Source organism: Micromonospora sp. NPDC047467 (genome assembly GCF_040643095.1).
Taxonomy (GTDB): Bacteria; Actinomycetota; Actinomycetes; order Mycobacteriales; family Micromonosporaceae; genus Micromonospora.
Genome location: NZ_JBEYTO010000018.1, coordinates 4,142 through 60,480, shown reverse-complemented (window position 1 = coordinate 60,480; position 56,339 = coordinate 4,142). Strand labels below are relative to the sequence as shown.

Sequence of the window (56,339 nt, the reverse complement as noted above, 5' to 3'; positions counted from 1 at the left end):
GCCGCCGCTGTCGCGGGCGATCCGGCAACTCGAACGGCGACTCGGCGTGACCCTGCTGGAACGGGACAGCCGCAGCGTCACGCTGACCGCGGCCGGTGCGGTGCTGCTACGGGAGGGCCGAGCCGCCCTCGACGCCGTGGAGGCCGCCGACCGCCGTACCCGCCGCGCCGGTCAGGCCACGAACGGCGACCCCGGGCTGGTGCTGGTGACAAAGGCGGGCGCGTCGAGCGAGCTGCTACCGAAACTACTCGACGCGTACGCGGCCGAGCCGGACGCGGTCCCCGTCGAGGTGCTGCTGTGCGGCATCGGCGAACAGGAACGGCTGCTGCGCGACGGGCGGGCCGACGTGGCGCTGCTGCACCTGCCGTTCGACTCGACGACCGGCCTGGACACCGAGGAACTGGTCACCGAGCAGCAGGTGGCGGTCCTGCCGGCCGGGCATCCGCTGGCCCGACGGCCACACCTGCGGATGGCCGAGGTGGAGACGCTGCCCGGCCTGCCGATGCCGCGCTGGCCCCGGGCCGACGGGTCGTATCCGGACGGTCCGGGCCCCGAGGTCCGGGACCACGCCCAGTTGTTCCAGCACATCGCGCTCGGCCGCGCCGCAGTGGTGCTGCCGGAGTCCTGCCGGTCGCTGCTGCTCGCCGACTTGGCAGCCGTGCCGGTGCCGGACGCGCCCGCGGTGACCACCGTGATCGCCTGGCCGCCGCACAGCCGGTCCCGGGCGCTCGCCGGCCTCGTGCGGACCGCCACCCGCCTGTGACGGCGGCCGCTCGGCGGGCAGGTCCTCGCGCATCTGCTGGGTGACCACCCCGGCAGCTGACGTCTCGTACCGAGCCGTCCCGGCCCGCGCGGAGGGCAGGCCACGCCGGGCAGGCCAGGCCGGCCGGGCGGCTACGGGGTGAGTTCGCCGGCCCGGGCCAGCAGGGCGCGACGCTCGGCGGTGGAGCCCACCGCCTCTGCCGCCCGGCGGAACAGGGTGGCAGCGCGCGGCCGGTCACCCTGCCGGGCCACCAGGTCGGCCTCCACGGCCACCGCGAGGGGCTGACCGTCCAGGGCGCCACCGGCGCGGGCCGCGTCGAGCAACGCCAACCCCACGGCCGGCCCGTACGCGTAGCCGTGCGCGACCGCCCGGTTGAGCGCGACCACCGGGGAGCGCCGGATGCCGATCAACGCGTCGTAGGCTCGCGCGATCCCCGGCCAGTCGGTGGCCTCGACGGATTCGGCGGTGGCGTGGCAGGCGGCGATGCGGGCCTGCCACGCATACGGCCCATCGTGCCGGACCCGGGCCAGCGCGGAGAGCCCTTCGGCGATGGACGCGTCGTCCCATCGGCGGCGATCCTGCCGGTCGAGCGGGACGAGGTCACCGGCGGCGTCCCGACGGGCGTCGCGCCGGGAGTGCTGAAACAGCATCAGCGCCCGCAGCGCGGCCACCTCGGAGTGCCCCGGCATCAGGGCGTCCAGCAGCCGGGCCAGCCGGACCGCCTCGTCGGCGAAGGCCGGCTCGCCGTCGGGGAGGTAGCCCCGGGTGAACAGCAGGTACAGCACGGCGAGCACACCGGGCAGCCGCTCGGCCAGCGCCGGCCCGGCCGGCACCCGGTACGGGATGCCGGCCTGCGCGATGCGGGTCCGTGCACGGGTCAGCCGTCGGGTCATCGTCGACTCGCTGACCAGCAGGAGGCGGGCGATGTCGGCGGTCGGCACCCCGCAGACGGTGCGCAGCGTCAACGCCACCCGGGCCTCGATGGCCAGCGCCGGGTGGCAGCAGGTGAAGATCAGCCGCAGTCGGTCGTCCACCACGTCCTGCCCCGCCTCGGGGTCGGGCTGCCCGTCGGCCGCCGTGAGCACCGCCAGATCGTGCAGCTTGCGGCGCTCCACGGCGGCCCGGCGCAGTACGTCGATCGCCCGGTTGCGCGCGACCGTCATCAGCCAGCCGCCCGGGTTGGCCGGCACGCCGTCGGCCGGCCAGCGCTCCAGGGCGGCGGTGAGCGCCTCCTGGGTGCAGTCCTCGGCCAGCGCCCAGTCGCCGGTCACCCGGATCAGGGTCGCGACGATCCGTGGGTACGCGTGGGTGCCGGCAGCCGCGACGGCCTGCGCCGTCGCGGCCACACCCCCGTTGTGGCGCCCACCAGCCCTGTCGTGCGTACCGGCGTTGTCGCGGGCGCTGGCGCTGGCGCTGGCACGGACGCCACCGTTGTCATGCGCGCCGTGCCTGTCGCGGACGCCGGCCCGGTCGTGCGCGCCGGCCGGGTCGTGCGCGCCGGCCGGGTCGTGCGCGCCGGCCGGGTCTTCGGTCCCGGCCATCCGGTCAGTCGGGCAGGGTCATGAGCGGCCGCAGCTCCAGCCGCCCCTCCCGTGCCATCGGGTGGGCGCGGGCCACCTCGATGGCCTCGTCCAGGTCGGCGCAGTCGAGCAGGTCGAAGCCCACGATCACCTCCGCGGTCTCGGCGAACGGCCCCTCGGAGACGAGCAGTTCGCCGTCGCGTACCCGGACCGTGGTGGCCGCGCTGGTCGGCGCCAGCTGGTCGCCGGTGAGGCGGCGGCCCCGGGCGTCGTTGTCGGCCACCCACTTCTCGACGTCGGGCAGGTCGGTCGGGTCGGTGTCCGGCTCGCTGTCGGTGCAGACGAACATCATGTACTTCATCTGGCGCTCCCTCGTGTGTCCAGGTGTCGCCAGCATGACGTTCGGCCAGGGCCGTACCGGACAGCGGGCGCCGAAAAATTTCCCCGGGCCGTCGGTCAGCCCCCGGCGGCGGCGCGGCGGCGGGCCTCGCGGGTCTTCATGGCGTGCTCCATGAGGGTGACGAGCACCTCCTTGCTGGACTCGCGCTGGCGGGCGTCACAGAGCAACACCGGCACCCCCGGGTCGAGGTTGAGAGCGGTCTGCACCTCGTCGAGCCGGTACTGCCGGGCGCCCTCGAAGCAGTTCACCGCCACCACGAACGGCGTGCCCCGGCCCTCGAAGTAGTCGATCGAGGGGAAGCAGTCGGCCAGCCGGCGGGTGTCGGCCAGCACCACCGCCCCGATCGCGCCCAGTGCCAGCTCGTCCCAGACGAACCAGAAGCGGTCCTGACCGGGCGTGCCGAACAGGTAGAGCACCAGGTCGTCGCTGATGGTGATCCGGCCGAAGTCCATCGCCACGGTGGTGGTGGTCTTGCCCTCCACCCCGGACAGGTCGTCGATGCCGACCCCGGTCTCGGTCAGCACCTCCTCGGTGCGCAACGGCCGGGTCTCGCTCACCGCGCCGACCATGGTGGTCTTGCCCACACCGAAGCCACCGGCGACCAGGATCTTGATCGCGGTGGGCAGTGGGGTCGCTCCCGCCGGCCGGTCAGAGTGCCCGTAGTCCATTGATTACCGCCTCGAAGATGCTGTTGTCGGGAAGACCGGCCGTGGTCTGTGGTTCGCGTACCTGCACCAGGCTGCGGGCCGCGAGGTCGCCGAGGAGCACCCGGATGGTGCCCACCGGCAGGTCGAGGTGGGCGGCGATCTCGGCGACGGACTGTATTCGCTGGCACAGGCCGACGATCGCCAGGTGTTCGGGTCCGAGACCGGCCTCCGGTGTGACGTCGGCTCGGGTCGCGGTGACCAGGGAGATCAGGTCGAATGTGCCGGTGACCGGGCGGGCCCGCCCGCGTGTCACCGCGTATGGACGGACCACCGGGCCCGCATGGTCGTCCACCCACTGATGGTCCGCGGACTCTCCCTGCACCGTCATGGCCGTTACCGCTCGCCGGCCGGCTGAACGTTGTCTCGGGACGGGGAGGCCACGTACTTGCCGACCCGGGTGACAAGCATCGCCATCTCGTACGCGATCAGGCCGACGTCGGCGTCCTCGGTGGCCAGAACCGCCAGGCAGGCGTTGCGGCCGGCGGCGGTAACGAACAGGAAGGACGACTGCATCTCGATGATGGTCTGCTGCACCTGGCCGCCACCGAAGCGCTTGCCGGCGCCCCGGGCCAGGCTCTGGATTCCGGCCGCCATCGCCGCGAGGTGCTCGCCGTCGTCCCGGTTCAACCCCTGCGAGGAAGCCATCAACAGCCCGTCGGAGGAGAGCGCGACCGCGTGCTCGGCCTGCTTCACCCGCCCCACCAGATCGTCCAGCAACCACGTCAGGTCGGCACTCGAAGCCGTCTTCTGGGCCACTTCGTCGTCCTCTTCTCGCCCGGCAGTTGCGCCGTACTCGTCTTGGGTCTGACCGTCACACCGCGCGGGAACCGCAGCGCCGGCGCTCGGTCAGGTGGCTTGCGGTTCCTCGTCGGTGGGTTCGGGCGTCGCCGCAGGCGAGCCGGACGCTCCGCCGAGCAGTCGTGCCGCGTCGGTGCGACCGCGTCGGGTGCCGCTCTGGTAGGAGCTCATCATCCGGCGCACCTGGTCCGGTGGGCGTACCACGTCCTCCTCGTCGGACTCGGTCGCCGCCGGGTCGTCGCGCAGCTCGGGCACGATGTTCGCCTGCCGGATCCGGACCGGCAGGCCGGAGCCGGTCCGGTCCGTCTCTGACCGGGCCGGAACCGGCCCGCCGTCAGCGCCCGGTTCGCCGGCGTCGGACGCCGGGCCCGCCCGGTCGATCGCGGGCAGGCCGGTGGCGACCGTTGGCCCCTCAAGGGCCGACTGGCCCGGGGTGCGCCGGGCCCGGGTGGGCAGCCCCGGCGTCCCGGTGGCCGGGGTCGTCCGCTGCCGGGTGGGGAGTACGACGTCCGCGTCGCCCCCGTCGACCTGCCCGGTCTCGATGGCGCTGCCGGCCACTGCCGGAGCCGCAGGGGTCACCGGCTGCGGCGCGCTCGTGCCCGGTGCCGAGTTGTCGGCCGCCGGGGCGGCCAGCGCGACCGGCGAGCGGAGGGCGGGGCGGCCGGCGTCGCCACCGGGGGTCGACGCCGCCGGCAGCGCGATGGCCGGCCCGGTCGGGAGCGCGCCGGAGTCCTCCGGGCTGGCCCCGTTCTCGCTGACCAGCTCCAGCGGGATCAGCACGACGGCGGTGGTGCCGCCGTACGCCGACTCCTTGAGCCGGACCCGCACGCCGTGCCGCTCGGTCAGCCGGCTCACCACGTAGAGGCCGAGGCGGGCGGCGTTGGCGAGGTTCAGCTCGGACTGGTCGACGATGCGGTGGTTCGCCGCGGCCAGGTCCTCCTCGCTCATGCCGAGGCCCCGGTCCTCGATCTCGATGGCGAACCCGTTGGCCACCAGTTGGCCGCGGACCTCGACGGTGGTGTGCGGCGGGGAGAACGACAGGCCGTTCTCGATGAGTTCGGCGAGCAGGTGGATGATGTCGCCGACCGCCCGGCCGGCGAGGGAGACCGGCCCGAGTGGCAGCACGTTGACCCGGGTGTAGTCCTCGACCTCGGCCACCGCGCCACGCACCACGTCGACCATCGGGACGTTGCGCCGCCAGGCCCGGCCCGGGGTGGAGCCGGAGAGCACGATCAGGTTCTCGGCGTTACGCCGCATCCGGGTGGCCAGGTGGTCGACCCGGAACAGGTCCTCCAACTCCTCGGCGTCGTGCTCCCGCCGCTCCATGGCGTCGAGCAGGGTGAGCTGGCGGTGCACCAGCGCCTGGGTGCGCCGGGCCAGGCTGAGGAAGACCTCGCGGACGTTGCGGCGCAGATCGGCCTGCTCGACGGCGGTGCGCAGGGCGGTCTCCTGGACCGCGTTGAACGCCTTGCCGACCTGGCCGATCTCGTCGGTGCCGAACTCCAGCGGAGGCGCCTCGGTGGCCACGTCGACCTCCTCGCCCCGGCCGAGTCGCTCCACCACCCGGGGAAGCCGCTCGTCAGCGAGCTGCCAGGCGGCCTCCCGCAGCCGCTCCAACTGGCGGAGCAGGGTGCGGGCCGTGGTGATCGAGACGACGACGGACGCGATGACGGCGAGCAGGCCCAGGCCGGTGGCGAGCACCAACCGGACGACGACCATCACGGCGACGCCTGTCGCCCGGTCCACGATGCCCTCACCGCCGGCGACCACCACGTCGTTCACGTCGGCCAGCGCCGGCTCGACCGTGCCACGCCACTGCTCGGCGCTGATCGGCAACTGGGTGGCGGGGCGGCCCTCGCGGATGATGCTGTCCTGCACGGCGCGCAGCCGGGTGAACGCCTCGCCCTCGACGAGCTGCTGGTAGCGGCGCTGGTCGGCGTCACTGAGCCGGGACCGGGTCTCCTCGCCGAGGAACCGCTCGGAGCCGACCAGGGCGACGTAGCGCGCGTACTCCGGCCCGCTCATCCGTCCGTTGCCGAACAGGCCGCTGAGCAGCGCGTCCTCCTGGGAGACCAGCTCCTTCATCCGGTTGAGCTGGATCAGGGCGGCCGCGTCGGCGGCGATCGCCTTGTCGTCCAGGCTGCCGGTGACGTCGTAGACCTGGAAGATCGACTCGATCGCGCCGGTGTAGGCGTCGGCGGCGGAAACCCGGTCCACGGAGCGGCCGAGCACCTGCGCGCGGGTCTGCTCCAGCGAGTTGATCCGCGTGATCGTCGCGTTCAGCTGGGCGTCGAGCGCGGAGCTGCCGGCCACGTCGACCTGCCAGTTGCGGACCGAGTCGGCGAAGTCGCCCGCCAGCTTCGCGGTCTCGCGCTGCTTTGCCTCCAACGCCGCCCGCTGCTCGGCGTCGGGGTTGCTCAGGTACGCCTGGGTCAGCCGCCGTTCCAGCTGGAGCTCCCGCAGCAGCGGCTCACTGGGCGCGTAGACCCTGCTGTTGATCACCTGGACACCGAGCAGGTTGAAGCCGTCCCGCAGGGTCACCCATGCCGCGAACATCCAGAGCGCGACCAGGGAGAGCAGGAGGGCGACAACCTTGGTGCGGATACTCGTACCGCGAGAACGCATTGAACCGTCCCAGGCCGGGCGTTGACTCAGCTCATCAACGGGTGATCATGGAAGACGACGTCCCCGCCACGGCGGGGCATACGGGGCTGAGGCTCTGCGTACGCTAGCAGTGTCCACACAACCCCTCAAGTCGCTGTTTTTCTTGCCTGGTAACCACAATCCACCACCGAACGGTCGGCGCCCGCGAGGTGAACGGCTGCCAGCCGGCAGGCGGCGAGCACCGCCGAGGCGACGATGGCGGTAGGACAGTACAGCTCCTTGCCGTACCACAGTGGAGGGTGCTCGGGACCGGATGGTTGGTGCAGGTAGGCGTGCCCCCGGGCCACCGCGTCAGCGACTCGCGGCGCACCCGTCGGCGCCTCCAGCAACACCTGCAGGGCGTACGCGGTCTCCTCGGCGGTGCCGGCCCACCGTCCCCACGAGCCGTCGGCGCGTTGGTTGGCCAGCACCCAGCCGGCCGCCCGGTCCACGGCCTCGGCCGCCGCGCCACCCCGACCGAACTCGGCCAGCGCCAGCACGCAGCAGGCCGTGGCGTAGTACGGGGAGGCGTGCCAGCGGTCCTGCCAGCGGCCGTCCGGGAGTTGGTGCTCGGGTAGCACGAGGCTGAGCCGCCCGACCGTCCGGTGGTATCGCGCGTCGGCGTCGGGATACGCCGCCACGTGCTGGCCGAACGCGTCCAGCACGTGCGCGTTGGTGGTGACCGAGAAGCCGTCCTCGCTCCCCGGCCAGGTGCAGAAGCCGTCCGCCGTCTCGTACGCCCACAGCCCGGCCGGGTCGGCGGGTCGGCCGAGTCGGGCCAGCGCGTCCAGGGCCACCGAGGTGGTGTCGGCGTCGGTGGGCAGCCCTTCGCCGGTGGCCACGCCCGTCGCGGCGGTGGCGGCGGTCAGGGTGTCCAACACGGCGGCCGGCGGGTTGACCGCGACGCCGGCCCGTCTCAGCCCGCTGAGCACCCAGGCCCGTTCGAACACGGTGATCGGAGTCGGGCAGGGCACCGGGCCACGGCCGTCCCGGATCAACTCCCGCAGGAAGGCGTGGGCGCTGGGGCCGGCGTCCGGGCCGGCCGCGCTCAACCAGGCGGCGGTCGCCGCCGGTGACGCGCCGACGGCGGTGAGGGTGGGGCCGGCGTCGGTGGGCATCGCGCCCAGCACCTCGTAGAAGTGGGCCAGCTTCGTGGGCAGTGCCGCCCCGGCGGCCACCGCCGCCCGCACCGCCCGCAGCCGGTCTACCCCGAGGCCCGGGGGCAGCGTCAGCGGCGGGGTGGGCAACTGCTCCCAGGTCACCCGGTCCAGCCGGTCGTTGATCGACTCGACCAGCGCCGGGACGATGAGGTCCAGTGCCGGGGTGTCCGGCAGCGTCCGCGCGTCGGCGGCGAGCAGCCGGCCGCTGAGCACCGCCAACCCTCTGGCCGCCGGGGCGAGCAGGTGCGTACTGGTCCCTCCACCGTCGGCCAGCGCGGCGAGCAGCGCGTCGGTGGCACTCAGCGTGGGCACGAGGGCGTACCCCTCGGGTGGACCCCACGCGCCGTCCGGGCGCTGCGCGCGCAGGAGGAACCCGATCCGCTCGTCGTGCCCGGGCAGCCAGGGCGCGTCGGCGACCAGGCGGGCGCTCTCGTATACCGAGGCGGCCACCTGCCCCCACGGCCGAAGCGCCAGGCCGGCGATCAGCTCACGGGCGGCGTCGGTCGCCGGGTCGCGGCCGGTGGCGGGGTCGGCCAGGACGCGGAAGGCACCGTCACTCATCGCGTTCCCCCCAGAAGTCCGACACCTGGTAGAAGCCGCCGGTGAAGGAGATCTGCCGGTGCAGGTAGTCGGCCTGGCGGGGGCAGCGCTCGGCGAGCGCGGCCAGGTCGCGACGGGCGCGGGTGGTCAGCTCGGCCAACCGGGCGTGCACCTGCGCCGGGTCGTCGACCAGCAGCAGGGCGTTCAGGTCACCCCACTCGGCGTCCCGGCCGTGCGTGGCCAGGTCGTTGACCAGCCGCAGCACGCGCTGTACGCCACGTCCGGCGTCCAGCAGGTCGGTCAGCTGGGCAAGCGTCTTGTCGTCCCCGGTGGCGATCCAGTGGGTGACGTTGACGAAGGAGCTGCCAGAGTTGTCGGCGTTCTCCAGGTAGCGGTCCAGGTCCGGCAGGCGTCGCCCGGTGGTCGGGTCGGTCGGCAGGTTCTTCCAGTCCCACTCCCGAGCCGCAGCGGCGAGCATCCGGGCCAACTCGTCGCGCCAGATCGGGCGCAGCCGGGCGAACGCCGGCACGGTGGCCAGCTCGTCGCGCAGGTCCGCCAGCAGCCGGGCCAGGTGTCGCCCCGGCGGGGGCGCCGCGCCGTCGGCCACCGCCAGGCAGTCGGTCACCACCTGCCGGACGTCGTCCACGGACCGGGCGAGGTAGTCGATCTGCCAGTCGGCCGCGAAGACCCAGAGCACGGTACGGGTGGTGATCCGCAGTTCGGCGGCGGTGTGCCACGGCGCGATGAAGGCGACCACGGTGGCCACCGAGCTGAGCAGCGCCGGGTCGAACGGTGCCGCGTCGAACAGCTCCGGGTGGGCGGCGGTGACGCCCTGCAGATCGCGGACACCGCGCACGGCGAGCGCGCACACCCGGCCCTGCTCGGCGACCGGATCGGGACCGGTCTGCACCGGCCACGGCGCGCCCGTCACGGCACGACCGGCCGGGCGACCGGGGTGAGGATCAGCTCGGCCCGCTGCTTGGGTTGCAGCGAGGCGCCCATCCGGGGCGTCAGGTCGGCCGGTTGGCGCAGCTGGAAGCGGTAGCGGCTCAGCACGGTGCTGACGATGAGCTGCGCCTCAAGCAGGAACAGGTACTGCCCGAGGCACTGGTGCGGCCCACCGCCGAACGGGAAGTAGGAGTAGCGGTAGGGCCGCCGGGGCCGCTCCGGGGCGAAGCGCTCCGGATCGAAGCTGTTCGGGTCGTCCCAGAACGTCGACATCCGCTGGGTGACGTACGGGCTGACCAGCACGGTGCCACCGGCCTTGATCCGCACACCGCCGAGCACGTCGTCGCCGACCGCGGTCCGGGGGATCATCCAGCCCGCCGGGTAGAGCCGCAGCATCTCGTCGAGGACCATCCGGCCGTACCGCAGCTCGGGCAGGTGCTCGCGGCGGACCCGTTCGGTGCCGACCACCTGCTCGATCTCGTCGGTCATCCGCTCGGCCACGTCGGGCCGGGACGCCAGCACCGGCCAGAGCCAGGAGAGCAGGGCGATGGTGGTCTCGGTGGCGGTGGAGAACATGGCCACCACGTCGCCGCGGATCGCGTACTCGTCGGGTTCGCTGCCGTCGGCGCGCGGCCGGCAGAGGGTGGAGATGATGTCGTCGCCGTCGGTGGGTCGGGCCCGGGCCTCCCGGATGATCGGCAGCACCACCTCGTCGATGGTCCGTACCGCCTCGTTGAAGGCGCGGTCGCGGGGCATCGGCACCGCGTACGGCACGAAGGGCACCAGCAGGCGCGGGAGCATCGCGGTGGTGAGGGTGTCCAGCGCGGCGCTGATCCGCAGCGCGTCGGGCACCGAGATCCGGTCGGCGAAGAGCACCCGCATGGTGGTGCGCAGCACGATCCGGGTCAGTTCGGCGCCGCCGTCGATCGGCCGGCCCTCGCGGGCGGGTTCCAGCCACTCGTCGACGGCCTCGTTGATCGCCTCGGCCATCTTGTCGACCAGCGTCTCGGCCCGCTTCGCGGTGAACAGCGGTTGCAGCGCGCCCCGGCTGGATTCCCAGACCTCGCCCTCGGCGACCAGGATGGCGTCGCCGACGATCCGGCGGACCGGCCGCCAGAGCAGACCGTCCCCGTCGCGGGTGTAGTTGGCAACGTTGTCCCGCAGGACGCGTTGCAGATGCTCCGGATGGCTGACCAGGTAGGGGCGGAACGAGCCGAGGTTGAGCCGGACGACCTCCCCGGCGGCGTCGTCCGCGAAGCCGACCAGCGCGCCGAGCGGGTCGCGGACCAGCGCGGGCAGGACGCGACGCAGCGGGATCATCCGGGGTTCGGTGCTGACGGGGGCGGGGCCGGCATCGGACACCTGGGGCATGGCGTCTCCTCGTCGGTCCGCCGGCCTGAGTTGTCCACTTCGGCCGGTCGGAGCTGTGGAACTTTCACCTTCTGGGCGACGGACAGCATCTCACCAAATCCGGGGCACCTCTAGACCTCTGACCGGTGAGATTTCCATGCCCACGCCAGGTTCGCCACGTCGCAGACGAGGTCGTGATGTCCCTAGTGGACGGTCGTAACGCGGCTCCGGTGCAGGTCGCGCTGGTAGACCCAGGCAACCGAATCTGCCCCGAGGCCGTCCCGCCCGGCCGCCGTCCTGACCTGCGCCGCCGGTCGCCCGCGGTCCCGAGTGCCGGGACGCTGGACGCCCGGCTTCGGTGGGTGTCGCGGGCCGCCCGGCGCGACGGCCCCACCGGCCGCCCCGGCCAGCAGACCCCGGCGGGTGCGTCGGGGCGCACCGGTCCCTGCGAATCCGGGCGACGCCGGGCACCCTGTGCCAGGCTCTGTGGCATGGACGACAAGACCATCTTGAACCGGATCTCCGAACTGGTCGACGAGGAACACCGGCTGCGCGCCGAGGCCCAGGCCCACGAGTCGGGCACCGAGGGCGAGACCAGCGAGCGGCTACGCAACCTGGAGGAGTCCCTCGACCAGTGCTGGGACCTGCTGCGCCGCCGCCGGGCCGCCCGGGACACCCACGGCGACCCCGACGCACAGGGCGAACGACCCAAGCCCGAGGTGGAGCGCTACCTCCAGTGAGTGGCGCGGGCGGGTCGGGCGGCCAGGCTCGCCCGATCCGTCCCGGTCAGCGCAGGCCCGCCTCACGCAGCAGCTCCCCGGTCAGCTCGCCCGGGTCGACCTGCTCGGCGGTCAACCCCCGCGCCACGAACCAGGCGCCGACCACCCGTACGTCGCGGGCCAGGAACTCGGGGCCCTGTGGGTTCGCCACCACGTCGACCACCTGCGGCAGGTCGATCACGACCAGCCGCCCCCGATGCACGAGCAGGTTGTACGGCGACAGGTCGCCGTGCGCGTAGCCGGCCCGGGCCAGCACCCGCAGCGCCTCCACCAGCTGATCCCACAGGTCGCGTAGCTCCGACGGACCGGGTCGTAGCTGGGCCAGCCGGGGCGCGGCCTCGCCCGACTCGGCGTCACCGACGAACTCCAGCATCAGCTCGGTGCCGCGCACCTGCACCGGGTACGGCACGGCGATCCGGTCGTTCCCGCCGTTGATCTCCCAGAGCCGGGCCAGCGCGGCGAACTCGGCCGCCGCCCACTGCCCGGCGATCATCTGCCGGCCGAAGGCCGTCCGGCCGGCCATCGCCCGGTTCTCCCGGGAGCGGCGCACCCGGCGGCCCTCCAGGTAGCCGGCGTCGCGGTGGAACATCCGGTGCTCGGCGTCCCGGTACCGCTTCACGGCCAGCAGGCACGAGCGGTCCGTGTCGGGCACCGCCCGGCGGACGAGGTGGACGTCCGCCTCCTTGCCGGTCTTCAGCACACCCAGCTCGGTGTCCTTGGCGGCCAGCTCGGTGACCAGCCACTGCGGGTGCGGTTCGGGCCCGTGTACGGCGTCGTCCCAGGACGACCACCGCTCGCCCGTGTCGGGGTCGGGTTCGTCGTCGGGGTCGGCGGGCAGCTCGGTGGGCCGCCCGCGCTTCAGATACTGCGGTTCGTCGTCGTCGAAGCGGCTCTTGCCGCGAGTCCGGCGCTGAAGCGCCGGAAGGTCATGATCGCGCACTGTGGTGAGGTTCCCTTGGTCGAGGCTGAGAAAGGCAGCTGGAAGCGACCTGCGAAGACGGCCATGACCGACCCCCTCTCCTCGACCGGGCGAACGCCCGGGTGCACGATGCGCCGCCCATCCTCGCGGCGACCCCGACAACCGGTCAACCGAATTACCCCGGCGCCGCACCGACCCGCCGTGGGTCAGCTCGCGAGCACCGTGGCGACCGCGGCGATCAGACCGTCCACGGTGCGGCTCGGCGCGAACCGGACGTCCGACCAGGTCCGTCCCCGGTGCAGCCAGACGCTGGGCAGCCCGACGGCCGCAGCGCCCCCGATGTCCGCCTCCGGGCTGTCGCCGACCACCCAGGCGCCCCGCAGCGGCATCCGGACCCGCTGCGCGGCGAGCGCGAAGATCCGCGGGTTGGGCTTGCTGACCCCGGCCTCCTCGGAGATCACCCAGTCGGCGACGTAGCGGTCCAGGCCGGTCCGGCGGATCTTGGCGTCCTCGACGCGAACCGTGCCGTTGCAGACCACCACCGGCACCCAGCCGGCGTCGTCGGCTATCCGCAGCGCGCAGGCGGTCAGCGAGTCGAGCCGGGTCTGCTCCACCACCCCGTCGTGCAGCTCCTCGACCAGGTCGATCGAGGGGATGCGCAGCTCGTACCGGTCCCGGATGGCATCGGCCAGATCCCAGCGGTCGGTCAGCCCGTCGGCGTCGAGGGAGATCAGCCAGTCGATGTCGGCGGGGGGCGCGCCGATGCCGTCCAGGAAGCGCTCACCCCAGCGGCGGAACGGCCCGGCCCGGTCCAGCAGGGTGTTGTCCAGGTCCAGCAGGAGCAGTGGCACTCGGGCACCCTACGGGACCGACGTGTCCGCCAACAGATGCCGTGTGTTTCGACCTGGCTCGGACTCAGCCGGTCAGCGCCACCCGTGGGCCGCCCTGGCTCGGCAGTCGATCGGCGAGCATCGAATGGGCTGCCCGGGTGGCCGCGAGCACGGCCGGGTCCAACGTCGCCAGCAGCACCGCCGTGCCCTCGTCGGCACCCCGGGCCAGGGTCCGTCCCTGCGGGTCGTAGATCGCCGCGCCGCCGTTGAACCGCCAGGGGTCGTCGCCCCCGACCGCGTTGGCGAAGACCACGAACATCGTGTTGTCCAGGGCCCGCGCCGCGTAGTACAGGTCCCGGCGGTGCTCGGAGCCGGTCAGGTAGCCGCTGGGGCACAGGTAGGCGTGCGCGCCGTCGAGCGCGGCGGCGCGGCCGTGCTCGGGGAAGCATCCGTCGTAGCAGATGCCCAACCCGAGCCGCCAGTCGTCGACGAGGAGCGTGGCGCCCCGCCCGCCGGGCGTGAACAGCTCGCGCTCGTCGCCCCACACCTGCTGCTTGTCGTACCCGACCCGCACGACGCCGGCCCGGTCGGCCACCAGCGCGCCGATGGTCCGCCGGCCGTCCGGGTGCCGGACCGCGGCCCCGACCACCACGGTGACCCCGGCCGTACGCGCCGCGTCGCGCAGCGGGTCGAGCCGGGGGTCGGCGACCGCTCCGGTCGGGTCTGCCACGACGTCGGTGCCGCTCGGGTCGGCGGCGAGGGTCGGCGGGTGGTACGCGCACAGGTACAGCTCGGGCAGGACGACCACCCGGGCGCCCTGCCCGGCCGCCTGTCGGACCAGCTCGGCGGCGCAGCTCGCGTTGCCGGCGACGTCACCGGGAGTCGACGTGGCCTGGACGGTGGCGACGGTCAGCGGCGCGGCGGGCACGGTGGGGGCAGCGGTCACCCGGCGATGGTAACGGTGCCGACCCCGGGCGAAATACAAGCCGTACGTACGGTTTGCAAGGCGGGGCGCGACCTGCGACGATCGACGTGTGCCCAGAGTAAGCCAGGACCAGCTCGACGCGCGCCGGCAGGAGATCCTCGCCGCCGCGCGGGCGTGTTTCGCCCGGCACGGCTACGAGGGGGCCACCGTCCGCCGCCTCGAAGAGGCCACCGGGCTCTCCCGGGGCGCCATCTTCCACCACTTCCGGGACAAGGACTCGCTCTTCCTCGCTGTCGCCGAGGACGACGCCGCCGTCATGGTCGAGACGGTGGCCCGCAACGGTCTGGTGCAGGTGATGCGCGATCTGCTGGCCCGTGCGGTCTCCCCGGACACCACCGGCTGGCTCGGCAGTCAGCTGGAGGTGTCCCGCCGGTTGCGCACCGACCCGGCGTTCGCCCGGCGCTGGACGGAGCGGTCCGCCGCGATCGCCGAGGCGACCCGGGACCGGCTGGCCCGCCAGCGCGACGCCGGGGTGCTGCGCGAGGACGTACCGATCGACGTGCTGGCGCGGTTCCTGGAGCTGGCCTACGACGGCCTGGTGCTGCACCTGGCGATGGGCCGACCGGCCGGCGACCTGGGCCCGGTGCTCGACCTCGTCGAGGAGGCCGTCCGCCGCCGCTGAGCCCGTTTCGCCGCGTGGCGGTGGTACTCCACAATGAGGCCGCCGATCCCCTGCGGCGACAGGAGCAGCCGATGATCGTCCAAGCCGCGTCGGGCGACACCTGGGGTGTCCCCGGCCCGACGTTCCTCCGGTACTACCTGGTGGCGATCGCCGTGGTCGTCGCTCTCGCGGTGTGGCACCGGGTCCGCCTCGGCGCCGGCCCGGGGGACGCCTTCGCCGGCCCACTCAGCGCGCAACAGGCCGCGTACCTCAACGGTGGTCCCGCACTCGCCGTGCACGCCGCGCTCGGCGGGCTGCGCGGCAGCGGCGCGATCGGTGTCGGACCGGACCGCCGGCTGCTCACCACCGGCCCGGCGCCGACCGGCCTCACCCCGCTGGACCAGGCCATCCACTGGGCGGCCCACCAGCGCTCCCGGGCCCGGGACCTGGGCCAGGAGCAGCGGGTACGCACCGCGCTCGACCAGCTCCGCAACGGCCTCGAAGAGCGTGGTCTGCTGCCGACACCGGCGCGGCGGGCCACCGCACGGCTGTGGGTGCGGTTCCTCGCCGCCCTGCTGGTGCTCGGCGTGGTGCGGCTGGCCGCCGGCCTGTTCAACGATCGGCCGGTGGGCTACCTGGCAGCGACACTGGTCGGCGTGCTGGTGGCGGTGCTGCTGCTCTGGCGGGTGCCGCAGATCACCCGGGCCGGTCGGGCGGCGCTGCGCGACCTGCGCCGCCAGCACACCCACCTGGCTCCCGGCTCGGCCCCCGCCTACGCCACCTACGGCGCGGCCGGCGCGGCGATGGGTGTGGCCCTGTACGGCGCCGCGTCGCTCTGGGCGATCGACCCGGGCTTCGCCGAGCAGGCCGAGATCCAGCGTCAGGCCATGGCCAACGGCGGCTGGTCGTCGGGCTCCAGCACCGGCTCGTCGGGCAGTGCCGGCAGCTCCTGCGGCAGTGGCGACTCCGGCGGTGGCGGTGGTGGTGGCTGCGGCGGTGGTGGGTGCGGCGGATGACCGGCCCGTACGGGGTCGGCATCGGCTGGCGCCCGGAGATCGCCGGTTTCGTGGCCGAGCTGCCCGGGCTGCGCTTCACCGAGGTGGTGGCCGAGTCGGTGCCCGCCACCGGGCCACTCCCGCCGGGCCTCGCGCAGCTCCGCGAGCGCGCCGTGACCGTCGTACCGCACGGGGTGCGGCTCTCCCTCGGCGGTGCCGAACCGGTCGACCCGGCCCGCGTCGCCCACCTGGCTCAGGTGGCGCAACGGCTGGACGCCCCGCTGGTCAGCGAGCACATCGCCTTCGTCCGGGCCGGCGGGTTGGAGGCCGGGCATCTGCTGCCGCTGCCACGCAGCCGGGAGGCGGTCGACGCGGTCTGCGCCAACGTGGCCCGCGCGCAGGCCGAGCTGCCGGTGCCGATCGCGCTGGAACCGATCGCCGCGCTGGTCGACTGGCCCGACGACGAGCTGGACGAGGCCGACTTCCTCACCGAGATCCTGGACCGCACCGGCGCGCTGCTGCTGTTGGACGTCGCCAACGTGCACGCCAACGCCCGCAACCGTGGCACCGACCCGGTCGCGCTGCTCGACCGGCTGCCGCTGGACCGGATCGGCTACGTGCACGTGGCCGGCGGGGCGGAGCACGGCGGTTTCTACCACGACACGCACACCGATGCGGTGCCGCCGGCGGTGCTGGAGCTGGTCGGCGCGCTCTGCGACCGGCAGCGACCACCGGCGCTGCTGCTGGAACGCGACGGCGGCTATCCGCCGGCCGCCGAGCTGCGCGCCGAACTCGACGCCCTGGCGTTGGCCGCGGGCTTCCCGGCCGTGACATGACCGGCGCGTCCCCGCCCACCGGCCCGCGCCCACCCGTGGGCCGTCTCGCCGAGCGACAGGCGGAGTTGGTGGCGGCGCTGGTCGCCGGGGGTCCGCCGCCGGCCGGGTTCACCCCCGGGCCGCTCGCCGCCACCCGGGCGGCGCTGCTGCGCAAGCGTGCCGGCGACGTGGCGCGGCACTGGCCGCTGCTCGCCGCCGGTCTCGGCAGCGCCTGGTGGCCGACCTTCGCCGAATGGGCCGCCGACCGCCCCACCGCCGGTTCCCTGCGCGACGGCTGGGACCTGGCCCGGACCCTGCGCGAGCGGGACGCGCTGCCCCCGGCGGGCGCCGAGGAGCTGGCCGTGCGGGAGGCGGGCCAGCGCTACGACGGGCGTGCGACGCCGCGTCCGCGCCGACTGCCGGCCGTGGGCCGCGCCGGCGGCGCCGTCGCGGTGCAGATCGCCGGCCGGGTACGCCTGCTGCGCCCCGCCCCGCGCCCACCGGCCCCCGTTGAGGGCGGCGCGGCGGATGCGGCAGGATCGGCCGCATGGATCTCGGACTGACCGACCGGGTGTACGTGCTCACCGGCGCGTCCCGCGGCCTGGGCTACGCGACGGCGCAGTGCCTGGTCGCCGACGGGGCGCGGGTGGTGCTCTCCGCCCGGGACGCCGACGCGGTGGCCGCTGCCGCGCAGCAGCTGGGCGGGCCGGAGCGGGCGGTCGGGCTGGCCGCCGACCTGGCCGATCCGCAGACCCCGGCGCAGCTCGTCGAGGCGGCACGGGAGCACTTCGGCCGGCTCGACGGCGCGCTGATCTCGGTCGGCGGCCCACCGGCCGGCAACGCCGCGGCGATCAGCGACGACCAGTGGCGACACTCCTTCGAGACGGTCTTCCTCGGCACCGTCCGCGCGGCGCGCACGGTCGCCGCCGCGCTGCCCGAGGGTGGCGCGATCGGGCTGGTGCTCTCCACCTCGGCCCGTAGCCCGGTGCCTGGCCTCGGCATCTCCAACGGCCTGCGGCCCGGCCTGGTCGGCGTCGCCAAGGACATCGCGGACGACTACGGCCCGCGCGGCGTACGGGTGGTCGGTCTGCTGCCGGGCCGGATCATGACCGACCGCAACCGGGAGCTCCTGGCCGCCACCGGCGACCCCGAGCAGGCCCGCGCCGAGGCCGAGGCCACCATCCCGCTGCGGCGCATCGGTGACCCGGCCGAGTTCGGCCGGGTGGCAGCCTTCGTGCTCTCCCCCGCCGCGAGCTACCTGACCGGCCTCACCCTGCCGGTCGACGGTGGCGCGCTGCGCGGGCTGTGACAGCCGCCGGCTCGGGCGCGCATCCCCGGCCGACCCGCGCGGACCTCGCCGCCGCCGCGGACCGGACCATCCCCGACGTGCTCGCGCCGGGGTTGGCGGTGCTCTTCGTCGGCATCAACCCCGGCCTCTGGTCGGCCGCTACCGGCTGGCACTTCGCCAGACCCGGCAACCGTTTCTGGCCCGCGCTGCACCGGGGCGGGTTCACCCCCCGGCTGCTGCACCCCAGCGAACAGGACGAGCTGCCCGCACTCGGGCTCGGCATCACCAACATGGCCGCCCGGGCCAGCGCCCGCGCGGACGAACTGAGCAACGAGGAACTCCTCGACGGTGCCGCGATCCTGACCGACAAGGTGGGCCGCTACCAGCCGCGCTGGGTGGCGGTGGTGGGGGTGACCGCGTACCGGATCGGTTTTCAGCGGCCGAAAGCCACCTTCGGACCGCAGCCGGAGTCATTGGCCGGTGCCCGACTGTGGGTGCTGCCCAACCCGAGCGGCCTGAACGCGCACTTCACCCCGGTCACGCTGGGTCTGGCGTTCGCCGAGCTGCGGGTGGCGACCGGCCTGCCGGAACGGCGCTGATCGACTCGGTTTCAAGGAAGTCGGGCTGTCGACGCGACCAAGACACCCCGACTTCCAGGAACCCGAGTCGATCAACGCGCGCCACACCGGACGCGACCGGTGTCGTGGCGGGACGTCAGTTGGCTGCGGCCGGCGGCATCGCTTCGTCGGCGACGTACGTGCCCAGTGGCATGACCACCGGCTCGGTGCCGGTCGCGTCCACGAAGGGCCGGGGCGAGTCGGCGACCGCGAACTGGGTCCGGTACAGCTCGGCGTAGAGCCCGCCGACCGCGACCAACTCGTCGTGCCGCCCCCGCTCGACAATCCGCCCACCGTCGAGGACCAGGATCTGGTCGGCGTCGCGGACGGTGGAGAGCCGGTGTGCGATCACCAGCGCCGTCCGCCCGGCCAGTGCCACCGCCAGCGCCCGCTGCACCGCGGCCTCGCTCTCCGAATCCAGGTGTGCGGTCGCCTCGTCGAGGATCACGATGGACGGCGCCTTGAGCAGCAGCCGGGCGATGGCGATGCGCTGCTTCTCGCCGCCGGAGAACCGGTAGCCGCGCTCCCCCACCGTCGTGTCCAGCCCGTCGGGCAGCGACCGGACCAGGTCGGCGACCTGGGCTCCGGCGAGCGCGGCCCAGATCTCGTCGTCGGTAGCGTCCGGCTTGGCGTAGCGCAGGTTCTCGGCGATCGTCTCGTGGAACAGGTGCGAATCCTGGGTGACGACGCCGATCTCGTCGCGCAGGGAGGCGAGCGTCGCGTCGCGGACGTCCACCCCGCCGACCAGGACCTGCCCGTCGGTCACGTCGTAGATCCGCGAGATCAGCATCGACAACGTCGACTTGCCGGCGCCGGACGGGCCGACCAGGGCGACCATCTGCCCCGGCTCGACACTGAACGAGACGCCCTTGAGCACGGGCTCGTTGACCGTCCGGTCGAGCGTGGCCACCTCTTCCAGGGAGGCCAGGGAGATCTCGGCGGCGCTCGGGTAGCGGAACCGCACGTCGCGGAAGTCGACCCGGCCGGTGCCGCGCGGCACGGGCACCGCGTCGGGCTTCTCCACGATGCCCGGCTTCAGGTCGAGCACCTCGAAGACCCGGTCGAAGGAGACGAGCGCGCTCATCACGTCCACCCGGACGTTGGAGAGCGCGGTGAGCGGCCCGTACAGGCGGGTGAGCAGCAGCGCGAGCGTCACCACGGTGCCGGCGCTGACGCCTCCGGTCACCGCGAGCCAGCCACCGAGACCGTAGGTGAGCGCCTGCGCCAGTGAGGCGACAAGCAGCATCGCCACGAAGAACGTCCGCGAGTACATGGCGGACTGGATGCCGATGTCGCGGACCCGCTCGGCGCGGTCGCCGAACCGGCGGGCCTCGATCTCGGGCTGGCCGAAGAGCTTCACCAGCAACGCGCCGGCCACCCCGAACCGCTCGGTCATTGTCGCGTTCATCTTGGCGTCGAGGTTGTACGCCTCGCGGGTGATGTCGGCCAGACGCCGGCCGACCCGGCGGGCCGGAATGATGAAGATCGGCAGCAGCACCAGCGACAGGGCGGTGATCTGCCACGAGAGGGTGAACATCACCGCAGCGGTGAGCACCAACTGGATGACGTTGCTGACCACGCCGGAGAGGGTGGAGGTGAACGCTCGCTGGGCGCCGAGCACGTCGTTGTTGAGCCGGCTGACCAGGGCGCCGGTCTGGGTGCGGGTGAAGAACTGCAACGGCATCCGCTGCACGTGGTCGTAGACCCGGGTGCGCAGGTTGAGGATGATGCCCTCGCCGATGCGGGCGGAATACCAGCGCTGGGCCAGCGAGAGCAGCGCGTCGGCGACAGCGAGCGCGGCGATGAACAGCGCCAGCCGGACCACCAGCCGGCCGGCCTCGGTGCCACCCCGGTTGATCGCGTTGATGACGTCACCGGCGAGCACCGGGGTCGCCACGCCGATGATGGCGGCCAGCACCACGGTGGCCAGGAAGACGATGATGTCGCGCCGGTAGGGCTGGGCGAACGCCACGATGCGGCGGGCCACCCCGCTCTTGAGCCGGTGGGTGGAGACCTCGTCGCGGTTACGCATCGACCGAAGCATGCTCCACCCGGCCATGCCACCGCCGGACATGTGGTTGGACACCGCTCACCTCCGGGTCGTCGGGCGGACCGCACCGTCAGGTCAATTCTCCCGACGACTCTGACAACCTCGGTCGTAACCCGGATCTTCCCGGACGGTCCTTACTATTCTCCCCTGCCGGCGAGGTCCCGCAGTCGGCGGGTCTGTGCCTCCCGCTCGGCGCGCTGCTGGTCGGCGTGCGAGCGTCCGGCCGCGCCGGCCACCAACGCCTTGATCTCCACCACCGCGTCGCGGGCACCGGCGAGCAGGCCCGCCGCCAGGTCACTGACCGCGCCGTCCAGTTCGGCGGGCGGTACGACGAGAGTGGCCAGCCCGATCCGGTCCGCCTCGGCGGCGTCCAGCCGGCGGCCGGTCGCGCAGATCTCCAGCGCCCGGGAGTAGCCGACCAACTCGACGAGGCGCTTCGTGCCGGCCAGGTCGGGCACCAGACCGAGGGTCACCTCGGCCATCGACAGCTTCGCGTCGGTGGTCAGGACCCGCAGGTCACAGGCCAGCGCGAGCTGGAACCCGGCACCGATCGCGTGGCCCTGCACGGCCGCGACGGAGATGACATCCGGCCGGTGCAGCCAGGTGAAACCCGCTTGGAACTCGGCGATCTGGGCCGCGCACTCCTGCTCGGGCAGCGTGGCCAGCTCGGCGAACGACCCGGGGCCGGACGCGCCGGCGACCGCGAGGTCGAGGCCGGCGGAGAACGCACGCCCCTCGCCACGGACCACCACCACCCGCACGTCGCCGGGCAGGTCGCGGGAGAAGTCGCTCATCGCACGCCACATCGCGGGCGTCTGAGCGTTGAGCACGTCGGGCCGGCACAACGTCACCGTGGCGACCGGCCCGTCGCAGGCCAGCCGAACCCCGGTCGCCTCGGCGGTCACCGGGCGGCCCGGGGCGCGGCGCTGGTGGACGACGCTGGGGGGCGGGTCACGCCTTCTTGCGGCGCCGGGCGCCGCCACGCTGGCGCAGCTGCACCCCGGACTCGGTGAGCACTCGGTGGATGAATCCGTAGGATCGGCCGGTCGAGGCCGCCAATGCCCGGATGCTCTCCCCCGAGGTGTACCGCTTTACCAGGTCCTTGGCGAGCGTCTGACGCTCGGCTCCGACGATCCGGCGACCCTTCTCAGTGCTGGTGGCTGTGCCAGTGGCTGCCATACTGTGTCCTCACGTCCCAGACTGTGCGGTTCGGATACGGTCACACCTATTAGACCGCCTCGAACGATCATGCGCCAGATATCAACTCTTCGCCAACCGACACGCTATGCAATGTCAGGTTCCCGATAGAGTGATCCTCGCAATCGGCCCGCACGTACCGCTCGGGTAGGGCACCGCCGAGCGGCGACCCGGGCCGGCGGCCCGTAGCCTTCGGTCGTGATCGACCTGTTGGGCACAGCGGCCGGCGCGGCCGTGGTCTTCGCCGCCACCAACATCGACGACATCGTCATCCTGACGCTCTTCTTCGTCGCGGCCCGCACCACCGGTCGACCCCACACCTGGCAGATCGTCGCCGGGCAGTATCTGGGCATCAGCGCGCTCGCGCTGGCCAGCGTCGTGGTCGCCGCCGGGCTGCTGGTGGTGCCGGACCCGTGGACCGGGCTCCTCGGCCTGCTGCCGATCGCGCTGGGCGTCCGCGCGCTGCGGCCCTCCGACGACGAGGCCCCGGCGGTCGTCACCGGGATACTCGGTGTGGCCGGGGTGACCATCGCCAACGGCGCCGACAACGTGGCCGTCTACGTACCCGTGTTCCGGACCCTCGGCGTGGCCGACAGCGCGGTGTTCCTGCTGGTCTTCGCCCTGCTCATCGCGCTGTGGTGCGCGGCCGGGGCCTGGCTGGGCGGGCGACCCCAGGTGGTCCGGCTGGTCGAGCGCGCCGGCCACTGGCTGGTGCCGGCGATCTTCGTCGGCATCGGGGTGGTGATCCTGGTCAGCTCCGGCGTGCTCGGCCGGATCGTCGACCTGCTTGGCTGAGGATCAGCCGAGCAGGCCGCCGAACGTGCTCAGGCCAGCTCGACCAACTCGAGAAGGTCGTCGCTCCAGGCGTCCTCGTCGCCGTCGGGCAGCAGGATGGCGCGATCCGGCTTGAGCGCCAGCACCGCGCCCGGGTCGTGCGTGACCAGCACGATCGCGCCCGGGTAGTTGGCGATCGCGTCGAGCACCTGCTCCCGGCTGACCGGGTCGAGGTTGTTCGTCGGCTCGTCGAGCAGCAGCACGTTGGCGCCGGAACAGACCAGGGTGGACAGGGCCAGCCGGGTCTTCTCGCCACCGGAGAGCACCCCGGCCGGCTTGTTCACGTCGTCTCCGGAGAACAGGAACGCGCCGAGGATCTTGCGCAGGTCGGTGTCGGACTGCTCGACGGCGGCGGCGCGCATGTTCTCCAGCACCGTCCGCTCCACGTCCAGCGTCTCGTGCTCCTGGGCGTAGTAGCCCAACCGCAGCCCGTGCCCGGCGTGCACCTCGCCGGTGTCCGGGGTGAGCAGGCCGCCGAGCATCCGCAGCAGGGTCGTCTTGCCTGCGCCGTTGAGCCCCAGGATGGCCACCCGGGAACCCCGGTCGACCGCCACGTTGACGTCGGTGAAGATCTCCAGCGACCCGTACGACTTGGACAGGCCGGTGGCGGTGAGTGGCGTCTTGCCACACGGCGCCGGGCTGGGGAAGCGCACCTTGGCCACCCGGTCGGCGACCCGCACCTCCTCCAGGCCGGAGATCAGCTTCTCGGCACGGCGGGCCATGTTCTGCGCCGCGACGGTCTTGGTGGCCTTGGCCCGCATCTTGTCGGCCTGCGCCATCAACGCGCCAGCCTTCTTCTCCGCGTTGGCCCGCTCCCGGCGGCGGCGCCGCTCGTCGGTCTCGCGTGCCTCCAGGTACGCCTTCCAGCCCAGGTTGTACACGTCGATCACGGAACGGGTGGCGTCGAGGAACCAGACCTTGTTGACCACCGACTCCAGCAGCGCGCCGTCGTGGGAGATCACGATCAGGCCGCCCTTGTGGTTGGCGAGGAAGCCCCGCAACCAGGTGATCGAGTCGGCGTCGAGGTGGTTCGTCGGCTCGTCGAGGAGCAGGATGCCGCCGCCGTTCTCGCCCGCGTCGCGGAACAAGATCCGGGCCAGCTCGATGCGCCGCCGCTGACCGCCGGACAGCGTGCCGATGGTCTGCGCGAGCGCGCGGTCCGGCAGGCCGAGGTTGGCGCAGATCCGGGCGGCCTCGGCTTCGGCCGCGTACCCGCCGAGGGCGGCGAACTGGTCCTCCAGCGCGCCGTAGCGACGGACCAGCTTCTCGTCCGTGTCCTCGGCGAGGCGGGCCTCGATCTCCTGCATCTGTGTCATCAGCACGTCGAGGCCGCGAGCGGAGAGCACTCGGTCGCGGCCGGTCACCTCGAGGTCGCCGGTACGCGGGTCCTGCGGCAGGTAGCCGATGGCGCTGCGCTGGTCGATCTGCCCGCCGTACGGCTGGCCCTCGCCGGCGAGCACCTTGAGGGTGGTGGTCTTGCCGGCGCCGTTGCGGCCGACCAGGCCGATCCGATCACCGGGCTGCACGCGCAGGGTGGTGTCGGACAGCAGGATCCGGGAACCGGCACGCAGTTCCAGGCCGGTGGCAGTGATCATCTGTTCGGGGCTCGCTCTCGGGGTCCGGAAGGCTGACTCGGGGCACGCGAAACGGCCGGCGGGGTCAAGAGGCCCGACGGCGCGGGGGCGGTTCAGCCTTCGCAGCGCAGCACCCGACAAGTGTACCGGGCGCCGCTGGACGCCCCTCTCGGATTACCAACCAAGATCATCGGGTATCGAAATTGCCGTCCGGACCCCATCCGGCAGTGCAATGACAGAACGACATCAAAACGACAATCACCGGCATACGGCGATCGGGGTCAGCATGGAACTCAACGAGCGGGCCGAACTCGACACGTCCCAGGTCAACGACCGGGGCCGGGGCGGTGGAGGCGGCGGTGGCCTCGGCATTCCGCTGCCCGGAGGCGGTGGGCGCGGCGGCCTGATCGGCATCGTGGTGGCCGTCCTGTTCGCGCTCCTCGGTGGCGGGTTCGGCCTGAACGCGATGACCAACGGCGACGAGGGCGGCGGGCAGGCCGGCGGCACCGACCTGGAGCAGCTGTGCTCGCGCGAGAACGCCGGGCGCTTCGACGACGTACGCTGCCGCAACGTGCTCTTCGTCAACAGCATCCAGGGCTACTGGGAGAAGGCGTACCCGGAGCTGGGCAGCGGGAAGTACGAGCCGACCGACACCAACTTCTTCCAGGCGGCGGTCAACACCGGCTGTGGGCAGGCCGACTCGGGCGTCGGCCCGTTCTACTGCCCGGCCGACCGGCAGGTGTACATCGACCTGAGCTTCTACGACGAGCTGGCCTCCCGGTTCGGCGCCAAGGGCGAGTTCGCCCAGCCCTACGTGCTCGCCCACGAGTACGGCCACCACGTCCAGAACCTGCTCGGCACCAACGAGAAGGCCGGTCGGGGCGACCAGAGCGGCCCCCGCTCCGCCTCCGTACGCCTGGAGTTGCAGGCCGACTGCTACGCCGGCGCCTGGGCCAAGTACGCCACCGAGAGCAAGGACAAGACCGGCCAGGAGCCGCTGTTCAAGTCGATCACCCAGACCGACATCAGCGAAGCCGTGCGGGCCGCCGAGGCCATCGGCGACGACAGCATCCAGCAGCGCTCCGGTGGGCAGGTCAACCCCGACCAGTTCACCCACGGCACCTCGGAGCAGCGGCAGCGCTGGTTCCAGCAGGGCTACGACCGCGGCGACCCGAAGACCTGCGACACCTTCGGCACCGACCAGCTCTGACGGGTCGATCGTGCCGACGCGGGCGCCTCGACGGCCGGGACCGGCCGTTGGGGCGCCCTTTCACATGACCGGGCGCGGGTTCGCCGCATGCGCCGGCGCCCCAGCAGGTCAGGCGGGCGGGGCGGGATCTCGGACCAACACGCGGACCGCCCGGGCAGCCGCCACCGAGGCGACCAGCACGGCGTGTCGGGGTTCGGGAACGTCGAGCAGCCTCTCGGCCCGCAGCGCGGCGAGCGGGGCCAGGCGTCGGTCGGCGAGGATGCCGTCCACCGTACGCCGATCACCTCCGGCCACCACGGCGTCGAGCGTGGCAGCCTCCGGCAGCAGCAGCCGCACCGCGAGCTCGACCGCCTCACCGAGGGCGGCCTTCGCCTGGTTGTCGCGCCGGCGGGCGAAGCGGTGCTGGGACCACCCACCCGCGGCGGTACGCCCCTGCACGTAGCGACTGTCCACCTTGGAGACCACCAGGCCCTCCCCCGCCGCCACGCCCATCGCGACAGCGCTCTTACGCGCCAGCAACAGCCCGATCCGGCGTGGCGCGGCGGCAGCGGCGAGAAAGTCGGGCAGGTCGCCGCCAAGCTCCGCGCCGGGCGGGGCGTGCAACTCCGCGGTGGCACCGTCGGGGGCGGCGAGCAGCAGCCCGTACCCCTGGATGGTCGTGGTGGGCGGGCCGTGCCGTTCCGCGAAGCCGTCGACCCAGCGACCGAGCCGGACCGGATCGACCTCCACCCAGCGACCACCACCGGCAGCGGGTCGACTCGACATAACCCGAACCTACGGCACCACCCCCACCCCACCCCACACCGCCCGCCCTGCCGCGCCCGCGCCCGCGCCCGCGCCCGCGCCCGCGCCCGCGCCGGTGATCATGAAGTTAGCGTCGCGACACGCCGTCATCGGGGACGCTAACTTCATGATCACCGGGCCGAGAGGCGCGCGGTGAGTGCGCGGGCCGAGGGGTAGGGGCAGGGGCTTAGGTTTGGAGGAGGACGGTGAGCGCCAGGGCGGCGATGATGGCGCTGGAGGTGAGGGCGGTGGCGCGTCTGCCTCGGGAGCCGGTGAGGAGCCGGCCGACCAGGGTGCCGCCGCCGGCGATGAGCAGCTGCCAACTCGCCGAGGCCACGAAGGCGCCGAGCACGAACAGCACCGCCGCCGACCCACCGGAATCGACGGAATCGCCCCTGCCGAGGACCAGCGCGGCGAAGTAGACCACCGTCGCCGGGTTGAGCAGGGTCAACGCCAGGATGCCGGCGAAGGCGCGCAACGGAGTGTCCATTCCGCGACGGCTCCGCCCCTCGGTCGCTGGCGCGGGCCGAAGTGCGCGCCACCCGGTGTGCGCGGCGAGCGCGAGCAGCACCGCGGCGGCCGCTATCCGCAGCGGGCCGGCCACCGGGGCGACGACACCGGCGACAGCCGCGCCGGCGACGGCGGCGACAGCCGCGTACAGGCCGTCGGCGGTCGCTACGCCGAGCGCCCCGGCCGCGCCGACCCGAAACGAGGTACGCGCACTGAGCCCCAGGATCAGCACCGCGATCGCCCCGACCGGGATGGCGACGCCGTAGCCGGCCACGAGGCCGGCGAGGAACGCCCCGGTCACGGTCGTCGGTGCCGAGTCGAGGCGCGGCCCGCAAGCGTGCGCTGTCGACACGCGGCGATGGCCGCGCCGACAGGAAGCTGCATCCGGTACGCCTCGATCACCCGCTCATCCTGCGCGGCTCGGGCCGACTGACGCCACCGCATTTCCGCCGTCCCCTGTCCGACCGAATCAGGTTGCGCGATCATGGCTCGCTTGGGCCCGCCCGAGCGCGCCACCGGCCGGCCATCAGCCGGGCAGCGCGGCGCGGGACGGCGCTCGAACGTGGCTGGAAACGCGTCGAGCGCGGCACCCAGGCTGGGTGCCGCGCTCGATGGTGCCGACCGGGGTCGGCTCAGACGTTGAAGCCGAGGGAACGGAGCTGGTCCCGGCCCTCGTCAGTGATCTTGTCAGGGCCCCACGGCGGGAGCCACACCCAGTTGATCCGGATGTCGTTGACCAGGCCGCCGCCGGGGCCGGTGGTCAGCGCCTGCCGGGTCTGGTCCTCGATCACGTCGGTCAGCGGGCAGGCCGCCGAGGTGAGCGTCATGTCCAGGGTCGCGACGTTCTCGTCGTCGACGTGCACGCCGTACACCAGGCCCAGGTCGACCACGTTGATGCCGAGCTCCGGGTCGACGACGTCCTTCATCGCCTCCTCGATGTCGGCGATCATGGCCTTGCTGACGCCGCCCGCCGGGGCGGCGGCGTCGCCGGCACCGGTCGTCACGGCACCGTCGGTCGTCAGAGCACCGTCGATCGCCGTGGCACCGTCGGTCGTCACGGCGTCGGTCTGCGGTGCCGCGGTGGCGTCACCGGCCTCCGGCGTCGCCGCGGTAGCGGTGTTCTCGCTCATGCCGTCCCTCCGCATCGCTTCGTGATGCCACAAGGCACCACAGTGTCATTCGCTCGCTGACGCACGGTCACGCCTTCACCTCCGGGCTCGCGCCCACACCGGCGCGTGCCGCGGCGTCCTTGAACGCCATCCACGGCAGCAGCGCGCACTTGACCCGGGCGGGATAGCGGGCCACGCCCGCGAATGCCACCCCGTCACCGAGTACGTCCTCGTCCGGCGTGACCTGACCACGACCGGACATCAACTCGACGAACGCCTCGTGCACCCCGAAAGCTTCCCGGGCCTCCCGGCCGCGCAGCAGTTCGTGCAGCACGCTCGCCGAGGCCTGGCTGATCGAGCAGCCCATCCCGTCGTACGAGATGTCGTGCAGCACGGTGCCGTCGGTGGCGACCCGGACGGTGACCTCGTCGCCACAGGTCGGGTTGACGTGGTGCGCCTCCGCGACCTGGTCGCCCGGGTCGTCGGCGTCGCGCAGGCCACGACCGTGCGGATGCTTGTAGTGGTCCAGGATGATCTCCTGGTAGAGCTGGTCGAGCTGCACCATCAGTCGAACACCTTCCGCACCTGCTCCAGACCGCCCACCAGAGCGTCGATCTCCTCGGTGGTGGTGTAGAGGTAGAACGAGGCCCGGGTCATCGCCGGGACACCGAACCGGCTGCACACCGGCTTCGCGCAGTGGTGGCCCACCCGCACCTGCACGCCGAGCGAGTCGAGCACCTGGCCCACGTCGTGCGGGTGCACGTCACCCAGCGCGAACGAGATGGTGCCGCCCCGGCCGACCGGCACGGTCGGGCCGAAGATCCGCAGGTCGCGCACCGAGCCGAGGGCGTCCAGCGCGTACGCCGTCAGCTCCTTCTCGTGCCACTGGATGGCCTGCATGCCGATCCCGGTCAGGTAGTCCACGGCCGCGCCGAGCATGACCGCCTCGGCGATCGGCGGGGTGCCCGCCTCGAACCGGGCCGGCGGCGCGGCGAACGTCGACCGGGCCATGGTGACCGTCTCGATCATCGAGCCGCCGCCGAACACCGGCGGCATCGCCGCGAGCAGCTCACCCCGGCCCCAGAGCACACCGATGCCGGTGGGGCCGCACATCTTGTGCCCGGTGAAGACGATGTAGTCGGCGTCCAGGTCGACCACGTCGATGGGCAGGTGCGGCACCGACTGCGAGCAGTCCAGCAGCAGCAGCGCGCCCACCTCACGGACCCGCGCGGTGATCCGGGAGGTCGCGTTGACCGTGCCGAGGATGTTCGACATGTGCACCAGCGAGACGATCTTCGTCCGTTCGGTGACCAGGTCGTCCAGGCCGGACTCGTCGAGCCGGCCCTGGTCGGTGACCGGGAACCAGCGCAGGGTCGCGCCGGTCCGCTCGCAGAGCAGCTGCCACGGGACGATGTTCGAGTGGTGCTCCATCTCGGAGATCACCACCTCGTCGCCCGGGCCGAGCCGGAACCGCGGGTCACCGTCCGGGCGCAGCGAGGCGTTCGAGAAGGCGTACGCCACGATGTTGATCGCCTCGGTGGAGTTCTTGGTGAACACCACCTCGTCCGTGCTCGGCGCGTTGATGAACGCGGCGACCTTGGCCCGCGCGCCCTCGTACGCCTCGGTGGCCTCAGTGCCCAGCGTGTGCACCGAGCGCGACACGTTGGCGTTGTGCCGCGCGTAGTGCTCGGTGAGCACGTCGAGCACCTGCCGGGGCTTGTGCGAGGTGTTGGCGCTGTCGAGGTAGACCAGTGGGTGGCCGTTGATCTCCCGGTCCAGGATCGGAAAGTCGGCGCGCACCCGAGCCACGTCGAAACGCGGCACGTCGTCGTACTGCGGCATCCCCTGCGGGATCGCGATGCTGGTCATCTCGGCAGCGCCTCTCCCGCTCAGGCCTTGGCCGTACCGGCTCCGGCGGCGTACCGCTCGTAGCCCTCGGCCTCGAGCTTGTCGGCCAGTTCCGGGCCGCCCTGCTCGACGATCCGACCGGCCACGAAGACGTGCACGAAGTCCGGCTTGATGTAGCGCAGGATCCGCGTGTAGTGGGTGATCAGCAGCACGCCGGTGTCTCCGGTGTCGCGGACCCGGTTGACGCCCTCGCTGACCACGCGCAGCGCGTCCACGTCGAGGCCGGAGTCGGTCTCGTCGAGGATCGCGATCTTCGGCTTGAGCAGCTCCAGTTGGACGATCTCGTGCCGCTTCTTCTCACCACCGGAGAAGCCCTCGTTGACGTTGCGCTGGGCGAACGCCGGGTCCATCTGGAGGCGCTCCATCGCGCCGCGCAGCTCGCCACCCCAGGTGCGCAGCTTCGGCGCCTCGCCGTCGATGGCGGTCTTGGCGGTACGCAGGAAGTTGGCGACCGAGACGCCGGGCACCTCGACCGGGTACTGCATGGCCAGGAAGAGGCCGGCGCGGGCGCGCTCGTCGACCGTCATGGCCAGCACGTCCTCGCCGTCGAGGGTCACCGAGCCGCCGGTGATCTCGTACTTGGGGTGGCCGGCGATCGAGTACGCCAGGGTGGACTTGCCGGAGCCGTTCGGGCCCATGATCGCGTGGGTTTGACCCGAATTGATCGTCAGGTTTACCCCATCCAGGATCGGCTTGAGCTCACCCTCGGGCAGCTTGACCGACACCTTCAGGTCGCGGATCTCCAGGGTGCTCATTATCGGGTCACTCCATTACTCGGCGTCAGGCTGAGGTAGATGTCGCCGTCGCGGACTTCGACGGGGTAGACGGGTACGGGTTCGGTGGCGGGCAGCCCGGTCGGCTCGCCGGTGCGCAGGTCGAAGCGCGAGCCGTGCAGCCAACACTCCAGCGTGCAGCCGTCGACCTCACCCTCGGAGAGGGCGACCGCGGCGTGCGAGCACTCGTCGTACGCGGCGTAGAACTCGCCGTCCTCGCCGTGCACCAGCGCGATCGGCGTGCCGTCGACATCCGCGCTGATCGCGGTGCCCTTCGGCACGTCCTCGGTGGAGCAGATCCGGATCATCAGGCGCCGGCCTTGGTGAGCCGGGCCTCGATCGCGTCGCCGAGGCGCTCGCGCAGCGACTCCACCGGAATCTTGTTGATCAGCTCGGCGAAGAAGCCGCGGACCACCAGGCGGCGGGCCTCGGCCTCCGGGATGCCCCGGGCCATCAGGTAGAACAGCTGCTCGTCGTCGAAGCGGCCGGTCGCGCTGGCGTGGCCGGCGCCGGCGATCTCGCCGGTCTCGATCTCCAGATTGGGTACGGAGTCCGCCCGCGCGCCGTCGGTGAGCAGCAGGTTCCGGTTGATCTCGTACGTGTCGGTGCCGGTCGCCTCGGCCTGGATGAGCACGTCACCCACCCAGACGGTGTGCGCGTCCGCGCCCTGCAGGGCGCCCCGGTAACCGACGTAGCTGCGGCAGTCCGGCACGTTGTGGTCGACCAGTTGCCGGTGCTCCAGGTGCTGACCGGAGTCGGCGAAGTAGACGCCGTACAGCTCGGCCTCGCCACCGCGGCCGGTGTATTCCACGCTGGTGAACTGCCGGACCAGGTCGCCGCCGAGGGTGACCTGGATGTGCACCACCCGGGCGTCCCGACCCAGCTTGATCTTGAGGTGTTGCGCGTGCACCGCGTCCTCGGCCCAGTCGGCCACGGTGACCAGGGTCAGCTTGGCCCCGTCGGCGACCGTCACCTCGACGTTGTCGGCCAGCGTGACCGAGCCCTCCTGGGAGAACACGACCGTGGCCTCCGCGAACCGCCCCACCTGCACCTGGGTGCGGGCCAGGGAGAGCTCCTCGGGGAACGCGCCCAGCAGCCGCACGACCACCGGCTCGGACACGACGGCCTCGGCCGCCACCTCGACCAGCGCCACCCGCGCCGCCCCACCGTGGGCCAGCGCGCTGACCCGGTCGACGGGCACCAGCACCGACGCGACGCTGGCGTCGGTCGGCTCGACGAGCCGCACCGACACCCCGGCCGGCAGGTTCGGGTGCTCCACGGTGACGCCCCGACCGGTGGCCGCGGACGTGTCCGCCGTGGCCAGGCCGCGGAGGCGCTTGAGCGGGGTGAAACGCCACTCCTCCTCCAGGCCGGTGAGGGCCGGGAAGTCGGCGACGTCGTACGAGCGCAGCGCCTGCGACTTGGTGCTGGGCGGCGGCGCGGAAGCCTGGGTAGTCATTTCTTCCTTGGTCTGTTCTGTTCTGCCACAACGATGTCAGGTCGGCCGGAAGGGATCAGCCGGCGTCAGCCGACCGCGCCCTCCATCTGGAGTTCGATCAGGCGGTTGAGCTCCAGGGCGTACTCCATCGGGAGTTCCTTGGCGATCGGCTCGATGAAGCCACGGACGATCATGGCCATCGCCTCGTCCTCGCTCAGGCCCCGGCTCATCAGGTAGAAGAGCTGGTCGTCGCTGATCTTGGAGACGGTCGCCTCGTGCCCCATCGACACGTCGTCCTCGCGGATGTCGACGTACGGGTAGGTGTCCGAGCGGGAGATCGTGTCGACCAGCAGCGCGTCGCACTTGACCGTGCTCCGGCTGTGGTGCGAGCCCTCCAGCACCTGCACCAGACCCCGGTACGAGGTGCGGCCGCCGCCCCGGGCGATCGACTTGGAGATGATCGTCGAGGAGGTGTGCGGCGCGGCGTGCACCATCTTGGCGCCGGCGTCCTGGTGCTGGCCCTCGCCGGCCATCGCCACCGAGAGCACCTCGCCCTTGGCGTGCTCGCCGGTCATGTAGACCGCCGGGTACTTCATGGTCACCTTGGAGCCGATGTTGCCGTCGACCCACTCCATGGTCGCGCCCTCGTGGCAGACGGCGCGCTTGGTGACCAGGTTGTAGACGTTGTTCGACCAGTTCTGGATGGTCGTGTAGCGGCAGCGCGCGTTCTTCTTGACGATGATCTCCACGACCGCGCTGTGCAGCGAGTCGGAAGAGTAGAGCGGCGCGGTGCAGCCCTCGACGTAGTGCACGTACGCACCCTCGTCGACGATGATCAGCGTCCGCTCGAACTGGCCCATGTTCTCCGTGTTGATCCGGAAGTAGGCCTGCAGCGGGATCTCCACCTGCACGCCCTTCGGCACGTAGATGAACGAGCCACCGGACCACACGGAAGTGTTCAGCGCGGCGAACTTGTTGTCGCCGACCGGGATCACCGTGCCGAAGTATTCCTTGAAGACGTCCTCGTGCTCGCGCAGCGCCGTGTCGGTGTCCAGGAAGAGGACGCCCTGCTCCTCAAGGTCCTCACGGATCTTGTGGTAGACGACCTCGGACTCGTACTGCGCCGCGACGCCGGCGACCAGCCGCTGCTTCTCCGCCTCCGGGATGCCCAGCCGGTCGTAGGTGTTCTTGATGTCCTCGGGCAGGTCCTCCCAGCTGGTGGCCTGCTTCTCGGTGGACCGCACGAAGTACTTGATGTTGTCGAAGTCGATGCCGGTGAGGTCCGCGCCCCAGGCTGGCATCGGCTTGCGGCCGAACAGCCGAAGACCCTTCAGGCGCAGGTCGAGCATCCAGGCCGGCTCGTTCTTCTTGGCCGAGATGTCCCGCACCACGGCCTCGTTGATGCCGCGCTGGGCGACCGCCCCGGCGGCGTCCGAGTCGGACCAGCCGTACTCGTAGCGGCCCAGGGCGGCGAGCTGCTCTTCCTGGGTCAGGGGCTGGACGATCTGCTCGGTCATCTATCTGTCCTCACAGTGGTGACGGGATTACCGGACTGGGCGCGGCTCGGCTGGGTCGGGATGTGCGTGGTGCACACCCCGTCGCCGTGCGCGATGGTGGCCAGGCGCTGCACGTGGGTGCCGACCAGGCGGGAGATCACCGCGGTTTCGGCCTCGCACAGCTGGGGAAACTCGGCGGCCACGTGAGCCACCGGGCAGTGGTGTTGGCAGAGCTGACCGCCGGAGGCGATCGTGGTCGCGTTGGCAGCGTAACCCTCGGAGGTGAGCGCTCCGGCGAGTGCCTCCGCCCGCGCGAGGGGGTCGTCGCCCGCGTCCTCCATGGCGGCCCGGCAGCGCGACTCCAGGGCGGACACCTGCTCGGTGGCGAACGCCTCGACCGCGTCCGAGCCACCGCTGCGGGCGATCCAGCGCAGCGCGGCGGTGGCCATGTTGTCGTAGTGGTGGGTGCCACAGCGGCCCCGGGCCGCCTCGGTCAGCATGAACACCTTGGCCGGGCGACCCCGGCCACGGCTGCCCTGCACCGTCTGCTCGCGGGACACGACGTCGCCGTCGGCGAGCATCGCGTCCAGGTGCCGGCGGATCGCCGCCGGGCTCAGGCCCAACGCCAGGCCGAGCTGCGCGGCGGTGGTAGCACCCCGCTCCAGCAGCAGCTGGGTGACCCGGTCGCGGGTGGAGACCTCGGTCGCCGCGGTGCCGCCGAACGGGCCAGGCGTGGTCACGACGGGAGCGGACAGGGCCGCACCGACGGCCACAGCGGCCGTCGGCTGTCGCCCGGAGAGCGCCGCCGCGTTTTTCACAACGCCAACGTTACGTAATTACCTGGAGGGTCGCAAACCCGGGTCCCGGTGATCCGAACCACCGAGCCGGCAGAGTCGGACGAACCTCGATCACTACGGTGCGTAGGATTTGCGCCGTGAACCGATTCGTCCGTCCGGTCTCCGGCATCCTGCTGCGCCGCCTCGCGCTCGCCTCCATCATCGCGAACGTGGGCATCGTCGTCACCGGCGGGGCCGTCCGACTGACCGCCTCGGGCCTCGGCTGCCCCACCTGGCCCCGGTGCACCGACACCTCGTACGTCAACACGGCCGAGATGGGCGTGCACGGGGTGATCGAGTTCGGCAACCGGATGCTGACCTTCGCGGTGGGCCTGATCGCGCTCGCCACCCTGCTGGCCGTGCTGGCACACCGCCCGCGCCGGCCCGGGCTGCTGGCGTTGGCCGTCGCGGTCTTCCTGGGCATTCCCGCCCAGGCGGTGCTCGGTGGCATCACCGTGCTCACCAACCTCAACCCGTGGGTGGTCGGGCTGCACTTCCTCGCCTCGATGGCGGTGATCGCCGCCGCGTACGCCCTCTGGCGACGCATCGGCGACCCGGACGGCCCGACCGTGGCCGTGGTTCCCGCGCCTCTGCGCACCCTGGCCCGGATCACCACCGGCGTCAGCGTCGCCGTGCTGGTCATCGGCACCTGGGTGACCGGCAGCGGCCCACACGCCGGCGACCACGGCGCGGCCCGCAACGGGCTCGACCCGGAGTCGATCTCCCAGGTGCATGCCGACAGCGTCTTCCTGCTGCTCGGCCTCACGGTGGCGCTGATCTTCGCGTTCCGCGCGGTCGGCGCGCAGCGGGCCACCCGGGCCGCGATGGTCCTGCTCGCGGTGGAGTTGGGCCAGGGCGTCATCGGCTTCGTGCAGTACTTCACCCACGTGCCGGCGATCCTGGTCGGCGCGCACATGCTCGGTTCGTGTCTGGTGCTGCTGGCCACCCTCTCGGTGCAGTGGTCGACGCGTGAGCGCCGTCCGGTCGCGCCGGCACCAGAGACGACCCCGACCGAATCCGCTGCCCCGGTCCCGGTCAACGCCTGACCCACGCGGGTCCGCGCCAACGTGGGCGATCCTGGACTACCGACACTCTCGGCAGGCGGCCGGCGCGGCTCAGTGGCGGCGGGACAGGTGGGTGACGATGGCCTCGGCGAGGCGATCGGGGGCACCGTCGGCGTACCCGATGAAGAGTGACGGCTCGGTCAGCTCCAGCTCGACCAGGACCGGCTCACCATCCGGGCCGGGGATCAGGTCGACCCGGGCGTAGAGCAGCCGCCGCGTGCCGCCGGGCACCGCGGCGAGGGTCTTCTCGGCCACCGCCAACTGTTCGGGTCGAGCGGTGCGGGCGCTGATCTCCTCGGCCTTGTAGAGCCCCTCCGGGCCGAGATCCGGCCCGGTCAGCATCGGGCCCTTGCGGATCGCGTGGCTGAACGTGAGCCCGTCCGAGCCGGCCAGGAAGAGCAGTGCCGTCTCGCCCTCGGTGTCGACGGCGCGCAGGTACGGCTGGACCATGGTCACCCGGCCGGCGTCGGACAGCCGGCGGACGTGCGCCGTGGCCAGGGCCCGGTGCTCCGGGTCCGCCAGGTCGTAGCGGCCGGTGTCCTGGCTGCCGACGCTGACGGCGGGCTTGAGCACGTACTCGCCGCTCTCGGCGGGCGGCTGCCAGGCCTCCCCCGGCGCCACCCAGGACGTCGGCGCGGTCGGCACCCCGGAGGCGCTCAGCTCGGCCAGGTAGCGCTTGTCGGTGTTCCAGCGGACCACGTCGGCCGGGTTGAGCAGCGCTGGGACGGAGGCCGCCCAGTCGACGAACTCGTCGCGGCGCAGCGCGTAGTCCCAGGGTGAGCGGAGCACCGCCAGGTCGTAGGCGGGCCAGTCGACGTCGGGGTCGTCCCAGACCGCGGGCTCGACGGCAACGCCACGGGCTGCGAGCGGGGCGAGGACCAGCCGGTCGTCCGGGTCCAGGTCTGCCAGCTCGGCACAGGTAACGAGAGCGGCCCGGGGTTTCCCCCGGGCCGACTGGTGGTGGTTGGTCAATTCAGGTGTCTATTCAGCGGGCCATCGTGCGCCGGGCCATCGACCGCCAGAGGTCGTTGCTCGGACGCATCTGGTCCATCAGTTCACGCTCCCAGGCGTTCTCGACGGTGACTCCCGCCTTGGCGCACGCCTCCCGGGCGGTGACGGTGTCGTCGGCGAACTGGTCGCCCCACTCACCGTCGGAGCCCACGAGAACGATTCGCGCGCCACGCTTGCCGACGTACTCGATGACCGCCTTCGCGCCGCCGTGCCCGGCGGCGAACGACTTGAGGCCCGCGACCAAGCCCTGCGGTGCCTGGTCGCTGGTGGTCTGCTCGGCCGTCAGCGTCGTATCGGAACCATCTGCCATGACGCGAAGCCTAAGCAGAGTTCCACTCGTGCGGGCGAGAACCATGAAGCTTTTGTGATGCCAATTACCTACAGGTTTAAGGAAGAGCACAGGTTGTCTGCCCGGATATATCCGGACTTTTACCCGTGAACCTCCCGGTCAAATCGACCTCGACAGGCCGCAGGTTGAGTCGATCCGACTCATGGCGAAAGTTACTCTGATGTGACGTTAAACCAGGACAACTCATCCATCACCATGACTAGTAACGGGATTCCCGGCGCCGTCGAAGGCCGAGCGCGCGGGGACCGCGCGGCGCGCGTCAGATCAGCGCGTCGAGCGCGACGGCCACGAAGACGATCGTCAGGTACGTCGTCGACCAGTGGAACAGTCGCATCGGCTTGACCGCCTCGCCGCGCGTCGCCCGACGGCAGAGCCGGTGCGCCTCGACGATGAAGATGGCGCCCACCACGAGGGTCGGCACGCCGTAGATCGCGCTGAGCCCCAGCGGCCAGACGGCGAGCGAGGTGAGCACCGTGAGCCAGGCGAAGATCAGGATCTCGGCGTTCACCCGGCGGGTGGAGGCCACCACGGGCAGCATCGGGATGCCGGCCCGCGCGTAGTCGTCCTTGTACTTCATCGCGAGGGGGTAGAAGTGCGGCATCTGCCAGAAGAAGACCACCGCGAACAGCCCCCAGGCGGCCGGAGCCAGCGAGCCGGTCACCGCCGCCCACCCGATGAGCACCGGAGCGGCACCGCAGGCGCCGCCCCAGAACGTGTTCGTCGGGGTGGAGCGCTTGAGCCACATCGTGTAGACGACGTCGTAGTAGACGATCGCGGCGAGGGTCAGCCCTGCGGCGAGCAGGTTGGTGAACGCCGCCATCAGGACGATCGAGATCGCCGCCAGCACCAGACCGAAGACCAGCGCGCTGCGCGGCGACACGGTGTGCGCCGGCAGCGGCCGACGCTTGGTACGCCGCATCAACTGGTCGATGTCCCGGTCGATGTAGCAGTTGAGGACGCTGGCCGCGCCGGCGGCGAGCGAGCCGCCGATCAGCACCACGGCCATCAGCCACAGCGACGGCAGGCCCCCCTCGGCGAGCATCATCGCCGGAATGGTGGTGACCAGCAGCAGCTCCACGATCCGCGGCTTGGTGAGCGCCACGTACGCCGAGACGACCGCGCGCACGTTCCGCCGCGCCACCGGACGCTCGCCCGAGCGCGCCGGGGGCTGCCCGGCGGGATTGCTCGCGGGGCGCTCGGTGATCATGCTCACGGATTGCCACCTTCCGGCCTCGGCCTGGGGAGATTGGTTCGGCGGACCGCTGCGGGCCTGCACACCGACCCACACACTACGCGTCGTCGTTTTGGCTGCCCGGCCGACCCGACAACGGTGCGAGCCGTCACACCACCGGGTTGAACGACTCAGCGCCCGATCCCGTACCGCAGACCATGCAGAGATCCCCGGGCGGACGTTTAGTCACGCTCGATAAGGTCACCAGTGAGGGTTCCGCCCATCTGCCGAGGAGCACAACCATCGTGGCTGCCAATCGACCCGCGCACTCCGAACTCAACTGGTCCGACCTCGATCGCCGGGCTGTCGACACCGTCCGCGTGCTGGCCATGGATGCCGTGGAGAAATCCGGCAACGGCCACCCGGGCACCGCGATGAGCCTCGCGCCCGCGGCCTACCTTCTCTTCAACCGCGTGATGCGGCACAACCCGGCCGACCCGAACTGGGCCGGCCGCGACCGGTTCGTGCTCTCCGCCGGGCACTCCAGCCTGACCCTCTACATCCAGCTGTTCCTGTCCGGCTACCCGCTGAGCCTGGACGACCTGAAGTCGCTGCGGCAGTGGGGCTCGCTCACCCCGGGTCACCCCGAGCACGGCCACACGCCGGGCGTGGAGACCACCACCGGTCCGCTCGGGCAGGGCCTCGGCAACGCGGTAGGCATGGCCATGGCGGCCCGCCGCGAGCGCGGCCTGTTCGACCCGGAGGCCGAGCCCGGCACGTCGGTCTTCGACCACGACATCTGGTGCATCGTCTCCGACGGTGACATCGAGGAGGGCATCAGCCACGAGGCCAGCGCCCTGGCCGGGCACCAGCAGCTGGGCAACCTCACCGTGGTCTACGACGACAACGAGATCTCGATCGAGGACGACACCCGGATCGCCAAGAGCGAGGACGTGGCGGCCCGCTACGAGGCGTACGGCTGGCACGTGCAGACCGTCGACTGGCGTAGCGGTGACGCCGACCAGGGTGACTACCACGAGGACGCCGAGGCCCTGCACCGGGCGCTGGTGGCGGCCAAGGCCGAGACCGGGCGTCCCTCCTTCATCGCGTTGCGCACCATCATCGGCTGGCCCGCGCCGAACAAGCAGAACACCGGCAAGATCCACGGGTCGGCGCTCGGCGCCGACGAGGTGAAGGCCACCAAGCAGATCCTCGGCTTCGACCCGGAGCAGACCTTCGAGGTCAACGAGGAGGTGCTCGGCCACGCCCGGCAGGTGATGAGCCGCGGCTCCGAGGCGCAGCAGGAGTGGACCACCGCGTTCGACGCCTGGAAGAAGGCCAACCCGGAGCGCGCGGCGCTCTACGAGCGGATGGCCGGCCGGGTGCTGCCGGACGGCTGGGCCGACGCGCTGCCCACCTTCCCCGCCGACGCCAAGGGCGTGGCCACCCGCGCCGCGTCCGGCAAGGTGCTGGAGGCTCTCGCGCCGGTGCTGCCGGAGCTGTGGGGTGGTTCGGCCGACCTGGCCGAGAGCAACAACACCACCATGAAGGGCGAGCCGTCGTTCATTCCGGCCACGCACGCCACCAAGGACTTCCCGGGCCACGAGTACGGCCGCACGCTGCACTTCGGCATCCGCGAGCACGCCATGGGCGCCATCCTGAACGGCATCGCCCTGCACGGCGGCACCCGCCCGTACGGCGGCACGTTCCTGGTGTTCAGCGACTACATGCGTCCGTCGGTGCGCCTGGCCGCGTTGATGAAGCTGCCGGTGACGTACGTCTGGACGCACGACTCGATCGGCCTGGGCGAGGACGGCCCGACCCACCAGCCGGTGGAGCACCTGACCGCGCTGCGCGCCATCCCGGGCCTGGACGTGGTCCGCCCGGCGGACGCCAACGAGACCGCCTGGGCGTGGCGGATGACGCTGGAGCACACCGACCGGCCGACCGCGCTGGCGCTGAGCCGTCAGCCGCTGCCGACCCTCGACCGGGCCGTGCTGGGTGGCGCGGACGGCGTGGCCAAGGGTGGCTACGTGCTGGCCGAGGCGTCCAATGGCAAGCCGCAGGTGATCATCGTCGGCACCGGCTCCGAGGTGCAGCTCTGCCTGACCGCCCGGGAGCGGCTGGAGGCCGACGGCACCCCGACCCGGGTGGTGTCGATGCCCTGCCAGGAGTGGTTCTACGAGCAGGATGAGGCCTACCGGGAGTCGGTCCTTCCGCGCGGGGTAAAGGCACGGGTGAGCGTGGAGGCGGGCATCGCGATGTCCTGGCGCGGCATCGTCGGTGACCTCGGCGAGAGCGTCAGCCTGGAGCACTACGGGGCGAGCGCCCCGCACACCGTGCTCTTCGAGCAGTTCGGGTTCACCCCCGACCGGATCGTGGCGGCGGCGCACGCCTCGCTGGCCCGGGTGGGCGACATCACCGGTTTCACGACCGGCAACTGAGGGAGCGTGGACGGCATGACCGACAAGCTGAACGAACTCACCGCCGCGGGCGTGGCGGTCTGGCTCGACGATCTGTCCCGGGTACGACTCAGCTCCGGTGGGCTGGACCAGCTCCGGCGGGAGAAGCACGTCGCCGGGGTCACCACCAACCCGACGATCTTCGCAAAGGCGCTGAGCGACGCAGACGAGTACAACTGGCAGTTGCGCGACCTCGCCGTCCGTGGCGTGGAGGTCGAGGAGTCGGTGCGCATGCTCACCACGTACGACGTGCGGTGGGCGTGCGACGTGATGCGCCCGTCGTACGACGGGAGCGACGGCGTGGACGGGCGGGTCTCGATCGAGGTGGACCCGCGCCTGGCGCACGAGAGTGACCGGACGGTCGCCGAGGCCAAGGCGCTGTGGTGGCTGGTCGACCGGCCCAACCTCTTCATCAAGATCCCGGCCACCGAGGCGGGGCTGCCGGCGATCACCGCCACGCTCGCCGAGGGCATCAGTGTCAACGTGACGCTGATCTTCGGACTGGACCGCTACTCGGCGGTGATGGAGGCGTTCCTGGCCGGCCTGGAGCAGGCCAAGGCCAACGGGCACGACCTGTCCACCATCGGCTCGGTGGCGTCGTTCTTCGTCTCCCGCGTCGACTCCGAGGTCGACAAGCGATTGGATCGGATGGCCGACAAGGCTTCCGACACCGCAGGCAAAGAGCGCGCGCTGGGACTGAAGGGGCGCGCCGCTGTCGCGAACGCCCAGCTGGCGTACGAGCGCTACTCCGAGGTGTTCTCCTCCGACCGCTGGAAGGCGCTCGCCGCTGCCGGCGCGCACCCGCAGCGGCCGCTGTGGGCGTCCACGTCGACGAAGAACCCGGACTACCGCGACGTGATCTACGTCGAGGAGCTGATCGCCCCCGGCACGGTCAACACCATGCCGGAGTCGGTCATCCACGCGTACGCCGATCATGGCGAGACCCGCGCGGACACCATCACCGGCGCCTACGACGCGGCCCGGACGGTCTTCACGGACCTGGAGTCGGTCGGGGTGGACATGGCCGACGTGATCGCCACCCTGGAGCGCGAGGGCGTGGAGAAGTTCGAGGCCAGCTGGCAGGAGCTGCTCGACGGCGTCCGCAAGTCGCTGGAGGCGGCGGCGAAGGGCACCGGCGCACCGAACAAGGCCGCCAAGGGCAACGCGAAGGCCGCGGAGAAGGCCGGTGGTAACGCATGAGTGACCTTCTCGCAGGGCCCGTGGAGGCCGCCGGTGGTCTCGCCGTCCACGGCGCGGACGCGGTGGACAAGTCCGCGCCCGCCTCGACGCGGGAAGCGCTGGTCAAGGCCGGGGTTCCCGGTCGACTCGCGGCCAAGGACGCGGGCCTGTGGGGTCCGGACGCCGAGGCCGAGGCGAAGATCCGCCTCGGCTGGGTGGACACCCACCGGCACAGCCGGGAGCTGCTGGCGCAGTTGGCCGAGCTGACCGCGGAACTGGCCGACCTGGACCACGTGGTGCTTGCCGGCATGGGTGGCTCGTCGCTGGCCCCCGAGGTGATCACCCGGACCCTGGGCCGGCCGCTGACCGTGCTGGACACCACCGACCCGGGCCAGGTCCGGGCCGCCCTCGGTGACCGGCTGGAGCGCACCGTCGTGGTGGTGGCCAGCAAGTCCGGTTCGACGGTGGAGACCGACAGCCATCGGCGTGCCTACTGGCAGGCGTTCCTGGACGCGGGGATGAGCGAGGCGGAGGCCGGCCGGCACTTCGTCATCGTCACCGACCCGGGCTCGCCGCTGGCGACCACCGCCACCGAGATGGGCGCGTTCACCGTGCTCGCCGACCCGAACGTGGGCGGCCGGTACTCGGCGCTCACCGCGTTCGGGCTGGTCCCCTCCGCACTGGCCGGGGTCGAGGTCGCCGAACTGCTCGACCAGGCCGACGCGCTGGCCCAGTCCCTCGCCGGGGACCGCGACAACCCGGCGCTGGCGCTGGGCGCCGCGCTCGGTGCCGCCGCGACGCTGGCCCGCGACAAGGTCGCCCTGGTGTCCGACGGCACCGGCATCGACGGGCTCGGCGACTGGGCCGAGCAACTCATCGCTGAGTCGACCGGCAAGGCCGGGGTGGGCATCCTGCCGGTGGTGGTGGAATCCCCGCAGAGCCCGGGCGCCACCGGGCCGGACGTGCTGACCATCAGCTACGGCGGCGCGCTGGGCGCCGGTGACGTGCCCGGCGGCGGCGCCAACCCGGACGTGGCCGTGAACGGCCCGCTCGGCGCGCAGTTCCTGGCCTGGGAGTACGCCACCGCCGTGGCCGGCGTGGTGCTCGGCATCGACCCGTTCAACCAGCCGAATGTCACCGAGTCCAAGGAGAACACCAACAAGCTCCTGGCGTCGGGCCTGCCGGCGGAGTCGCCGTCGTTCACCGAGGGCGCGATCGAGGTGTACGCGCCGCAGGGCGCCCCGGGTGACCTGGCCGGTGTGCTGCGCTGGCTGCTCGACGGGCTGGGCGACGACGGCTACCTGGCCACGATGGCGTACCTGGACCGCTTCGCCGACGCCGACGCGGCCCGGCTGCGGCCGCTGCTGGCCGAGGCGAGCGGCCGTCCGGTCACCTTCGGTTGGGGGCCACGGTTCCTGCACTCCACCGGCCAGTACCACAAGGGTGGCCCGCAGGTGGGCAGCTACCTGCAGGTGACCGGCGCGGTCGCGGAGGACCTGGCGGTGCCGGGCAAGCCGTACACCTTCGGGGAGCTGCAGGCGGCGCAGGCCGCCGGGGACCGGCAGGCCCTCGCGGGCCGGGAGCGGCCCGTCCTGTGGCTGCACCTGACCGACCGGGCCGCCGGCATCGCCCAACTGCTCGACGCGGCCGGTGAGCTGCGAACGTGAGGATGGACGATGTGACTGACGCGGAGCGAGAAGGCGGCGTGAACCCGCTGCGCGACCCGCAGGACCGCCGGTTGCCCCGGATCCCCGAGCCGTGCGCTCTGGTGATCTTCGGGGTGACCGGCGACCTGGCCCGTAAGAAGCTGTTGCCCGCCGTCTACGACCTGGCGAACCGGGGGCTGCTGCCGCCGGGTTTCGTGGTGCTCGGCTTCGCCCGGCGGGACTGGGGCGACGGCGACTTCGAGACCCTCGCCTGCGAGGCGGCCCGCAAGCACGCCCGTACCCCCTGGCGGGACGAGGTCTGGGCGCGGCTGGCCGGCAACATCAAGTTCGTGGGCGGGTCCTTCGACGACGACGCCGCCTTCGACCATCTCGCGTCGACGCTTGACGAGCTGCGTCAGACCCACGGCATCACCGGCAACGCGGCGTTCTACTTCTCCATCCCGCCGGCCGCGTTCCCCGTCGTGCTCAAGCAGTTGGCCCGCACCGGGATGGCCGACAACGACAAGTCCGGCGGTTGGCGCCGGGTGGTGGTGGAGAAGCCCTTCGGCAACGACCTGCCGTCGGCCAAGGCGCTCAACGACCTGGTCGACGACGTGTTCACCCGCCAGGACGTCTTCCGGATCGACCACTACCTGGGCAAGGAGACGGTTCAGAACATCCTCGCCCTGCGGTTCGCCAACAACCTGTTCGAGCCGCTGTGGAACTCCAAGTACGTCGACTCGGTGCAGATCACCATGGCCGAGGACGTCGGCATCGGCAGCCGTGCCGGCTTCTACGACACTGTCGGCACCGCCCGCGACGTGCTCCAGAACCACCTGCTCCAACTCCTGGCTCTGGTGGCCATGGAGGAGCCGACCAGCTTCGACGCCGACGAGATCCGGGCCGAGAAGCTGAAGGTGCTCAAGGCGATCACCCTGCCGAAGGACGTGGCCCGGGACACCGTCCGCGGCCAGTACCTGCCCGGTTGGGTCGGCGGCGAGCGCGCGGTCGGTTACCTGGATGAGGACGGCGTGCCGGCCGAATCCACCACGGAGACGTACGTGGCGGTGCGGCTGGGCATCCAGAACCGCCGCTGGGCCGGGGTGCCGTTCTACATCCGGGCCGGCAAGCGGCTGCCCCGGCGGGTCACCGAGGTCGCCATCATGTTCAAGAAGGCGCCGCACCTGCCGTTCAACGACGCCGACATGGAGTCGTTGGGCAACAACCAGTTGGTGATCCGGGTGCAGCCGGACGAGGGCGTGGTGCTCAAGTTCGGCTCGAAGGTGCCCGGCACCACCATGGAGGTCCGCGACATCGCGATGGACTTCCAGTACGGCGAGGCGTTCACCGAGTCCAGCCCGGAGGCGTACGAGCGACTGGTGCTGGACGTGCTGATCGGCGACCGCACGCTGTTCCCGGACGCGGCCGAGGTCGAGCAGAGCTGGCAGGTGATCGACCCGCTGGAGCATGCCTGGGAGGGCACCAAGCCGGAGCCGTACCGCGCCGGCGAGTGGGGGCCGCGGGCGGCTGACGAGATGCTGGCCCGCGAGGGCCGGGCGTGGCGGCGCGCGTGAGCGAGCAGACCAGGAGGCTCCAGTGATCGGGCTGTGGGACACCACCGGCAACGAGGTGGTCAAGGCGCTCGCCGCCGAGCGGCGCAGCGCCGGCGGTGTGGCCAGCGGGATGGCGCTCACCCTCATCGTGGTGGTGGACGAGAAGCGGGTGCGGGAGGCGGAGGCGGCGGCGACGATCGCCGCGGCCGCTCACCCGTGCCGACTGCTGGTGGTGGTCCGCTCCGACATCGAGCGGGACCGCAACCGGCTGGACGCGGAGATCGTGGTCGGCGGCCGGCTCGGGCCGTGCGAGGCGGTCGTCACCCGGATGTACGGGCGGCTCGCCCTGCACGCCGAGTCGGTGGTGATGCCGCTGCTGGTGCCGGACGTACCGGTGGTGACCTGGTGGCACGGTGAACCTCCGGCGGAGATCGCCACCGACTTCCTCGGCGTGGTCGCCGACCGGCGGATCACCGACAGCGCGCAGGCGGCCGACCCGATCGCCGCGCTGCGGCAGCGGGCGCACGACTACGCGCCGGGTGACACCGATCTGGCGTGGACGCGCATCACCCCGTGGCGGACCCTCGTCGCCGGGGCGTTCGACACCACCCAGGCGAAGGTCACCGAGGCGACGGTGGTCGCGCCGTCCAGCGACCCGACCGCGGAGCTGATGGTCGGCTGGCTGTCCAGCCGGCTGGGCATCACCCCCCGCCGGGTAGACACCAACGAGTTCCCCCGGATGCGGGAGGTGCAGTTGAGCTGCGCCAACGGCGACCAGCTCACGCTGACCCGCGAGGACAGCATGGCGGTGTTCCGACGGACCGGCCAGGACGACCGGACACTGCCACTGGTCCGCCGGCCGCTCGGTGACGAGCTGGCCGAGGAACTGCGCCGCCTGGACGCCGACCAGGTGTACGCGGAGGCGCTGGGCGCGACCGTCGGGTTGCGCGGGCTGGAGCAGCGCTCTCCGCAGCGGGTGCACGTCTGGAAGGATCCGGCCACCGCCCAGCGCGCGGAGGCCGGGGTGACCGCGCACACCGGCACGAGCGAGCGCTGAGCCCGGTCGTCCGGAGCACGACAGCGGGGCGGGGCCGGGACGCTCCCGGCTTCCGCCCCGGCACCTCCGGGGCAGACCGCCCCGGCACGATGCGACAGCGACCGCCGCGTGCGGTCGGGAAACGAAGGCACAACCGATGAGTGAGGCGAGTGTCGCCGTTCACGCCGACGCCGACCTGCTGGCGCAGGCCGTGGCGGCTCGGCTGCTGGTGAAGCTGCTCGACGCCCAGGCCGACCGGGGTGAGGCCTCGGTGGTGCTCACCGGTGGGCGGGTCGCCGCGGCCGTGTACCGCGCGGTGGGGCAGCTGCCGGCCCGCGACGCGGTGGACTGGTCCCGGGTCGACGTGTGGTGGGGCGACGAGCGGTTCCTGCCCGCCGGAGATCCGGAGCGCAACGAGACCCAGGCCCGCGCCGCCCTGCTGGACATGGTGCCGCTGGACCCGGCCCGGGTGCACCCGATGCCGGCGTCGGACGGCCCGGCCGGCAACGACCCCGAGGCGGCCGCCGCGCTGTACGCGGAGGAGTTGGCCCGCGCCGCCCGGCCCGCCGCGCTGCCGCACTTCGACGTGCTGATGCTGGGCGTCGGGGAGGACGGGCACATCGCCTCGATCTTCCCGGGGCACCCGGTGCACTACGAGACCCGGCCGGTCAGCGCGGTGCGGGGCAGCCCGAAGCCGCCGCCGGTGCGGACCACGCTCACCCTGCCGACGATCAACACCGCCGAGGAGGTCTGGCTCGTAGCCGGCGGCGCGGACAAGGCCCGCGCGGTGGGCATGGCGCTCGCCGGGGCCGGTCCGGTGCAGTTGCCGGCCGCCGGGGTCCACGGCGTGGACCGTACCCGTTGGCTGCTGGACCGGGCGGCGGCCGTCGACGTGCCCGCCCGCCTGCGCAGCCTGCGCTGAATCGAATCGAAGGGCCCCTCGTTCGCGAGGGGCCCTTCGTCTCACTCGCCCCGGCGGCGGCGCAGCGCGGCGAGTGCCTCGGCCAGCAGCGCCTCACCCTCCTCGGCGGTACGCCGCTCCTTCACGTACGCCAGATGGCTCTTGTACGGTTCGGCGCGCACCCGACCGGGTGGGTTCTGCTCGTCCTGGCCGGCGGGAAGCCCGCAGCGCGGGCAGTCCCACACCGGCGGCGCCGCAGCCTCCGCCGCGATCCGGATGTCGGTCCGGTGGTCGTTGCGGCACCAGTAGGTGACGTCCCGTCGCGGGGCGGGATGGTGTCGCTCGTCCGGGCGGATCGGTGCGGACCCGACCCGGGCGCCTCGGATGACGTTGCCACTTGGCACGGCTGCTCGCTCCTGTCGTCGGAGGGGACCCGCCGCCGTCAGGGATGGGCGGCGGGCGACGCGGTGTGCAGCGGAGAAAAGCCTGCGCGCGGCCCGTCGAGGTGACGGACCGCGCGCAGATTGTACGGCTTGACGAGCCTGCTCAGGCAACGCCGCTCATCTGGAGGCGAAGCCAGAGCCCCAGCCCGACGATGGCAGCGAACCAGACAACGCCCACCAGAACGGTGTAACGGTCCAGGTTCTTCTCGGCCACCGAGGAGCCGGCGAGGCTGGAGCTGACGCCACCGCCGAACATGCTCGACAGACCGCCGCCCTTGCCGCGGTGCAGCAGGATGAGCAAGGTGAGCAGGATGCTCGTGATGACCAGCAACACGATCAACGTGTATGCGAACCAGATCGGCATGGCTGGGGGCAGTCCTCTCGTAGCGATCCTCGCCCGGTCTGATCGGGCACGGCGGCACCGACCGGCGGACGGGCGGTGTCAAGGATAGCGAGCGATCAGCGGGCGATGTGCTCGGGGAACCGGCAGATCTGCGCGAATTCCTCCGCGTCCAGGCTGGCGCCCCCCACGAGGGCACCGTCCACGTCCGGCTGCCCCATGATCGAGGCGACGTTGGACGCCTTGACCGAGCCGCCGTACAGGACCCTGACCTGGTCGGCGGTCTCCTGGTCGAACCGCTCGGCAAGCCGCTGACGGACCGCCGCGCAGACCTCCTGGGCGTCCTCCGGGGTGGCCGTCTTGCCGGTGCCGATCGCCCACACCGGCTCGTACGCGACCACGACCTGGCGGACCTGCTCGGCGGTGAGGCCGGCGAGGCCCCCGTCGAGCTGGTCGGAGCAGTGCGCCACGTGGGTGCCCTGCTCGCGGACGTCCAACCCCTCCCCCACGCAGAGGATCGGGGTCAGGCCGTGCGTGAGCGCCGCCTTCACCTTGGCGTTGACCACCGTGTCGTCCTCGTGGTGGTAGGCCCGCCGCTCGGAGTGCCCGACCGCCACGTACGTGCAGCCGAGCTTGGCGAGCATCGCGCCGGAGATGTCCCCGGTGTACGCGCCCCCGGCGTGCGGGGAGAGGTCCTGCCCGCCGTAGCCGATCAGCAGCTTGTCCCCGTCCACCGCGGTCTGCACCGTGCGCAGGTCGGTGAACGGCGGCAGCACCACCGTCTCGACCTCGGTGAGCTGCTTCTCGTTCAGGCTCGCGGCCAGCTTCTGCACGAGCAGGTTGGCCTCGAGGTGGTTGAGGTTCATCTTCCAGTTGCCGGCCATCAACGGCCGACGGGTCGTGCTCGCCATTCAGTTCTCCAGGGCCGCGATGCCGGGGAGGGCCTTGCCCTCGAGATACTCCAGGGAGGCGCCGCCGCCGGTGGAGATGTGGTTGAAACTCGACTCGTCCAGCCCGAGGGCACGCACCGCCGCGGCGGAGTCGCCGCCACCGACGACGCTGAACGCGTCCGCCTTGGTGATCGCCTCGGCGATCCCCCGGGTGCCGGCCGCGAACGCCGCCATCTCGAACACGCCCATCGGACCGTTCCAGAAGATCGTCTTCGCCTGCGACAGCGCGGCGGCGAAGCCGGCCACCGTCTCCGGGCCGATGTCCAGGCCGAGCCGGTGACTCGGGATGCCGTCGACGCGGACCGTGTCGTGCGCGGCGTCCGGCGCGAACGCATCCGCGACCACCACGTCGACCGGAAGCATGATCTTGCCCGAGGACCGCTCCAGCAGGTTGCGGCAGGTCTCGACCATGTCCTCCTCCAGCAGCGAGGTGCCCACCTCCAGGCCCTGGGCCTTGAGGAAGGTGAAGCACATCCCGCCGCCGATGAGCAGCCGGTCGACCGTCGGCAGCAGCGCCTCGATCACCGCCAGCTTGTCGGAGACCTTGGACCCGCCGAGCACCACCACGTACGGCCGCTCGGGCTCGCTGGTGAGCGTGGAGAGAACCTCGACCTCGCGCAGCACCAGCCGACCGGCGACGTGCGGCAGCCGCGCCGGCACGTCGTAGACACTGGCGTGCTTGCGGTGCACGGCGCCGAACGCGTCGTCGACGTAGGCGTCGCCGAACGCGGCGAGCTGGTCGGCGAACGCGCCCCGCTCGGCCTCGTCCTTGCTGGTCTCACCGGCGTTGAAACGCAGGTTCTCCAGCAGGGCGACCTGGCCGTCGGCCAGGCCCTCGACAGTGGAACGGGCGGAGTCACCAACCGTGTCGGTGGCGAAGTGCACCGGCGCGCCGAGCAGCTCGCCGAGCCGCCCGGCGACCGGGCTGAGGCTGAACTGCGGGGCCGGAGCGCCCTTCGGGCGGCCCAGGTGCGAGCAGACGACCACCTTGGCGCCGGCCTCGACCAGCGCACCGAGGGTCGGCAGCACCGCGCGGATCCGGCCGTCGTCGGTGATGGCACCGGTCTGCTTGTCGAGCGGGACGTTCAGGTCGGCGCGTACCAGCACGCGCCGACCCGACACCCCCTCGGCGAGCAGGTCGTCGAGGGTCCGGATGCTCACAGCGAGCTACCGACCAACTTGACCAGGTCGACGAGCCGGTTGGAGTAGCCCCACTCGTTGTCGTACCAGCCGACGACCTTGACCTGGTTGCCGACCACCTTGGTCAGCGGCGCGTCGAAGATGCACGACGCCGGGTCGGTGACGATGTCGCTGGAGACGATCGGGTCCTCGTTGTAGACCAGGATGCCCTTGAGCGGGCCGTCCGCGGCGGCCTTCAGCGCGGCGTTGACCTCGTCCACGGTGGTCTCACGACCCACGTTGACGGTCAGGTCGGTGACCGAGCCGGTGGGGATCGGCACCCGCAGCGCGTACCCGTCGAGCTTGCCCTTCAGGTCCGGCAGCACCAGGCCGATGGCCTTCGCGGCGCCGGTCGAGGTCGGCACGATGTTCAGCGCGGCGGCCCGGGCCCGACGCAGGTCCGAGTGCGGCGCGTCCTGGAGGTTCTGGTCCTGGGTGTACGCGTGGATCGTCGTCATCAGACCGTGCTGGATGCCGAACGTGTCGTGCAGGACCTTCGCCATCGGAGCGAGGCAGTTGGTGGTGCACGAAGCGTTGGAGATGATGGTGTGCTTCGCCGGGTCGTAGGTGTCGTGGTTGACACCCATGACGACGGTGACGTCCTCGTTCTTCGCCGGAGCGGAGATGATGACCTTCTTGGCGCCGCCGTCGACGTGCGCCTTGGCCTTGGTGGCGTCGGTGAAGAAGCCGGTCGACTCGATGACGACGTCGACACCGAGGTCGCCCCACGGCAGCTTCGACGGGTCCCGCTCGGCGTACGCCTTGATGGTCTTGCCCCCGACGGTGATCTCGTCGGCGGTGGCCTTGACCTCGTGCGGCAGGCGACCGAGGATGCTGTCGTACTTGAGCAGGTGGGCGAGCGTGGCGTTGTCGGTCAGGTCGTTCACCGCCACGACCTCGACGTCGGCGCCCGACGCCAGCACTGCCCGGAAGAAGTTACGGCCGATCCGGCCGAAGCCGTTGATGCCAACCCGGATGGTCACAGGTCCCATCTCCTCGCGTTCTGGTCCGCCGGCTGCGACAACGGGCCGGCGAAGTGGTGTGCGCCGACCGCTGGAGCCGGCCGTTGACGGTTCATCTCGGCCACCCCGCCGCGGTCTGAGGACCTGACCGCCCGAGGCGGTAAGCACGACGAGGAGTGCCTGTGTCGGCCCCCTTGCCGTACTCAGCGACCATATCCGAGCGTGCGGGACCACGCTGCGCCGGGTCGTGCCCCGGACGCACCGTGCGGCCCTACCGCCCTATCAGACCACGAGCATGTCGGGCGTGACGGCTGCTTCGGTATCCGGGATGCCCAGGTCGCGGGCTCGCTTGTCGGCCAGCGCCAGCAGCCGGCGGATCCGCCCGGCGATGGCGTCCTTGGTCAACGGCGGCTCGGCCAGCGCCCCCAACTCCTCCAGCGACGCCTGCCGGTGCTCCAGGCGCAGCCGGCCCGCGTCGGTCAGGTGGTTGGGCGCCTCGTCGGCGAGGATCTCCAGTGCCCGGGTCACCCGGGCCGCCGCGGCCACCGCCGCCCGCGCCGAACGGCGCAGGTTCGCGTCGTCGAAGTTGGCCAGCCGGTTGGCCGTGGCCCGCACCTCACGGCGGACCCGGCGCTCCTCCCAGGCCAGCACGCTGGAGTGCGCGCCGATGCGGGTGAGCAGCGCGGCGATCGCGTCACCGTCCTTGACCACCACCCGGTCCACCCCGCGTACCTCACGGTTCTTCGCGGTGATGCCGATCCGGCGGGCGGCGCCGACCAGCGCCAGCGCCGACTCCGGGCCGGGGCAGGTGATCTCCAGTGCGCTGGAGCGGCCGGGCTCGGTGAGCGAGCCGTGCGCCATGAACGCCCCCCGCCAGGCCGACACGGCGCAGCAGACGTTCGCCGCCACCACGTGCGGGGGCAGCCCGCGTACCGGCCGGCCGCGCACGTCCAGCAGGCCGGTCTGCCGCGCGAGCGCCTCGCCGTCCTTGACCACCCGGACGATGAAGTGGCTGCCCTTGCGCAGCCCGCCGGAGGCCAGCACATGGATCTCGCTGGGATAGCCGTAGACCTCCGCGATCTCCCGGCGCAACCGGCGCGCCACCGCGCCGGTGTCCAGCTCAGCCTCCACCACCACGCGGCCGGAGACGATGTGCAGCCCGCCGGCGAAGCGCAGCAGCGCGGCCATCTCCGCCCGCCGGCAGCAGGGCTTGGGCACGTCGACCCGACTCAGCTCGTCCTTGACCGCGGCCGTCATCGCCATTGTGCGTCCCCTCACGGACCTGTTCCGGCGTGTCGCCGGAGATTACGTACGTGTCTAACGATCGGCACCCAGGACAGGCACCAGCGCGGCGCCCAGGGCAGCCGGATCATGGCGGGGAGTGCCGTCGGTAACGGCGACGGGGGCGAGGACCAGGCGGGCACCCAGCGATTCTGCCGCACGTTCGACCGGTTCGGGGTCACCCACCGCCTTGGCGTCGGCGAGCACGAGATCCACCTTGAGCTCGGGAAGGTACCAGTGCAGCGCCGCGAGATGATCGGCGACGGAGAGCCCGAGGGTCTCCTTCTCGGCAGCCAGGTTCAGGGTGACCAGCCGCCGGGCGGAGCTGGACACGATCGCGTCGGCCAACTGCGGCACCAGCAGGTGCGGCAGGACACTCGTGTACCAACTGCCCGGCCCGAAGATCAACCAGTCCGCCGCGCCGATCGCCGCGAGGGCCTCGGCGCAGGCCGCCGGGGCGGCCGGAGTGAGCCGCAGCGACTCGACCCGCCCGGTGGTGACCGCCACCTGGTGCTGGCCGCGTACCGTGCACACCTCGTCCGGGGCGGCCGGGTCCGCGCCGCGCACCCGCGCCTCGATGTCGACCGGCTGACGCGACATCGGCAGCACCCGACCGACCGTGCCGAGCATCGCCCCCGCGTGTTCCAGCGCCGCCACCGGGTCCCCGAGCAGCTCCATCAGGCCGCAGAGCACCAGGTTGCCCACCGCGTGCCCGGCCAGCCCGTCGGCGCGGGCCGGGTTCGGGTCGGTCGCGCTCCCCTGTGGTACGCCGACAGCCAGCGCGCCGGCGAAGCGGTGCTGGAACAACCCGGCACTGCGTCGGGTGGCCGGATGGTCACCGGCCAACGCGACAAGTGCCTGCCGCAGGTCGCCCGGCGGCAGACCGCCCCGTTCGGCGCGCAGCCGTCCGCTGGAACCACCGTCGTCACCGACAGTGACCACGGCGGTGATGTCCAGGTCGAGTTCGGGGGCGCAGTGGCGCAGCGCCCGCAGCGACGCGGACAGCCCGTGCCCACCGCCGAACGCCACCACCCTGCGCGCCGTCATTCCCGCCCCAGGTCGCGGTGCTGGGCGTTGGCCGCCAGCCCGGACTGACGCAGCCGGCCGGCCAGCTCCTCGGCGATGGCCACGCTGCGGTGCTTGCCGCCGGTGCAGCCCACGGCCACCGTCAGGTACCGCTTGCCCTCCCGCTCGAACCCCGTGGTGGTGGCGTTGACCAGGTCGGCGTACGAGCCGACGAACGCGTCCGCGCCCTCCTGGCCCAGCACGTACGCGCTGACCGCCTCCTCCCGCCCGGTGTGCTCCCGCAGCTCCGGCACCCAGTACGGGTTGGGCAGGAACCGGGCGTCCAACACGAAGTCGGCGTCGGGCGGCAGGCCGTACTTGAAGCCGAACGACAGCACGGTGACCCGCAGCCGGCGGGCGTCCTCGCCGCCGAACAGCTCCTCGATGCGCCGACGAAGCTGGTTGACGTTGAGATGGCTGGTGTCGATGATCACGTCAGCCTGGTCGCGGGCCTCCTCCAACAACCCGCGCTCCACGGCGATGCCGTCGGCCAACCGCCCGTCGCCCTGCAACGGGTGCGAGCGCCGGACACTCTCGAACCGTCGGATCAGCACCTCGTCGTCGGCGTCGACGAAGACCACCCGGGGCGAGAAACCGCGCTCCTTGAGCTCACGGATCGCCCCGACCAGGTCGGTGGAGAAGGCGCGGGAGCGCACGTCCAGCACCATCGCGGTACGCCGGGCCGCGCCGCCGGCCTTGAACGCCAGCTCCGCCATGTCCAACATCAGCGCCTGCGGCAGGTTGTCCACCACGTAGTAGCCGACGTTCTCCAGCGCCCGGGCGACGGTGCTGCGGCCACCGCCGGAGAGCCCGGTGACCACCACGAGGGTGGTCTCCGACTCGGCTGTCGGTTGCCCGTCGGTCGCCGCCGGGTCGTCGATCCGGTCAGCGGCTGTGCGCGCCTCGCTCACCCGTACCCCCAAGCCGTGGCGCCGCGACCGCCATCGGCCGCGAATGGTCAATCAGCGACTCTATCTCCCCGGCCGCGTCGCGACGGGTATGCGTCGCGGGGACGACCGGGAACGTCGGCCGGGGCACCCCGGGTGCGCCGGGCGGGCGGTGTCGGGGTGGGCTCGTAGACTCCCCGGATGGCTTCCCCCACCGACCTGCGGACCGAGGGCGCGCTGCCGGTGCTGCGCCGGGTGTTCGGCTACGACGCCTTCCGCGGCTTCCAGCAGGAGGTCATCGACCACGTCGTGTCCGGCGGCGACGCGCTGGTGCTCATGCCCACCGGCGGCGGCAAGTCGCTGTGCTACCAGATCCCGGCCCTGGTCCGCGACGGTGTCGCCGTCGTCGTCTCCCCGCTGATCGCGCTCATGCAGGACCAGGTGGACGCGCTCACCGCAGTCGGCGTCCGGGCCAGCTTCCTCAACTCGACCCAGACGCTCGACGCTCGGCGCCGGGTCGAGGCGGCCTTCGTCGCCGGCGAGCTGGACCTGCTCTACCTGGCCCCGGAGGCGCTCGGCGTCCGGTCCACCCTCGCCCTGCTGGACCGGGGGCGCATCTCCCTGTTCGCGATCGACGAGGCGCACTGCGTGTCCCAGTGGGGGCACGACTTCCGGCCCGACTACCTCGCGCTGTCGATGCTGCACGAGCGCTGGCCGCAGGTCCCCCGCATCGCGCTGACCGCCACCGCGACGAGCGCCACCCGCACCGAGATCGCCACCCGCCTCAATCTCGACGACGCCCGGCACTTCGTGGCCAGCTTCGACCGGCCCAACATCCAGTACCGGATCGTGCCCAAACGGGAGCCGCGTAAGCAACTGCTGGCCCTGCTGCGCGACGAGCACCCCGGCGACGCCGGCATCGTCTACTGCCTGTCCCGCGCCTCGGTGGACAAGACGGCGGAGTTCCTCACCGCCAACGGCATCGCCGCCCTGCCGTACCATGCCGGCCTGGACGCGGCCACCCGCGCCGCCAACCAGCAGCGCTTCCTGCGCGAGGACGGCCTGGTCATGGTCGCCACCATCGCCTTCGGCATGGGCATCGACAAGCCGGACGTCCGCTTCGTCGCCCACCTCGACCTGCCCAAGTCGGTCGAGGGCTACTACCAGGAGACCGGCCGCGCCGGCCGCGACGGGCTGCCGTCCACCGCCTGGCTGGCGTACGGGCTGCAGGACGTCGTCCAGCAGCGCAAGATGATCGAGACGTCGGACGGCGACCTCGCCCACCGCCGCAACCTCGCCGCACACCTGGACGCGATGCTCGCGCTCTGCGAGACGGTGCGCTGCCGGCGGGTCCAACTGCTCGAATACTTCGGCGAGACCACGACGGCGGCCTGCGGCAACTGCGACACCTGCCTCAACCCACCGGAATCCTGGGACGGCACGGTCGCCGCCCAGAAGTTGCTCTCCACCGTCTTCCGGCTGGACCGCGAGCGCAACCAGCGGTTCGGCGCAGGGCACTGCATCGACATCCTGCTCGGCAAACAGACCGACAAGATCACTCAGCACGGTCACGACTCGCTGACCGTCTTCGGCATCGGCACCGAGCTGAGCGAGGCCGAGTGGCGCGGCGTGGTCCGGCAGGTGCTCGCCGAAGGGCTGCTCGCCGTGGAGGGCGATTACGGCACGCTGGCCCTGACCGAGGCGAGCGCCGACGTGCTGGGCCGCCGACGTGTCGTGACAATGCGCCGCGAACCGGAGAGGCCCGCGTCGAGTCGCTCGTCGAAGCCGCGCGGCGCGGCCACCGTGGTCGCCGACCTGACGCCGGCCGCCGCGTCGCTGTTCGAACGGCTGCGCGCCTGGCGGGCGGCCACCGCCAAGGAGCAGGGCCTCCCGGCGTACGTGATCTTCCACGACGCCACCCTGCGCCAGATCGCCAGCGACGCGCCCGCCTCGCTGACCGAGCTGTCGCGGGTCAGCGGGGTCGGTGAGAGCAAGCTCGCCAAGTACGGCGAGCAGATCCTGACCGTCCTCGCCGCCGAGACCAGCCCGGCCTGATCACACCCGGGGTCTCGTGTCCGGCCCCGCACCACGTGGCCGCCGACGCCCGGCGGCCACGTGGCCCGCGTTCGGCGGCTGACGCTGACCAGTGGGCGTCAACCGGCTCGGCGGATGGGTGTCGGGGCGTGTGCGTTTGTTGTCGGCCGCGCCTCGTCCGGTGGGGCGACCGGGTGACTGCCTGGTCACGGCGTGTCCGCTGTTGGACCCGACCGGATCGGGGCAATGGGGTTGGCGTGCTTTGGAGCTGATGTCGTAGACGAATCATTCGGCGCATCTTCTTCGACGCCGCCCGCGTGCGGCGGGTGCCCTGGCTCGCGTGCGGGCGTGCACCTGGCTCGCGTGCGGGCGTGCACCTGGCTCGCGTGCGGGCGTGCACCTGGCTCGCGTGCGGGCGTGCACCTGGCTCGCGTGCGGGCGTGCACCTCG

Annotated in this window: 55 protein-coding genes (1 of these 55 cut by a window edge); 18 read left to right on the top strand and 37 right to left on the bottom strand. The window is 72.2% G+C overall.

The features are described 5' to 3' along the window. Positions 1–763 carry the 3' portion of a LysR family transcriptional regulator gene (locus ABZ780_RS30985; protein WP_357012855.1) on the top strand. 86 nt of this gene lie to the left of the window's left edge, so the window shows 763 of its 849 coding nt (coding positions 87–849); its start codon lies off the left edge, out of view; the stop codon is at positions 761–763. Between the two features lie 131 nt (positions 764–894). On the opposite strand, the gene ABZ780_RS30980 is transcribed toward ABZ780_RS30985, so the two are convergent. The 9 genes from ABZ780_RS30980 to ABZ780_RS30940 all read right to left on the bottom strand — a co-directional run bounded on the left by ABZ780_RS30980 (position 895) and on the right by ABZ780_RS30940 (position 10,796). Beyond that, positions 895–2,109 carry a sigma-70 family RNA polymerase sigma factor gene (locus ABZ780_RS30980; RefSeq protein ID WP_357488305.1) on the bottom strand — a complete coding sequence of 405 codons (1,215 nt, stop codon included), beginning with the start codon at positions 2,107–2,109 and terminating at the stop codon, positions 895–897. A 199-nt stretch (positions 2,110–2,308) separates the two neighbouring features. Beyond that, the gene (locus ABZ780_RS30975; protein ID WP_357488304.1) at positions 2,309–2,635 is read right to left on the bottom strand and encodes a YciI family protein; all 327 of its coding nucleotides are present in this window, start codon (positions 2,633–2,635) and stop codon (positions 2,309–2,311) included. Between the two features lie 104 nt (positions 2,636–2,739). Next, positions 2,740–3,351, bottom strand: coding sequence for an ATP/GTP-binding protein (locus ABZ780_RS30970; RefSeq protein ID WP_357012857.1), 612 nt, complete (start codon positions 3,349–3,351; stop codon positions 2,740–2,742). Beyond that, positions 3,332–3,718 carry a DUF742 domain-containing protein gene (locus tag ABZ780_RS30965; RefSeq protein WP_053657059.1) on the bottom strand — a complete coding sequence of 129 codons (387 nt, stop codon included), beginning with the start codon at positions 3,716–3,718 and terminating at the stop codon, positions 3,332–3,334. The genes ABZ780_RS30970 and ABZ780_RS30965 overlap by 20 nt, the downstream gene beginning before the upstream one ends. Positions 3,719–3,723: 5 nt before the next feature. After that, complete coding sequence (locus ABZ780_RS30960) at positions 3,724–4,146, bottom strand: roadblock/LC7 domain-containing protein (protein WP_357012858.1); 423 nt, start codon at positions 4,144–4,146, stop codon at positions 3,724–3,726. Positions 4,147–4,236: 90 nt separating this feature from the next. Then, a complete protein-coding gene (locus tag ABZ780_RS30955; RefSeq protein ID WP_357488299.1) occupies positions 4,237–6,813 on the bottom strand; it encodes a nitrate- and nitrite sensing domain-containing protein in 2,577 nt (858 codons plus the stop codon). Positions 6,814–6,938: 125 nt separating this feature from the next. Beyond that, positions 6,939–8,552 (bottom strand): prenyltransferase, encoded by a 1,614-nt coding sequence (locus ABZ780_RS30950; protein ID WP_357012860.1) that lies wholly within the window; start codon positions 8,550–8,552, stop codon positions 6,939–6,941. After that, positions 8,545–9,462, bottom strand: a complete 918-nt coding sequence (locus ABZ780_RS30945; RefSeq protein ID WP_357012861.1) for a terpene synthase family protein — start codon at positions 9,460–9,462, stop codon at positions 8,545–8,547. The genes ABZ780_RS30950 and ABZ780_RS30945 overlap by 8 nt, the downstream gene beginning before the upstream one ends. Then, positions 9,459–10,796: a cytochrome P450 gene (locus ABZ780_RS30940; RefSeq protein WP_357012902.1), complete on the bottom strand. Its 1,338-nt coding sequence runs from the start codon at positions 10,794–10,796 to the stop codon at positions 9,459–9,461. The genes ABZ780_RS30945 and ABZ780_RS30940 overlap by 4 nt, the downstream gene beginning before the upstream one ends. Before the next feature lie 524 nt (positions 10,797–11,320). Here ABZ780_RS30940 and ABZ780_RS30935 point away from each other — a divergent pair. Beyond that, a complete protein-coding gene (locus ABZ780_RS30935) occupies positions 11,321–11,569 on the top strand; it encodes a DUF2630 family protein (protein WP_357012862.1) in 249 nt (82 codons plus the stop codon). Between the two features lie 46 nt (positions 11,570–11,615). Here ABZ780_RS30935 and ABZ780_RS30930 read toward each other — a convergent pair whose 3' ends face one another. The 3 genes from ABZ780_RS30930 to ABZ780_RS30920 form a co-directional block, all read right to left on the bottom strand. Further along, positions 11,616–12,548, bottom strand: a complete 933-nt coding sequence (locus ABZ780_RS30930; RefSeq protein WP_357488298.1) for an RIO1 family regulatory kinase/ATPase — start codon at positions 12,546–12,548, stop codon at positions 11,616–11,618. 185 nt (positions 12,549–12,733) lie between these two features. After that, positions 12,734–13,378 (bottom strand): HAD family hydrolase, encoded by a 645-nt coding sequence (locus ABZ780_RS30925; RefSeq protein ID WP_357012864.1) that lies wholly within the window; start codon positions 13,376–13,378, stop codon positions 12,734–12,736. A gap of 64 nt (positions 13,379–13,442) precedes the next feature. Then, complete coding sequence (locus tag ABZ780_RS30920; RefSeq protein ID WP_357488297.1) at positions 13,443–14,303, bottom strand: carbon-nitrogen hydrolase family protein; 861 nt, start codon at positions 14,301–14,303, stop codon at positions 13,443–13,445. A gap of 88 nt (positions 14,304–14,391) precedes the next feature. On the opposite strand from ABZ780_RS30920, the gene ABZ780_RS30915 reads away from it, so the two are divergent. The 6 genes from ABZ780_RS30915 (at position 14,392) to mug (ending at position 18,640) form a co-directional block, all read left to right on the top strand. Next, positions 14,392–14,964 (top strand): helix-turn-helix domain-containing protein, encoded by a 573-nt coding sequence (locus tag ABZ780_RS30915; RefSeq protein ID WP_357012866.1) that lies wholly within the window; start codon positions 14,392–14,394, stop codon positions 14,962–14,964. 71 nt (positions 14,965–15,035) lie between these two features. After that, complete coding sequence (locus ABZ780_RS30910; RefSeq protein WP_357488296.1) at positions 15,036–15,959, top strand: TIGR04222 domain-containing membrane protein; 924 nt, start codon at positions 15,036–15,038, stop codon at positions 15,957–15,959. After that, a complete protein-coding gene (locus tag ABZ780_RS30905; RefSeq protein ID WP_357012868.1) occupies positions 15,956–16,774 on the top strand; it encodes a DUF692 domain-containing protein in 819 nt (272 codons plus the stop codon). The genes ABZ780_RS30910 and ABZ780_RS30905 overlap by 4 nt, the downstream gene beginning before the upstream one ends. After that, on the top strand, positions 16,771–17,316 hold the full coding sequence (locus ABZ780_RS30900; RefSeq protein ID WP_357488295.1) for a hypothetical protein: 546 nt from the start codon (positions 16,771–16,773) through the stop codon (positions 17,314–17,316). The genes ABZ780_RS30905 and ABZ780_RS30900 overlap by 4 nt, the downstream gene beginning before the upstream one ends. Further along, positions 17,301–18,062 carry an SDR family oxidoreductase gene (locus ABZ780_RS30895; protein WP_357012870.1) on the top strand — a complete coding sequence of 254 codons (762 nt, stop codon included), beginning with the start codon at positions 17,301–17,303 and terminating at the stop codon, positions 18,060–18,062. The genes ABZ780_RS30900 and ABZ780_RS30895 overlap by 16 nt, the downstream gene beginning before the upstream one ends. Then, the gene (gene mug, locus ABZ780_RS30890) at positions 18,059–18,640 is read left to right on the top strand and encodes a G/U mismatch-specific DNA glycosylase (protein ID WP_357488294.1); all 582 of its coding nucleotides are present in this window, start codon (positions 18,059–18,061) and stop codon (positions 18,638–18,640) included. The genes ABZ780_RS30895 and mug overlap by 4 nt, the downstream gene beginning before the upstream one ends. A 115-nt stretch (positions 18,641–18,755) precedes the next feature. Here the strand turns inward: mug and ABZ780_RS30885 are convergent, their stop codons facing one another. From ABZ780_RS30885 to ABZ780_RS30875, 3 genes are all read right to left on the bottom strand, one after another. After that, positions 18,756–20,732 (bottom strand): ABC transporter ATP-binding protein, encoded by a 1,977-nt coding sequence (locus ABZ780_RS30885; RefSeq protein WP_357488303.1) that lies wholly within the window; start codon positions 20,730–20,732, stop codon positions 18,756–18,758. A 113-nt stretch (positions 20,733–20,845) separates the two neighbouring features. After that, complete coding sequence (locus tag ABZ780_RS30880; RefSeq protein ID WP_357488293.1) at positions 20,846–21,613, bottom strand: enoyl-CoA hydratase/isomerase family protein; 768 nt, start codon at positions 21,611–21,613, stop codon at positions 20,846–20,848. Positions 21,614–21,659: 46 nt separating this feature from the next. Then, positions 21,660–21,887: a helix-turn-helix domain-containing protein gene (locus ABZ780_RS30875; RefSeq protein ID WP_007462679.1), complete on the bottom strand. Its 228-nt coding sequence runs from the start codon at positions 21,885–21,887 to the stop codon at positions 21,660–21,662. A 216-nt stretch (positions 21,888–22,103) separates the two neighbouring features. Here ABZ780_RS30875 and ABZ780_RS30870 point away from each other — a divergent pair, with 216 nt between their 5' ends. Further along, the gene (locus tag ABZ780_RS30870; protein ID WP_357488292.1) at positions 22,104–22,700 is read left to right on the top strand and encodes a cadmium resistance transporter; all 597 of its coding nucleotides are present in this window, start codon (positions 22,104–22,106) and stop codon (positions 22,698–22,700) included. Between the two features lie 29 nt (positions 22,701–22,729). On the opposite strand, the gene ABZ780_RS30865 is transcribed toward ABZ780_RS30870, so the two are convergent. Beyond that, positions 22,730–24,334, bottom strand: a complete 1,605-nt coding sequence (locus ABZ780_RS30865; RefSeq protein ID WP_357012874.1) for an ABC-F family ATP-binding cassette domain-containing protein — start codon at positions 24,332–24,334, stop codon at positions 22,730–22,732. 265 nt (positions 24,335–24,599) lie between these two features. Here ABZ780_RS30865 and ABZ780_RS30860 point away from each other — a divergent pair, with 265 nt between their 5' ends. Further along, positions 24,600–25,523 (top strand): neutral zinc metallopeptidase, encoded by a 924-nt coding sequence (locus tag ABZ780_RS30860; RefSeq protein ID WP_357012875.1) that lies wholly within the window; start codon positions 24,600–24,602, stop codon positions 25,521–25,523. A 108-nt stretch (positions 25,524–25,631) separates the two neighbouring features. Here the strand turns inward: ABZ780_RS30860 and ABZ780_RS30855 are convergent, their stop codons facing one another. From ABZ780_RS30855 to ABZ780_RS30810, 10 genes are all read right to left on the bottom strand, one after another. Further along, positions 25,632–26,288, bottom strand: a complete 657-nt coding sequence (locus ABZ780_RS30855) for an acVLRF1 family peptidyl-tRNA hydrolase (RefSeq protein WP_357488291.1) — start codon at positions 26,286–26,288, stop codon at positions 25,632–25,634. A gap of 205 nt (positions 26,289–26,493) precedes the next feature. Next, complete coding sequence (locus ABZ780_RS30850) at positions 26,494–27,117, bottom strand: LysE family transporter (RefSeq protein ID WP_357488290.1); 624 nt, start codon at positions 27,115–27,117, stop codon at positions 26,494–26,496. 331 nt (positions 27,118–27,448) lie between these two features. Next, the gene (locus ABZ780_RS30845) at positions 27,449–27,946 is read right to left on the bottom strand and encodes a metal-sulfur cluster assembly factor (RefSeq protein WP_357012878.1); all 498 of its coding nucleotides are present in this window, start codon (positions 27,944–27,946) and stop codon (positions 27,449–27,451) included. Positions 27,947–28,013: 67 nt separating this feature from the next. Continuing rightward, positions 28,014–28,487 carry a Fe-S cluster assembly sulfur transfer protein SufU gene (sufU, locus tag ABZ780_RS30840; protein ID WP_357012904.1) on the bottom strand — a complete coding sequence of 158 codons (474 nt, stop codon included), beginning with the start codon at positions 28,485–28,487 and terminating at the stop codon, positions 28,014–28,016. Positions 28,488–28,489: 2 nt separating this feature from the next. Next, positions 28,490–29,794, bottom strand: a complete 1,305-nt coding sequence (locus ABZ780_RS30835; protein WP_357012879.1) for a cysteine desulfurase — start codon at positions 29,792–29,794, stop codon at positions 28,490–28,492. 20 nt (positions 29,795–29,814) lie between these two features. Continuing rightward, positions 29,815–30,588 carry a Fe-S cluster assembly ATPase SufC gene (sufC, locus tag ABZ780_RS30830; protein ID WP_357488289.1) on the bottom strand — a complete coding sequence of 258 codons (774 nt, stop codon included), beginning with the start codon at positions 30,586–30,588 and terminating at the stop codon, positions 29,815–29,817. Then, a complete protein-coding gene (locus tag ABZ780_RS30825) occupies positions 30,588–30,914 on the bottom strand; it encodes a non-heme iron oxygenase ferredoxin subunit (protein WP_279518066.1) in 327 nt (108 codons plus the stop codon). Before ABZ780_RS30825 ends, sufC begins: the two co-directional genes overlap by 1 nt. Continuing rightward, positions 30,914–32,065, bottom strand: a complete 1,152-nt coding sequence (gene sufD / locus ABZ780_RS30820; protein ID WP_357488288.1) for a Fe-S cluster assembly protein SufD — start codon at positions 32,063–32,065, stop codon at positions 30,914–30,916. Before sufD ends, ABZ780_RS30825 begins: the two co-directional genes overlap by 1 nt. 65 nt (positions 32,066–32,130) lie before the next feature. Continuing rightward, a complete protein-coding gene (sufB, locus tag ABZ780_RS30815; protein WP_357488287.1) occupies positions 32,131–33,561 on the bottom strand; it encodes a Fe-S cluster assembly protein SufB in 1,431 nt (476 codons plus the stop codon). Then, a complete protein-coding gene (locus ABZ780_RS30810; protein ID WP_357488286.1) occupies positions 33,558–34,280 on the bottom strand; it encodes a transcriptional regulator in 723 nt (240 codons plus the stop codon). The genes sufB and ABZ780_RS30810 overlap by 4 nt, the downstream gene beginning before the upstream one ends. A 176-nt stretch (positions 34,281–34,456) precedes the next feature. On the opposite strand from ABZ780_RS30810, the gene ABZ780_RS30805 reads away from it, so the two are divergent. Next, a complete protein-coding gene (locus ABZ780_RS30805; RefSeq protein ID WP_357488285.1) occupies positions 34,457–35,422 on the top strand; it encodes a COX15/CtaA family protein in 966 nt (321 codons plus the stop codon). A gap of 69 nt (positions 35,423–35,491) precedes the next feature. Here ABZ780_RS30805 and ABZ780_RS30800 read toward each other — a convergent pair whose 3' ends face one another. The 3 genes from ABZ780_RS30800 to ABZ780_RS30790 all read right to left on the bottom strand — a co-directional run bounded on the left by ABZ780_RS30800 (position 35,492) and on the right by ABZ780_RS30790 (position 38,013). Beyond that, complete coding sequence (locus ABZ780_RS30800) at positions 35,492–36,412, bottom strand: hypothetical protein (RefSeq protein ID WP_357488284.1); 921 nt, start codon at positions 36,410–36,412, stop codon at positions 35,492–35,494. Positions 36,413–36,425: 13 nt separating this feature from the next. Further along, on the bottom strand, positions 36,426–36,761 hold the full coding sequence (locus ABZ780_RS30795) for a hypothetical protein (protein ID WP_357012886.1): 336 nt from the start codon (positions 36,759–36,761) through the stop codon (positions 36,426–36,428). A gap of 298 nt (positions 36,762–37,059) precedes the next feature. Further along, positions 37,060–38,013 carry a heme o synthase gene (locus ABZ780_RS30790; protein ID WP_357012887.1) on the bottom strand — a complete coding sequence of 318 codons (954 nt, stop codon included), beginning with the start codon at positions 38,011–38,013 and terminating at the stop codon, positions 37,060–37,062. A 263-nt stretch (positions 38,014–38,276) separates the two neighbouring features. Between ABZ780_RS30790 and tkt the strand changes: the two genes are divergently transcribed. From tkt to pgl, 6 genes are all read left to right on the top strand, one after another. After that, positions 38,277–40,415 carry a transketolase gene (tkt, locus tag ABZ780_RS30785; protein WP_357012888.1) on the top strand — a complete coding sequence of 713 codons (2,139 nt, stop codon included), beginning with the start codon at positions 38,277–38,279 and terminating at the stop codon, positions 40,413–40,415. 15 nt (positions 40,416–40,430) lie between these two features. Continuing rightward, the gene (gene tal, locus ABZ780_RS30780; RefSeq protein WP_357488283.1) at positions 40,431–41,633 is read left to right on the top strand and encodes a transaldolase; all 1,203 of its coding nucleotides are present in this window, start codon (positions 40,431–40,433) and stop codon (positions 41,631–41,633) included. Beyond that, complete coding sequence (locus ABZ780_RS30775) at positions 41,630–43,279, top strand: glucose-6-phosphate isomerase (RefSeq protein WP_357488282.1); 1,650 nt, start codon at positions 41,630–41,632, stop codon at positions 43,277–43,279. Before tal ends, ABZ780_RS30775 begins: the two co-directional genes overlap by 4 nt. Positions 43,280–43,281: 2 nt before the next feature. Beyond that, positions 43,282–44,832 carry a glucose-6-phosphate dehydrogenase gene (gene zwf / locus ABZ780_RS30770; protein ID WP_357012891.1) on the top strand — a complete coding sequence of 517 codons (1,551 nt, stop codon included), beginning with the start codon at positions 43,282–43,284 and terminating at the stop codon, positions 44,830–44,832. 22 nt (positions 44,833–44,854) lie between these two features. Next, the gene (locus ABZ780_RS30765) at positions 44,855–45,868 is read left to right on the top strand and encodes a glucose-6-phosphate dehydrogenase assembly protein OpcA (protein ID WP_357488281.1); all 1,014 of its coding nucleotides are present in this window, start codon (positions 44,855–44,857) and stop codon (positions 45,866–45,868) included. Positions 45,869–46,004: 136 nt separating this feature from the next. Beyond that, positions 46,005–46,769 (top strand): 6-phosphogluconolactonase, encoded by a 765-nt coding sequence (pgl, locus tag ABZ780_RS30760; protein ID WP_357488280.1) that lies wholly within the window; start codon positions 46,005–46,007, stop codon positions 46,767–46,769. A 41-nt stretch (positions 46,770–46,810) separates the two neighbouring features. Here the strand turns inward: pgl and ABZ780_RS30755 are convergent, their stop codons facing one another. The 8 genes from ABZ780_RS30755 to rapZ form a co-directional block, all read right to left on the bottom strand. Beyond that, the gene (locus ABZ780_RS30755) at positions 46,811–47,152 is read right to left on the bottom strand and encodes an RNA polymerase-binding protein RbpA (RefSeq protein WP_357012894.1); all 342 of its coding nucleotides are present in this window, start codon (positions 47,150–47,152) and stop codon (positions 46,811–46,813) included. Positions 47,153–47,294: 142 nt separating this feature from the next. Continuing rightward, positions 47,295–47,555, bottom strand: coding sequence for a preprotein translocase subunit SecG (gene secG / locus ABZ780_RS30750; protein ID WP_357012895.1), 261 nt, complete (start codon positions 47,553–47,555; stop codon positions 47,295–47,297). A gap of 95 nt (positions 47,556–47,650) precedes the next feature. Beyond that, positions 47,651–48,442: a triose-phosphate isomerase gene (tpiA, locus tag ABZ780_RS30745; protein WP_357012896.1), complete on the bottom strand. Its 792-nt coding sequence runs from the start codon at positions 48,440–48,442 to the stop codon at positions 47,651–47,653. After that, positions 48,443–49,642 (bottom strand): phosphoglycerate kinase, encoded by a 1,200-nt coding sequence (locus ABZ780_RS30740; RefSeq protein WP_357012897.1) that lies wholly within the window; start codon positions 49,640–49,642, stop codon positions 48,443–48,445. Further along, on the bottom strand, positions 49,639–50,643 hold the full coding sequence (gene gap, locus ABZ780_RS30735; protein ID WP_357012898.1) for a type I glyceraldehyde-3-phosphate dehydrogenase: 1,005 nt from the start codon (positions 50,641–50,643) through the stop codon (positions 49,639–49,641). The genes ABZ780_RS30740 and gap overlap by 4 nt, the downstream gene beginning before the upstream one ends. A gap of 261 nt (positions 50,644–50,904) precedes the next feature. Then, positions 50,905–51,885 carry a DNA-binding protein WhiA gene (gene whiA, locus ABZ780_RS30730; RefSeq protein WP_074312802.1) on the bottom strand — a complete coding sequence of 327 codons (981 nt, stop codon included), beginning with the start codon at positions 51,883–51,885 and terminating at the stop codon, positions 50,905–50,907. A gap of 54 nt (positions 51,886–51,939) precedes the next feature. Further along, on the bottom strand, positions 51,940–52,950 hold the full coding sequence (locus tag ABZ780_RS30725) for a 2-phospho-L-lactate transferase CofD family protein (protein ID WP_357488279.1): 1,011 nt from the start codon (positions 52,948–52,950) through the stop codon (positions 51,940–51,942). Further along, complete coding sequence (gene rapZ, locus ABZ780_RS30720) at positions 52,947–53,849, bottom strand: RNase adapter RapZ (protein WP_357012905.1); 903 nt, start codon at positions 53,847–53,849, stop codon at positions 52,947–52,949. Before rapZ ends, ABZ780_RS30725 begins: the two co-directional genes overlap by 4 nt. 207 nt (positions 53,850–54,056) lie before the next feature. On the opposite strand from rapZ, the gene recQ reads away from it, so the two are divergent. Further along, the gene (gene recQ, locus ABZ780_RS30715; RefSeq protein WP_357012900.1) at positions 54,057–55,910 is read left to right on the top strand and encodes a DNA helicase RecQ; all 1,854 of its coding nucleotides are present in this window, start codon (positions 54,057–54,059) and stop codon (positions 55,908–55,910) included. The last annotated feature ends 429 nt before the right edge of the window (positions 55,911–56,339 follow it).

Excerpts from the sequence above, each read along its gene's own strand:
- ABZ780_RS30975 (WP_357488304.1), bottom strand. The coding sequence starts at position 2,635 with ATGATGTTCGTCTGCACCGACAGCGAGCCGGACACCGACCCGACCGAC.
- ABZ780_RS30970 (WP_357012857.1), bottom strand. The coding sequence starts at position 3,351 with ATGGACTACGGGCACTCTGACCGGCCGGCGGGAGCGACCCCACTGCCC.
- ABZ780_RS30965 (WP_053657059.1), bottom strand. The coding sequence starts at position 3,718 with ATGACGGTGCAGGGAGAGTCCGCGGACCATCAGTGGGTGGACGACCAT.
- ABZ780_RS30955 (WP_357488299.1), bottom strand. The coding sequence starts at position 6,813 with ATGCGTTCTCGCGGTACGAGTATCCGCACCAAGGTTGTCGCCCTCCTG.
- ABZ780_RS30950 (WP_357012860.1), bottom strand. The coding sequence starts at position 8,552 with ATGAGTGACGGTGCCTTCCGCGTCCTGGCCGACCCCGCCACCGGCCGC.
- ABZ780_RS30935 (WP_357012862.1), top strand. The coding sequence starts at position 11,321 with ATGGACGACAAGACCATCTTGAACCGGATCTCCGAACTGGTCGACGAG.
- ABZ780_RS30910 (WP_357488296.1), top strand. The coding sequence starts at position 15,036 with ATGATCGTCCAAGCCGCGTCGGGCGACACCTGGGGTGTCCCCGGCCCG.
- ABZ780_RS30905 (WP_357012868.1), top strand. The coding sequence starts at position 15,956 with ATGACCGGCCCGTACGGGGTCGGCATCGGCTGGCGCCCGGAGATCGCC.
- ABZ780_RS30900 (WP_357488295.1), top strand. The coding sequence starts at position 16,771 with ATGACCGGCGCGTCCCCGCCCACCGGCCCGCGCCCACCCGTGGGCCGT.
- ABZ780_RS30895 (WP_357012870.1), top strand. The coding sequence starts at position 17,301 with ATGGATCTCGGACTGACCGACCGGGTGTACGTGCTCACCGGCGCGTCC.
- ABZ780_RS30885 (WP_357488303.1), bottom strand. The coding sequence starts at position 20,732 with ATGTCCGGCGGTGGCATGGCCGGGTGGAGCATGCTTCGGTCGATGCGT.
- ABZ780_RS30875 (WP_007462679.1), bottom strand. The coding sequence starts at position 21,887 with ATGGCAGCCACTGGCACAGCCACCAGCACTGAGAAGGGTCGCCGGATC.
- ABZ780_RS30865 (WP_357012874.1), bottom strand. The coding sequence starts at position 24,334 with ATGATCACTGCCACCGGCCTGGAACTGCGTGCCGGTTCCCGGATCCTG.
- ABZ780_RS30860 (WP_357012875.1), top strand. The coding sequence starts at position 24,600 with ATGGAACTCAACGAGCGGGCCGAACTCGACACGTCCCAGGTCAACGAC.
- ABZ780_RS30855 (WP_357488291.1), bottom strand. The coding sequence starts at position 26,288 with ATGTCGAGTCGACCCGCTGCCGGTGGTGGTCGCTGGGTGGAGGTCGAT.
- ABZ780_RS30845 (WP_357012878.1), bottom strand. The coding sequence starts at position 27,946 with ATGAGCGAGAACACCGCTACCGCGGCGACGCCGGAGGCCGGTGACGCC.
- ABZ780_RS30835 (WP_357012879.1), bottom strand. The coding sequence starts at position 29,794 with ATGACCAGCATCGCGATCCCGCAGGGGATGCCGCAGTACGACGACGTG.
- sufC (WP_357488289.1), bottom strand. The coding sequence starts at position 30,588 with ATGAGCACCCTGGAGATCCGCGACCTGAAGGTGTCGGTCAAGCTGCCC.
- ABZ780_RS30825 (WP_279518066.1), bottom strand. The coding sequence starts at position 30,914 with ATGATCCGGATCTGCTCCACCGAGGACGTGCCGAAGGGCACCGCGATC.
- sufD (WP_357488288.1), bottom strand. The coding sequence starts at position 32,065 with ATGACTACCCAGGCTTCCGCGCCGCCGCCCAGCACCAAGTCGCAGGCG.
- sufB (WP_357488287.1), bottom strand. The coding sequence starts at position 33,561 with ATGACCGAGCAGATCGTCCAGCCCCTGACCCAGGAAGAGCAGCTCGCC.
- ABZ780_RS30795 (WP_357012886.1), bottom strand. The coding sequence starts at position 36,761 with ATGGCAGATGGTTCCGATACGACGCTGACGGCCGAGCAGACCACCAGC.
- tal (WP_357488283.1), top strand. The coding sequence starts at position 40,431 with ATGACCGACAAGCTGAACGAACTCACCGCCGCGGGCGTGGCGGTCTGG.
- ABZ780_RS30775 (WP_357488282.1), top strand. The coding sequence starts at position 41,630 with ATGAGTGACCTTCTCGCAGGGCCCGTGGAGGCCGCCGGTGGTCTCGCC.
- zwf (WP_357012891.1), top strand. The coding sequence starts at position 43,282 with ATGGACGATGTGACTGACGCGGAGCGAGAAGGCGGCGTGAACCCGCTG.
- pgl (WP_357488280.1), top strand. The coding sequence starts at position 46,005 with ATGAGTGAGGCGAGTGTCGCCGTTCACGCCGACGCCGACCTGCTGGCG.
- secG (WP_357012895.1), bottom strand. The coding sequence starts at position 47,555 with ATGCCGATCTGGTTCGCATACACGTTGATCGTGTTGCTGGTCATCACG.
- tpiA (WP_357012896.1), bottom strand. The coding sequence starts at position 48,442 with ATGGCGAGCACGACCCGTCGGCCGTTGATGGCCGGCAACTGGAAGATG.
- whiA (WP_074312802.1), bottom strand. The coding sequence starts at position 51,885 with ATGGCGATGACGGCCGCGGTCAAGGACGAGCTGAGTCGGGTCGACGTG.
- ABZ780_RS30725 (WP_357488279.1), bottom strand. The coding sequence starts at position 52,950 with ATGACGGCGCGCAGGGTGGTGGCGTTCGGCGGTGGGCACGGGCTGTCC.
- recQ (WP_357012900.1), top strand. The coding sequence starts at position 54,057 with ATGGCTTCCCCCACCGACCTGCGGACCGAGGGCGCGCTGCCGGTGCTG.